This is a genomic window from Vibrio sp. YT-15 (assembly GCF_033337445.1).
Classification (GTDB): domain Bacteria; phylum Pseudomonadota; class Gammaproteobacteria; order Enterobacterales; family Vibrionaceae; genus Vibrio; species Vibrio alginolyticus.
This window is the reverse complement of record NZ_JAWOQR010000001.1, coordinates 476,463-534,133: the sequence shown is the minus strand read 5'-3', so window position 1 is coordinate 534,133 and position 57,671 is coordinate 476,463. Positions and strand designations below refer to the sequence as shown.

Sequence of the window (57,671 nt, the reverse complement as noted above, 5' to 3'; positions counted from 1 at the left end):
ATACGAACGACATCAAGACCAGTACGAATACCAGAGTCTACGAAGATCTTAAGATCACCTTTTACCGCATCCGCAATGCTTGGCAGTGCTTTAGCACTTGAAAGTACGCCATCTAACTGACGGCCACCATGGTTAGATACCACAATGCCATCTGCGCCGAAACGTACCGCATCTTTCGCGTCTTCTTCATCTAGAATGCCTTTGATAACCATTGGGCCATCCCAAAAATCACGAATCCACTCAAGATCTTTCCAGGAGATAGAAGGGTCGAAGTTTGCGCCTAACCAGCCGATGTAATCTTCTAGCTTTGTTGGTTCGCCACGATAAGTTGAGATGTTACCTAAGTCGTGCGGTTTACCAAGTAGACCCACATCCAGCGCCCAGCTTGGGTGGCGCATCGCCTGGAATACACGACGCATGGCCGCGTTAGGGCCACTCATACCTGAGTGCATGTCACGGTAACGTGCGCCAGGAACTGGCATATCAACGGTAAACACCAGCGTTGTTACGCCTGCTGCTTTTGCACGCTCAAGTACGTTTTTCATAAAGCCACGATCTTTAAGCACGTAAAGCTGGAACCACATTGGACGTTCAATTGCAGGTGCGACTTCTTCAATCGGACAAACCGAAACAGTCGACATAGTAAATGGGATGCCTTTTTTCTCGGCTGCTTTTGCTGCTTGCACCTCGCCTCGGCGCGCGTACATACCAGTTAGACCAACAGGAGCTAGCGCGATTGGCATTGCCAGTTTCTCACCGAAGATCTCGGTTTCGAGGCTCAAATCTGTCATATCGCGTAGGACGCGTTGGCGAAGAGCGACATCACCTAAATCGTCAGTATTACGCTTCAGCGTGCGTTCGTCGTAAGAGCCGCCATCAATATAATGGAATAGAAACGGGGGAAGCTTGGCTTTCGCGGCAGCGCGGTAGTCAGTAGAAGCTGAGATAATCATAATGGTGTCCTAGCGGTTATTCTAAGCAAAGTTGTGGAGCAATTTGCTCTTTCGTTGAGCCTTCATCGCAAAGCAGTGAAGACATCAAAATGAGTATAGTTACCTATGGTTCACTTACGTTTGAATCGGTGATGTTGGTAACCCATTTACATAATTGGTTGAAAAATTTTATTAAATCACTCAATCAGTTATGCAAACTGGAAAGGGTGACACAGCTGTCGGGGGAATTGATGTAGCAAGCTAAATCAACATGTCGGGGTAGTAGTGCAGACAGCTGTGTCAAATTAGGCAGGGCTGTAAACCCTGCATTTCGCGTTACTTCATCAAGACATCTGTCATTTGGAAGCCATAAATCAGCACCAATCCAATAATGCCTGTCATTACAATGTAGTAGAACGTAGGGATAATCGTCTTACGCAATGTTGCGCCTTCACGACCAAGCAAACCTACCGTGGCTGATGCGGCAACAACGTTGTGAATCGCAATCATGTTACCTGCGGCAGCACCGACGGCCTGGAGTGATACAACAATCACACTCGAAATAGACAACGTTTGTGCCACTTCGAATTGGAACTGGCTGAACATCATATTTGATACCGTGTTTGAGCCAGCGATGAACGCACCCAGTGCACCAACGGTGGCACTCAGCGCTGGGAACGCAGAACCAACAAGGTCAGAGGCGAAGTTTGCGGTTGTGACGGGCATACTTGCTAGGTCAGCACCGTTGATGCCTGAGTTGATAAAGATACGAACCATCGGAATGGTAAATACCAAGACAAAACCGGCCCCAATCAGTGTTTTGCTTGACTCACCAAATGCTTCACGCAATGGCTTTACGCTGCCGCTTTGTAACATTGCAGCAAGTAGTGCGACAAACACCAGAATGCCACCAGGAAGGTATAACGGCTGAATCGCAGCGCTAACGCCAGTCTCACCAAGAATGTTGCTGAACGACAAACTTACGCTTTGTACAAAGCCTTTCAGTTCTGGGCTTACGCGGCTTGCGACGAGAATAACTGCCAGCATTACATATGGAACCCAAGCTTTTACGATGCTCATTGGCTTGCCCGGATTGTCGTTTAGATCGACTTTTAGCGAACCTAACCACTCTGCAGGCCATTTGTCTTCGCTTTCGAAATCCCACTTAGTCTTTGGTACTAAGAAGCCTTTTTTCGCTGCGGTAACAACGATAGACAGACCAACCAAACCACCGATAAGTGAAGGGAACTCTGCACCTAAGAAAACACCGGTTAACGCGTATGGAACGGTGAAAGAGATACCAGCGAATAACGCAAATGGTAGAATATCCAGACCTTCACTCCAGCTTCTGTTCTTACCGAAGAAACGTGTTAACATCATCGCCATTAATACTGGGATCATCGTACCTACGACTGCGTGAATGACAGCAACGTGCGCTGTGATATCTTGCAGGTACATTTCCCACGTTGCACCTTGTGCGGCCAACGACTCACTGATGTTATGGGTGTCTAAACCTTTGTTTACACCTACGATGATAGGCGTGCCTACCGCGCCGAATGAAACAGGCGTTGACTGAATCATCATGCCCATAAGGACAGCGGCTAGCGCAGGGAAGCCGATTGCAACCAGTAGTGGTGCAGCGATTGCTGCAGGGGTACCGAACCCAGATGCGCCCTCAATGAACGAGCCAAAGCACCAAGCAATGATGATGGCTTGCACACGGCGGTCAGCTGAAATATCGGTAAATCCATTACGGATAGTGGTGATCGCTCCAGTGTGTTTTAAAGTGTTGAGCAAGAAGATGGCACCAAACACGATCCATAGAACAGAGACAGTAATGCCTAGCCCTTGGAATACAGAAGCCAGTACGCGATTGGCTGACATATCCCAAAACATTAGGGCAATAGCGACGGTCAAACCGAACGCAACAGGCATGGCTTTTTTAGCAGGCCAGTTGAGACCAACCAATAAGATGGCGGCAACAACAATTGGCGAAAATGCCACTAGGGCAAGTAGGGTTTCACTCATTTGTACATCCTTCGTACGCTGACTTCTCGAACGGTGTCAATCCGCTGTAGAGGTGACTTTTTGTTGTAATGGTTTTGTTAATTTGGCGTGAATTTACTCCTTTATTTTTTGTTGATATAGGGAAATAATGAAAATAATTAATTCCAAAAGTGACATAATGGTATGAGAGCAGACGACTTAATTCTATTTTCTCAAGTAATCGAACTTGGCAGCTTTAGCAAGGTTGCAGAGGCAAATAACCTTACAAATTCGGTAGTTAGCAAAAGAATGGCGAGGTTGGAGGAAGAAATAGGGGCTCAGCTATTATATCGAACAACGCGCAAATTAACCTTGACCGAGGCAGGTAAGGTGTTACTCCACAGTGCTAAAAATGTGAAGCAGGCCACTCAGGAGGCTATGGATGCTGTTGCAGGCTTTGGAGAGAATGTGAGCGGTCATATAAAAATGTCCGTGCCGTGTATCTCTGGAGATTTGATACTTGCTGATGCTGTTGCCGAATTTTGTAACCTTCATCCGGGTCTGACCGTGGACATGTCATTGGATAACCGCTTTGTCGATTTAGTGGCTGATGGTTACGACTTAGTCATTCGAACTGGCTACCTAGCCGACTCCAGTTTGATCGCACGACATATTCTCGATTCCCAATGGGTGGTATGCGCGTCCCCTTCATATATCGCTAAAAATGGGAAACCGATCGAGCCGATTGATCTCACCACGCACAATTGTCTGCAATACGCTTACCAAACCACAGGTGCAACGGATTGGGAGTTTAAAGGAGAAGATGGCAATTACATCGTCAAAGTATCGGGCTGCTTTTCTACTGATAACGCGACCGCATTACGTAAAGCCGCTCTGGGCGGCCATGGTATTGCTTACGTCCCGCGCTGTTTGGTGTATCACGATATTCGTAATGGTCAACTGGTGGATATTTTTCCTGAATTAGTAGGTAAAAAGTTGGGTATCTACGCGGTGTATCCGTTTACTCGTCAACCACCGAACAAAGTAAAGTTGCTTATTGAGCACATTCGTGACCGGTACTTAACGATATCTCATTATTTCTAGGTTCTTCATAGATTTAAAACAATGTCGTTGAAATCAAAATTGGGTGCTCTAAGGTAATCACCGCAATAAAACGATTGAAGATAAACAACTTAATAAAAACAACGGAGTAACACGGACGTTATGCATTACCCAAAAACACGTAAAGATTCTGTCGTGGACACTTATTTTGGTCACGACATTACCGACCCTTATCGCTGGTTAGAAGATGATCGCAGTGAAGAAACCGCTCAATGGGTTTCGGGTCAAAATTCGGTCACCTTCGATTTCCTTGGTCAGATCCCGTACCGCCAACAAATCCGTGACTTAGTGGCGAAGAGTCAAAACTACGAAAAATATTCCCAGCCATTTGTACGTGGTGACTACACCTACTTCTACAAAAACGACGGCTTGCAAAACCAAAGCGTATTGTATCGACGTAAAGGCGAGGGAGAAGCCGAGGTTTTCCTTGATCCAAATACTTTCTCCGAAGAGGGCACGACCTCTCTTGGCGAAGTCAGCTTCTCTAAAGACTACCGTTTGGTCGCGTATTCCATCTCGGAAGGGGGCAGTGATTGGCGTAAGATCTTTGTCATTGATACGGAAACCAAAGAACAGTTAGAGCCTGAGATTGTTGATGCGAAGTTTACGTCGATTTCTTGGCTGGGCAGCAAAGGCTTCTATTACTCAAGCTACGATAAGCCGCAAGGCAGTGAGTTGTCTGCTCGAACTGAGCATCACAAGCTTTATTATCATGAACTTGGTACCCCTCAATCTGAAGATAAAGTGATTTTTGGTGAGTTGGATACGCAAGTTCATCGTTATGTGTCTGGTACGACGACGACAGATGATCGCTTCCTCATTATCTCTGGCGCAGAATCTACATCGGGTAATCGTCTGTTTTATATAGATTTACAGTCTGACTCCCAAGCAATTGTGACGCTGCGCGATACAACGCAAGGCGACACCTACTTAATTGATAGCCAAGACGCAACCTTGCTGCTTTACACCAACCTAGACGCGCCGAATGGCAAAGTTGTCAGCTACAACACTCAGACAGAACAATGGGCTGACGTGATTGCTGAACAAGAACAGCCGTTAGAAATCAGCAAAGGTGGCGGTTATCTGTTTGCGACTTATATGGTAGATGTGCTTTCTAAAGTGCAGCAGTTTAACTACCAAGGTGAGTGGATTCGAGATGTACAATTGCCGGGAGAAGGCACGGCTTATGGTCTGGCGGGTAAAAAAGAAGAAACCACACTTTATTACACATTCACTAACTACGTGACGCCTCCGACGATCTTCTCATTTGATGTCGAATCTGGTGGTTCGACGCTGTTTCAAGAATCAAAGGCACCGTTCGATCGTAATGAGTATGAATCAAAACAGGTGTTTTACACCTCAAAAGACGGCACGCAAGTTCCGATGATCATCTCATACAAGAAGGGCATTGCACTTGATGGTAGAGCACCAACCATGTTGTATGGTTACGGCGGTTTTAACATCAGCCTCACTCCAATGTTTTCTGGCAATGTAGCCAACTGGTTAGAGTTGGGTGGTATTTACGCTGTCGCCAACATGCGAGGCGGCGGTGAATACGGTAAAGCCTGGCACAACGCAGGCACTCAGCAGCAAAAGCAAAACGTGTTTGATGACTTTATTGCGGCGGCGGAATACCTGATTGAAAACGACTACACTAGCTCGGATCGCCTAGCGATTCGCGGTGGTTCTAATGGTGGTTTGTTAGTTGGAGCGTGTATGACGCAACGCCCTGAACTATTCAAAGTCGCGCTGCCTGCGGTTGGCGTGCTTGATATGCTGCGTTATCACACGTTTACTTCTGGAGAAGGCTGGAAGTATGACTATGGCACGTCGGAGCAAAGTGAAGCGATGTTCCAATACTTGCTTGGTTACTCTCCTGTTCACAATGTAAAAGAAGGCGTGCAATATCCTGCTACCTTGGTGACAACTGCTGATCACGACGACCGAGTTGTGCCAGCACATTCGTACAAATTTATTGCGGAGCTGCAAGACAAGCAGCAAGGCGCTAATCCAGTATTAATACGCATTGATGTCAATGCAGGTCATGGTGCAGGAATGCCGCTGAGTAAGCAAATTGACCTCACCACAGACGTGTATGCATTTACGTTACATAATATGGGTATTGAGTCGATTTAATGCCCTAGTTGTTCGAAGCTTCTGAGAATAAAAAAATGCCGCGACAGTGTCGCGGCATTTTTCATGGTTGGGGGAACTCAATTCATACTGTTTGCCAGTATTTGAGCCAGGTTGACTAAGTCTGACTCTTGAACCAACCAGTCTCGGCGGCCAAACCGAAAGGCAGCTACGCCATTCTTAAGACAAGATGAAATCATCACCTTTTCTTAATCCTAGTTTATGAATATGAAACTGTGATGAACCTAAGCTGCATTGTGCTGATTTTCACTGTTTTCAAGATCAAATGAGGCATCTATCAGTTTTTTCGTGTAGTCATTTTTAGGGTTTTGGAAAATATTTTCGGCTGTACCTTGTTCCATGACCTCGCCTTTTTGCATGACAAGAACACGATCAGAAAGGGCTTTGACGACTGATAGATCGTGGCTAATAAACAAGTAGCCAATGTTATGCTTTTTCTGCAAATCTTTCAGGAGATCAATCACAGTCAGTTGAACCGAGCGGTCTAATGCAGAGGTTGGCTCATCAAGCAGAATAAACGAAGGTTCAAGGATCAGTGCTCGCGCGATAGCAATACGCTGACGCTGGCCTCCTGAAAACTCGTGCGGATAACGGTTGATGGACGCGGGATCTAAGCGGACCTCACGGAGCACGTCGCGCGCTTTCTGCATACGTTCTTTTTTACTCAACATTGGTTGGTGGACAGTTAATCCTTCTGTGATGATCTCGCCGATAGTCATACGAGGAGAAAGCGAACCATAAGGGTCTTGGAATACCATCTGAACGTCTTTTTTCAGCTCAAAACGTTCTTTGTTTGTCAGCAAGGCCATATCTTGGCCTTTATATTCTATTTTGCCAGTTGAGGGCAGTAGACCTATCAAAGCTCGGCCGAGTGTAGACTTACCTGAACCGGACTCCCCAACGATCCCGAGGGTCTCTCCTTGTTTAAGCTCAAGAGAAATGCCTTTTACCGCTTCGAAGTACTCATTCTTGCTCGCAATAAAATGCGACTTTACCAAGAATTTGACTCGTATATCGTCGGCCTTTAAAAGCTGTGTAGCACTTTCGCTAATAGGCTCCTTACTGCCTTTAGGAATCGAGTTGATTAGCATACGTGTGTATTCGTGCTTTGGGTCCTCGAAGAGTGCTTGCGTTTCGCCTTCTTCGACGACTTCTCCTTTACACATCACAATGACACGGTCTGCAAAGTGTTTTACGACGCCTAAGTCATGAGTAATAAATAGGATTGCCATGCCCATCTGAGCCTGAATTTCTTTAATCAGGTGCAACACTTCTGCTTGAACCGTGACATCCAACGCTGTTGTAGGTTCGTCGGCGATCAAAATATCGGGCTCGTTAATCAGTGCCATCGCAATCATGATGCGTTGCAATTGACCACCAGAAAATTCGTGTGGGTACTTGTTGTACGCTTTTTCTGGGTTTGGCATATGAACCAATTCAAACAGCTCTAACACCTTTGCTTTTGCTGTTCGTCTGTCGACCGGGCGGTGACACATGATGGCCTCAGCGACTTGGATACCCACCCGCATGTACGGGTTTAGTGAGGTCATCGGCTCTTGAAAAATCATGCCAATGCGATCACCGCGAATACTTTGCATTTCACGCTCTGTTTTATCCAAGATGGAGCTACCCTCAAACATGATGGATGAGCTTTCATGCAAAATAGCGTTGTCTGGCAGTAGTTTCATCAGTGCATTGGTTGATACTGACTTGCCAGAGCCAGATTCGCCAACGATGGACAGCGTCTCGCCTGCTTTTAAATCGAAGCTAACATTCTTTACTGCATCGACGATCCCATCGTTTGTCGTAAAGCTGACTGATAGGTTGTTCACCGAAAGAATGGTTTTAGAAGACATCACAGATCCTTGTGGTTGATAAAGCAAATGATACTCAAGCAATGGACAGCATAAACCTAGCTGGCCTCAATGCTTGAGCTTTAGATTAATTATACAGGTGAGAAGGCGAAGATTTTGCCGAACTCATTGCTTGCAAATGTAAGAACTGCTCATGCGCGCGCGTTACGTGCTCGAGTTCTATCATCCATTGAGCATTACGTTGGGCAGAGCAAAATGCCGCCATGTGAGCTAACAAGTCTTCGCTCTGTTGACCAAGTAGGTGACCTACGCGCTCAATCAGTTCATGGCTCTCTAGCTGCAAAAATTGAAATAGCGCGTAAGTTTGATTGAGTATTGAGAACGCATCATGCTGTAAGCCGAGTTTGTTGAGAATCTCTGATTGCGTCACGCTGGCATCTCTAAGCCCCGTAATGAGACATACAAACTGGCAAGGTTTAGTTTGTGCATTTTCTAGCGCTAGATGAATGTGGTTGGGTAGATTGTTGAGCACGTCGTCATATAAACGATGAGCTTCTGGCCAATGGCCTTGTTCCATCAGTTGCTCCGCTTTTAAGTAGCGCATCCAGCATTGCTCAATATTCATATCCATCTCCACAACATTTGATTTGTTTAGATATTAAATGAAATTGATTATCAATTGCAAGTGCGTGTTAATATCACTTATGTGTTCATAAAATGTCCAATCAATCTAGGGTGGAAGGTAAATCACTTAAAATTAAGCAAATAATCTCTACACTCAAATAACGAAAATAAGAAAAAAGGAAGTGGATATGGCAATACTAAGATTGGAAGCTAAGCAGCTATATTCTGTAGCAGATCTAGAGAATATGCCATGTAAGTCGACCAAGGAGTTACCTCCAATTGATGAAATCGTGGGCCAAGAGCGCGCGCAAAAAGCGGTCGAGTTTGCGATGTCCATCAAAGAGAAAGGGTATAACATCTACGCCATTGGTCAGAATGGGCTAGGTAAACGCACCATGATCTTGCGCTATCTGAATCGTCACCAACACGATGCAGCAGCCCTGTTTGATTGGTGTTACGTTGCGAACTTTGAGGATACCCGTACACCAAAGGTATTAAAGCTGCCTTGTGGTATCGGAAATAAGCTACGTGTTGATATTGAAGCTTTAATGGGCAAATTATTGAATGCTTTACCCCTAGCATTCGACAATGAAATGTACTTTAGCCGCGCTGAGCGATTAAAAAATCAATTGGCAGCTAAGCAACAAAACGAGCTGGATCGTATTAGTCGAGAGGCAAAAGAAAAAGGCATCAGCCTAACACTGACTACACAGGGGGATTATCAGTTTGTCGCCATGAACGGTGATGAGCTTCATACGGAAGAGTCTTTTGATGCACTAAGCAAAAAAGAACAAGAGCAATTCAGCGATGCTATTGATGAACTCGAAGTGCGATTGCGCTCGATGGTTCGTGAGCTTACGGAGTGGGAAGAGACATACAGCGATAAAATCAAAAAGCTCAATGATGAAGTGACGCTTGATGTGATTACTCACTTCATCAAAAAACTCAAAGTGGATTACGCGCAATATTCCGAAATCAAAACCTACTTAACTGAGCTGCAAAAAGATATTGTTGAAAACGCAGATATCTTCCTTGACCAAAGTGGCGAGCAAGGCGAAATTGCGACGGCATCCTTGGATAAAAAATTGCCACGTCGTTATAAAGTGAACGTCTTGGTAAGCCGTAAAAGCAGCGAATTTCCTATCGTTGTTGAAGAAAATCCCAACTATCATTCACTCTTCGGGTCGATTGAGACTGCCACTTTCAAGGGAACGGTGTTTACCGACTTCTCGCTGATTCGCGCAGGGAGCTTGCATAAGGCGAATGGCGGCGTTCTATTAATGGATGCTCAGAAAGTACTTGAACAGCCTTACGTTTGGGATGGTTTGAAGCGCGCATTGCGTGCTCGTCAATTGAGTTTTACGTCTCTAGAAAAAGAGGTCACATTGACGGGGGCGGTATCACTCGATCCTGAACCGATTCCGCTTGATATCAAAATTATCTTATTTGGTGATTACCGAACTTACCAATTACTCCAACATTACGATCCAGAGTTCAGCGAGTTGTTCCGTGTGACGGCAGATTTCGAAGACGAAATGAAACGTACGCCGGAGTCTGAGCTGCATTACGCGCGCTTTATCTCTAGCGTGGTGCATGACAACAATATGCTGCATTGCGATCGCAAAGCCATTGCTCGGATCATCGAATACAGCTCACGTTTGTCTGGCGACCAATCCAAGCTATCTCTACATTCGGCTAATATCGCCAACTTGCTTCGAGAGTCGAACTACGTGGCTCGTCAAGCCAACTCCAACATGATCCGTATTGGGCATGTTGAAGAGGCGCTCAATAACCAAGAAATGCGAGTAAGCCGATTACGCGATAACGTAATGGAAACCTTTATTAACGGCACAACGCTGATTCGCACCGAAGGAGAAGCCGTAGGCCAAGTGAACGCACTTTCGGTATTGAGCACTAGTGACTACATGTTTGGTGCACCGAATCGCATCACAGCGACGACGTGTTACGGTGATGGGGATGTTATCGATATCGAGCGCAGCGTGGATTTGGGTGGCAGTATTCACTCTAAGGGCGTAATGATTTTGTCTGCCTACTTATCTTCCGTATTTGGTAAAACGGCACGAGTGCCATTAACGACAACCATTACCTTTGAGCAATCTTACGGTGGTGTTGATGGTGATAGTGCCAGCATGGCTGAGTTATGTGCGGTTGTGTCTGCTTTTTCAAAGCAACCAAATCGACAAGACATTGCGATAACAGGGTCGATGAATCAATTTGGTCAAGCTCAGCCTATTGGTGGCGTAAACGAAAAGATCGAAGGCTTTTATGATGTGTGTGTAATTAAAGGTCGTCATGACGGGCAGGGGGTCATTATTCCGCGCTCTAATGTTCACAATCTAATGCTTCGTTCCGACATCGTGAAAGCAGTCGAAAAAGGTGAGTTTAATATTTGGGCGATTGACCATGTTACTGAAGCTATCGAATTGTTTACGGGGAAAGTTGCTGGTGAGCCAACCGATGAAGGCTCTTATCCAATCGATACCATTTTTGGCCTTGCTCAAGCTAAGCTCAATTCGTTGAGAAAATAGGCTGAAACCGTCCTAAATGTGAATGTATCTCATCATAAGTGATCATAATTTATCATAACGACAATATCCCGACGCCACTGTCGGGATATTGTCAATAACAGATTGAAAATGGAGAGTTTTTGTACTAGACAAAAGTGTGATCAACCTCTAATATTCGCCACTTGTTTATTCGTCTGGGATTTATCCCGTCGCAAGGAAGCATAGATATTCAAACTGCCGAAAAGTAACGTTGTTATAGGCACTGCTCGAGTTTGTTTGGATATAGACATCACGCATACAACTGAGGCCCTGTCATGCAGTTATCACTGAAAAATTTGTCAGTACGAACGCAAATTTTGGTTCCGGTATTATTTACCGCGATTGTTTTGTTTATTGCTCTTTGGATTACTAAAAACAATCTTCAAGCAGAGCAAGATGTTATTGCTTCCAACCAAGAATCTTTGGTTTTTCACAAAGACACATTGGCGAGTATTGACGACCAAATTTACCCTCTGCGCATAAGCGCGGTTTACGCTATTTACGATGCTTCTCGTCGTGAGAATTTTCTAACCGAATTGAAAGAAGGCTTAAAGCAAGTTGATGCCGATTTAAGCGCAATTGAAGCCCGAAACCTATTCCGTGACGATGCCGTTAAAGTTCGCCAAGCAATTGAATCCTATGTGCGATATTCAGAGCGCTCAGTTGCTTTCTTCAACCAATACGATCAAGGTTTGAAATCGGATAGCGAGTACCGTGCATTTGTCAAAGAGTATCGCAATGTTGGCCGAGAAATGGTCCAACAAATTAACACACTATCAAAGCATGTAAACGAGCAAGCTGAACAATCTACTATCAGAAGTCATCAGCAAAATGAACGTGTGCAAAATAACGCTATGTTGACGGTTTTAGCGGTATTTGCTTTCTCATTGATAGGCGCTTGGTTCCTATCTGGCATGATTGTTACACCAATCCAAAAGCTGCAAGAAGTGATGCGTCAGTTAGCAATGGGTAATCTATCAGTACGTGCAGATGTCGATGGGGACAATGAGATCTCTAAGCTGAGCAAAGATGTAAACCAAACCGCAGAGCAGTTATACAACACTGTGGACCAGTTAACCCGTATTAGTGAGGAAGTTGCATCTGCATCGACCGAATTAGCTGCGGTAATGACGCAAGCGGAAGCGAACGCTCAACAAGAGTTAGCGGAGATCGAGCAAGTTGCATCTGCGGTTAACGAGCTTGCAAGCACTGCGAATAATGTGAGTGATAACGCGACCTCTGCTGACGCAACCGCGCGTGAAGCTGATGGACTTGCTCAATCAGGTTTGGCTATCTTCCAAGAAAGTGCGGAAGCAAGTGCGCAAATGTCTCAAGCATTGAACGATGCAGCGCAAGTTGTTTTGCGTCTAAAAGAGCAATCTGTACAGATCAACGATGTTATTGAAGTGATTCGCGGCGTATCTGAGCAGACCAACTTGCTAGCATTGAATGCTGCGATTGAAGCGGCGCGAGCTGGTGAATCTGGTCGTGGTTTTGCGGTAGTAGCTGATGAAGTACGCATGCTAGCAGCGCGTACTCAAGACTCGACACAAGAGATCCAAACGATCATTGAAGAGCTTCAAGCGCAGTCTGGGCTGGCGAATGACAGTATGCAAGTCAGCCTTGATATGCTTAGCCGCAACAACGAGCTGACGCAACAAGCGAATGAAGCGTTGGTTGGAATTACCGAGTCGGTCGCCAACATCAACGATTCAAACACGCAAGTAGCAACCGCAGCCGAAGAGCAGTCTCAAGTTACTCAAGATATCAATCGCAACGTGGTTAACATGTCGGAGCTTGTAAACCAAAACGTAGCGGGCATCAGCCAAAGTGCAAGTGCGAGTACTGAGCTTTCATTACTTGCAGAGAAGCAGAAAGAGCAATTAAGTTTCTTTAAGCTTTAATTCATCATCTACTTATCAAATCTCTAAATCCCTGAGTGAATGCTCAGGGATTTTTTGTTTGTAACAATCGGATTTATTATCAATAAGTCTATCTAAAACAGTCAGTTAACAAGTTTTTTTGCGGGCAATATCACGTTTTGTGATATTGTTTTTACATTTTTTTCGTCAATTTTTTTTTGACGCGAACATTTTTTTTAACTCAACCGATAACTTGATGGTTGAGAGGTATTCATATCGTCATTTTAAGTGGTGTTTTCTTCTATAAGCGCTGTTTATTCAACACGTTGCGTGAAAAATAACAGCTGCTACTATGCCGCCAGTTTTCTCGTTGGTACAGAAAAGTCCTGTTTTTCTGGTGAGAAAACACATATAAAACAATGATATGGAAAATAAAAATGAAATTAAAAACTTTAGCTGTAGCAGTGGCGCTAATGGCATCAGGATCTCAAGTTGTCGCTTCAGAACTATACAACCAAGATGGCACTTCTCTTGAGATGGGCGGCCGCGCTGAAGCGCGTCTTTCTATGATGGATGGTAAGGCAGAAGACCGTACTCGCATCCGTCTTAACTTCCTAGGCAAACAGGAAATCAATGAAAACCTATACGGCGTTGGTTTTTGGGAAGGTGAGTTCAAAACAAAAGAAGAAGGTGCCGTAGATAACAATAGTGATCTTGAAACTCGTTACGCTTATGCAGGTCTGGGTGGCAAATACGGTGAAGTAACTTACGGTAAAAACGACGGCGCACTAGTGGTTCTTACTGACTTTACTGACATTATGGCTTACCACGGTAACACAGCAGCACTTAAACTGCCTGTTTCTGACCGTACAGATAACATGCTGTCTTACAAAGGCCAATTCGAGCAACTAGCTGTACGCGCTAGCTACCGTTTTGCTGATCGCACAACAGATGCACAAGGCTTTACAGACAACGAGGAAGATGGCTTCTCTCTATCTGGTGTTTACGCGTTTGCTAACACTGGTTTTGAACTAGGTGCTGGTTACGCAGATCAAAACGACAGCGATGAGTTCATGCTGGTAGCTGCATACTCTGTAGGTGACTTCTACTTCGCTGGTAACTACACTGGCGCGGATATGGATGTTGCAGGTAAGACTTTTGATTACAAAGGCTACGAACTAGCCGCTGCTTACACTATGGGTCAAACTGTATTCACTTCTACGTTCAACAAAGGTGAACTAGAAGACGCAGATACTGTAGAAAACCTAGCTGTTGATGTAACTTACTACTTCAAGCCTAACTTCCGTGGCTACGCATCATACAACTTCGATCTAATGGATAACGAAGGCGCGGCTGAAAAAGATGAGCTAGCGCTAGGTCTACGTTACGACTTCTAAGTCATGACTCTTATCTAAGATACTGCCTTATTCTTAGTAAATAAAACCCCTTACTGAAAAGTAAGGGGTTTCTTGTTTTCTAGCACTTCAAAGCTTCTTGATAAGCGATAGGGGTTATCAAATCTATCTTTTTAGTGTGAGCTTAGTACCATCAAATTTGAGGTGACTGAGGAGGTTTTTAGCGTTGTTTTTACCAACCTCATCAAACTCCATTCCGTAGCGAGCATAGTGCGTTGATTTTTGTAAATTACAAATACGACCTCGCAACGGCGCTAGCATACGACTTTCTCCGGGCATCGTTAGATCCAATGAAACGTGGTCACCAACCTGAAGTGGCCGGCTCATTGGTGATGTTACAAAACGACAGCCACTACGAGATAAATCTCTTATTTCGCATTCAGTTCGATAGGCTTCTAAACAAACACGCGCTCTCAAATTTACTTCGTAACGCACTTCTTTGCGAAGCTGAAAGACCTGCATAGTGTTGGGTAGGTCTAGCACCAAAATTGGGTACGGATCGCCTAGTCGATGCTGCAATTGGGCCCGAAATGGGATAACGGCCCCTTCACCTCGATGAGAGTAGGCTTTTACATTGATCCAAAAGCCTTCCTGAAAATAGAACTTCAAGTCTTCATCAGAGATGTTCGGAACCTCTATCAATGCAGTATTATTTGAGTGACAGCCAACAAATGTGCTGGTTGTAATAAACTTTGTACCAACGGGGGTGGTGACGTTTAAGCTCACTTCACTGCCGTGTTCGACCATTGCCATTGCATCGGTGCTATTTAATGTACTTGCCTGACGTTCTGGTGCCTTCTTGCTTTGCAGAGGTAGCTTGCCGTCTCTGGCAATTGGGCTCATATTTCTCATTATAATTGTCGTACCTGATGTAAGAAGGTAATCGCGTGAGGCGAAGCAGCACTCTCGCATGGTATCGATTTTATTCAGTGATATAGTTTGATTCAATCAATCTGTAACAAAAATTAGAGAGCAAGATATGCATAAAGTAACTCATGAGACCACGAATAGTACATTCTGGGTTGATTTAGAGCAGGGTTATAAAGCCAAGGTGATTTATCAGCTTAAGGGTAATGTCATGCACATTACATCAACGGTTGTTCCTGAAGCACTGCGAGGTAAGGGGTACGGAAAAGTGATGATGGAAGCGGTGTTGCCAGAAATTGAGTCACTCGGTTATCAAATCAAACCAGTTTGCCCATATGTTATTCACTACATGGAGAAGAACCAAACGTGGTCACATCTGCTCACATGATGAGTAACAACCACCAACGCTACCAAAATATTGGCCAGGAACTCAATCTCGGTAATTACCGCTCTGTAGAAGTCATACAATCGCTATGGGGAGGCTATGGGGAGTTAGTCCGAGTTACTTATTCTACTGGTTCAGTGATCATTAAGCATGTAAAACTCCCTAAGCCTTCAGAGCATCCTAGAGGCTGGAATACGGACCGTTCTCATCAAAGAAAGTTGCACTCTTATCAGGTGGAAGTGAATTGGTATGAGTATTTTTCCGGAGGGGTGGATACTCGCTGCCGAGTACCACAAGGTCTAAAAACGTTCCAATCGGAGAATGAATGGCTCGTTGTGATGGAAGATCTCGCCGAGGTGGGCTTTCCAAAAGTCATCACAGATGCACAGCTAGAGCATCTACAAGCCTGCCTCACTTGGTTGGCGAACTTTCATGCGCGATACATCGATGTTCGTTCGGATAAGTTGTGGCATACCGGAACATACTGGCACTTAGCAACCAGACCCGACGAGCTTGAAGCATTGCAAGACACTGAGCTACAAAATGCGGCTCAATTGATTGATCAAACGCTTTCGCAAGCTAAGTTTAAAACACTAGTACACGGTGATGCCAAATTGGCGAACTTCTGTTTTGATGAAGAAGAATCAAGCGTTGTTGCGGTTGACTTTCAATACGTTGGATGTGGGTGTGCAATGAAAGATGTGGCACTGTTTATGAGTAGCGCCGTTAAGCCAGAACGTTGTGCAGAGATGGAAGTTTGGGTTTTGGATACGTATTTTGCTCAGTTGCAACACGCGCTAATGGGCTATCAACCGAATCTTGACCCTAATGAAGTCGAGCGTGAATGGCGTCCTTTGTTTGCTGTGGCTTGGGCAGACTTTCAGCGCTTTGTGAAAGGTTGGAGTTCCGACCACTGGAAGATCAATCCCTACACAGAAGCATTGACTCGCAGAGCGTTGGCTTACTTACGAAAGTGAGTCAAAGTTTAAAAAGAAAAGCCTCCAATTAGTAGGAGGCTTTGTTTTATCTTTGGCCTGGTCTGATGCGCGCCATGTAATAGGTATTGATGAATTCACCATCACGGAAGGAACCGTCAATCGCTTCACCTTCAATTTGAAATCCATGCTTTTTATAAAGCCCAATGGCGGCGTCGTTATCGGCATTGACCTCTATCTGAATTCTTCTCACATTTAACCAGTTATCTGCTAGTTCAGTGACTGTTTCTATCAATTTGCTACCAATACCGAGTCCATGGAAACTATCATGTACTCCGATGCCAAACGATGCCGTGTGCATCGTTCTTGGACGTAGAGAGTGGTGAAAGCCAATATTTCCGACGACTTTACCATCAATTTCAGCGACATAGCTATAAACACCATCAGGTATGTTTGACAATCTTTCCACCCACATCGCGAGCGAAGGCTTTGGGAGTTGCAGGGTTTCACGTTGTGCTTTTGGTTGTGAATAGATTTCTACGAGTGCCGCTGCGTCTTCGACGGTCGTTGGACGTACGATAATTTCCATGCCTCTCTCCTTCGCTTTTTAGTTTTAATTTTTAATCTAACCACAGTTTTCTTATTTGGATAGTGTTTTTTTATGTTTAATGGATAAATGCCTTTTAAATTAGCTTGTTATGATGTCATTTTTTGAATTTTTAGTAGTGGTTTATCATCGAATTGAGCGAGTAGATTGCAAAGGTGTTGAATTATTGTACTGAGAATGGCGCGTACTGCAGAGTATCGTGGTGAATTTCATGTCGCAGTAAATAAACGCATTTAGTCAAACTGTGACGACGGCACTGTGCGTCAGTTGACTTGAATCAATAGAGGATGGGGTTACCTCCTATGAGGTATAGGGAAACGACACGTTTAGGGCTATTTATGCTTAACTTGATAAGGGAGTTTTGTTGAGGAAATAGCATGAAATCCTCTCAGTCTAAAATATCGCAAAGTCGGCGCCGATTTTTGCGTGATACAGCTCGAACTGCGGCTGGTGTTGGCGCAGCTGCGTGTGTATTGGGCTTACAATCGCTACAAAGCCAAGCTCGAGAAACCAAAGGTGTGCCTATTCGTCCGCCTGGTGCACTGCCGGAAGGCGATTTCGAATCAGCTTGTATTCGATGTGGCTTGTGTGTTCAGGCATGTCCTTACGATACCTTGAAACTTGCGACATTACTTTCACCCGTCGCGACTGGCTCACCTTACTTTACTGCACGCGATATTCCCTGCGAAATGTGCGAAGACATTCCTTGTGTTGTCGCTTGTCCGAGTGGGGCGCTGGCTCCGAAACTAACCGATATTGATGATGCTCGAATGGGTACAGCGGTTCTTATTGACCATGAAACTTGCCTTAACTGGCAAGGGTTACGATGCGACGTTTGTTATCGCGTTTGTCCGCTGATTGATGAAGCCATCACATTAGAGATGGTTCACAACGACCGAACCGGTTATCACGCCAAACTTATCCCAACAGTGAATTCCGAAGTGTGTACCGGATGCGGTAAGTGTGAACAAGCGTGCGTGTTGGATGTCGCTGCTATTAAAGTCGTCCCGACGGATTTGGCGAAAGGCAAAGTGGGCAGCCACTACAATTTTGGTTGGAAAGAGATCGACAAACCACTCGAAAATATCCTTCCTAGTGAGACGCCTGTGCCGGAAGGTACGCTTGAATCGCTAAAAGGAGGTAAGTAATGGCAAAGAATTTAGCTCAAAATGCTGGCAAAGAAGCGCTTGAAAAGCTTGGTTGGTGGCGCGCGCATCGGTTTTTGATTTTACGTCGGCTATGTCAGTTCACCATCATTGCGCTGTTTATGGCTGGGCCGACGTTGGGAATTCTAACTGGTAATCTGTCATCAAGTATGTTGCTCGATACCGTGCCGTTAAGTGACCCGTTAATTGTGCTTCAAGCTTTGGCGACAGGGCATGTTCCGGAGTTTAATGCGTTGTTAGGCGTAGTGATTGTCGTTGCGTTTTACGCGATTTTGGCGCCGCGCGCATTTTGTGCTTGGGTGTGCCCGTTGAACATCGTTACAGACTTGGCGGCGTGGCTGCGTCGAAAGCTCAACATTAAAGCGAGCTATCGTTGGTCTCCCGTGATTCGTTATTGGCTGATCCCTGTTTTGATGTTGGGCAGTGCGCTGTCTGGCGCAATTCTTTGGACATGGTTAGATCCGGTGGCGGCACTGCATCGCGGGTTGGTGTTTGGTATGGGCGCAGGTTGGGTGTTGATCGCCCTAGTGTTCGTGTTGGATTTACTCTTGGTTGAGCATGGGTGGTGTGGGCACTTATGTCCACTGGGGGCTACCTATGGCGTGATAGGCCGAAAAAGCCTGTTGCGCGTTACTGCTGTTCGGCGCGAAGATTGCACCAAATGCATGGATTGCTTTTACGTTTGCCCAGAACCAGAAGTGCTTCGGCAGCCTTTGAAAGAGGGAGATCGTCGAGTTATGGATCAAAACTGCATTAGCTGTGGTCGTTGTTTGGATGTATGTCCAGAACATGTGTTTGAATTTAAAAATCGCCTATCAGTAAAAGTCATTGATTAAGCCACTGAGCACATTTACTCATGCTTTATTTCTCTTGATACTTGAACATCGCGCTTAGCCAAGGAGTTAAGCGCGATGTTTATCTTCATAACAATATCCCTCAGCCATATCTGCTTGCTCTGGGCTGAAAATAATAATGATATTGCGAATTTGTTACATTTAAAGCTATGATGATGCCTTCATATTTAAAGGAAACATCATGACTACCTCATCGCACGGCTGGAGAACGCCGCAAAATTTCCTCCTGTTAATTTCCATTATCGTGCCCATTGCTTTTTCTACCTGGATGGCGTTGTTGAACAACTTTGTTATCGAGAAAGCAAACTTTGATGGTGCCGACATAGGCCTATTGCAAAGTGTGCGCGAAATTCCGGGTTTTTTGGCCTTTACCGCCGTGTTTGTATTGCTGTTTATCCGAGAGCAACGCTTTATGCTCGTCTCTTTGGCGATGCTTACGCTTGGTACGGCATTAACAGGTTATTTTCCCACTTTGTACGGTCTACTTTTTACAACCTTGTTAATGTCCACCGGCTTCCATTACTTTGAAACACTCAAGCAGTCTTTGTCTTTACAATGGCTATCTAAAGAAGAAGCGCCAGAAATGCTGGGTAAGTTTATTTCTGTTGGAGCTTTGGCTTCTCTGTTTACCTACGGCGCCATTTGGGTTTCGCTCGAACAGCTCAAACTTGATTTTAAAACGGTCTATTTAATGGCTGGTGGTTTAGGTTTTGTGCTCATTTTGGTGATGGCATTTGCCTTCCCACAATTTAAGACAAAAGTGCCTCAGAACAAGAAGCTCATCCTGCGTAAACGTTACTGGTTATACTATGCGCTTACGTTTATGAGTGGAGCACGCCGTCAAATTTTTACGGTGTTCGCTGGCTTCTTGATGGTAGAAAAGTTTGGTTACTCCGCCGCAGATATTACGTTGCTGTTCCTGATTAACTATGTCTTTAACTTCTTGTTTGCGAAGCGAATAGGCCGTTTTATCGGCGTTGTTGGTGAGCGCAAAGCGTTGATGTTTGAATACGTCGGTTTGATCTTCGTGTTCGTCGGGTACGGTTTGGTGCAAACGGCAGAGTGGGCGGCAGCATTGTATGTTGTCGATCATTTATTTTTCGCGTTAGCGCTTGCGATTAAAACCTACTTCCAAAAAATTGCCGATCCTGCCGATATGGCGTCGACCGCAGGCGTTGCGTTTACGATTAACCATATTGCTGCAGTTGTAATACCTGTTACGTTTGGTGTCATCTGGCTTGTTTCACCTGCGAGCGTATTTTACATCGGCGCTGGTATGGCAGCAGTGAGCTTGCTGTTGTCACTCAATATTCCAGCGAAGCCGGAAGAAGGCAACGAAACTCGCTTGTTGAAGTGGAGTTAAGTTGGCACTCACTATCTAATCATTAAAGCGAATACCTGTAATTAGACTCGCTGAAAAGGGTGCTTATGCGCCCTTTTCTTTTGATTGCAAATAGATAATCCCCCCAATGGTTGTCAATGCATGCTACGTCCGTTAGGGTTTAGAACTAAGTATTTCGAAATAACTTGGGCATAACTGACGCGAAACAATAAGAGGGGAGCTATACAGTGCAGATACATGGCAGAGAGTTGGATTTAGATCTAGGAAGCCGTCACATCGTTATTCAGCGCCGCTATGAGGCGTTAGGTGCTGCAAACGACCTACTCATTGCTATTTGGTTTTTAATTGGTAGCTTTTTCTTTTTGAATGATTCGTTGATTGAAAGTGGTACTTGGCTTTTCATCGTGGGCAGTGCGCAGTTGATCATTAAGCCCCTGATAAAACTGATGAGTTTAGTTCATGTTGGTCGTTTGAATAAGCAACTTTCTGGCACATCAGCGAGCCGCTGAAATTACCGCTTCTTTTGAATACTTGCAAGCAAGAAGCCAGCAGGCGAGTTATCGAGGGGAAAGACGGAAGATAACGTGGTCACAACACTAACCACGTTATGTTCAGTTTGAAGCTTCAGAATTTAAAACGGATACCAGAACAGTTGTGTGTCCATCACACGCTTGCTGATTGCAGCAATCACTATCACCGCAATCCCAGCCATGCAGATCATATCGGCTTTGGTCAGTGGTTTTAAGCTGTACCAAGTGCGAGAGGAGTGGCGGCCAAAACCACGTAGCGTCATCGCGTTTGAGATTTGATCGGCTCTGTCTAAACTAGAGAAAATCAGAGGTCCAAGAATCTTCGCGACGTTCTTCATACGAGTGAACAACGGAGCCTTCTTGCTCAGTTCTACTCCGCGTGCTTGTTGCGCGTGCATGATGTTAACAAAGTCCTTTTTCACTTCCGGCAAGTAGCGCAGCGTTAAGCTTACGGCATAGGCGATTTTGTAAGGTACACCCAAGCGGTTCAAGCTGGCTGAAAACTCCGTCGGGTGAGTGGTAAATACAAACACCAACGCGATTGGAAACATGCTGAAGTATTTCAACGTCACTGTTACTAGGTAAAACAACGTCTCTTGAGTGAGCGAGTAATTACCGGGTAACGAGAGTAAAACCGTTGATGAGCCCATGAACTCAGTACCTTGTTGCGGTGCTAACGCGAACATAAACAGGGCATTGATCAGCAATACCGTGCCTGTACCGAATAACAGCGGTTTGTAGACATGAAAGGGCACTTTGGTCATTTTCAATAAGCCTACACCAAGCACGATCAACAGCGCGATGATTCGCAAGTCAAATGTGGTCAACACCACCGTTACCCAAGCAATGAAAAGCAAGAACTTAGTAATGCCATTCAACTTATGAAGTGGTGATTGGGTATCGATGTAGTTGATACCAAACTTCATCTTATTGTCTTTCATGCCACAGCTTTCTCTGGTTGGTTTACTTCGCCGCTTTTTCGTTGGCGGTGCGCTTTTTCTACATTGATAAAATGCTGCATAAAGCCATTGGTGTCTTCGATGCCAACTTTCGTAGCCAACTCAAACAGACTTGTTGTGGTGAGGTTTGCTTGGTCTAGTAGCTCTGGACTGCTGAATACCTGCGTCATTGGTGCATCCGCGACTAATTTACTGTCTGCAATCACGATAGAGCGCGTGGTGTATTCGAGCACTAAATGCATGTCATGAGAGATGATCATCACGGTTACGCCCAACTCGCGATTGAGCTTTTCGATGAAACTCAGCATAGACGTGTAGTTTCGATAGTCCTGACCTGCCGTCGGTTCATCAAGGATCAGAAGCTCTGGTTCCAATACCAAAATTGACGCAATGGTTACGCGCTTTTTCTGGCCGTAGCTCAATGCTTCGATTGGCCAGTGACGGTATTTGCTCAAACCGCACAGCTCAAGGACTTCAAATACTTTAGCTTCGATTTGTTTCTCTTCAACGCCACGATTACGGAGGCCGAAGGCCACTTCGTCGAAAATCATGTGATGGGAAATCATGTGATTCGGGTTTTGCATCACCACGCCCACTTTCTGGCTACGCTCGAAGATGGTCAGTTCGTTAAGATCTTGACCATTTATGCTCATTGAGCCGCTATCCGCTTCAATAACGCCCATAATCAGTTTGGTGATGGTCGATTTACCCGAGCCATTTTTGCCAAGTACAGAGACAAACTCGCCACGCTTGATGTCAAAACTCACGTCTTCTAACGCGTTTTTCTCACCGTCGTAAGAATAGGTGAGGCCACGGACTTCAAACAAAGTCTCGGCTGGCGTTTTAGGTGGTTGTGCTGTTGAACCATCAAACCATGCTTGTACTGCCGGTTTATATAGCTCCAACGGTAATGTAGTTAAGCTAGAAGGTTTTGCATCGCCCTCAATCGCGCAGCCTGCTTCTTTCAGTGCTGAAATATAAAGCGGTTCGCGGATGCCGTAATCTTCTAGCAGAGGCGACGCTAAAATTTCATCTGGCGTTGTATCGGCAATGATTTTGCCGCTTTCCATCAAGATAATACGGTCAACTGAGCAATGCAGAACGTCTTCAAGACGATGCTCAATGATTACGATGGTTTTGCCCGTTTCGCGGTGTAGATCATCGATGATCTCGATGGTTTTTTTACCCGTTTTAGGGTCAAGCGCAGCTAGTGGTTCATCAAACAAAAGGATATCGACGTCATCGACGAGAATGCCCGCCAAAGAAACACGCTGTTTCTGCCCGCCAGATAAATCGTGGGGTGAGCGATCTAACATCTGTTCCAAGTCGACCATTTTGGCCGTGGCTTTGACCAATGGGTACATGTCGATATTTGAAGTTAGCTGGTTTTCCAGCGCAAATGCGATGTCTTCGCCAATGCTCAAGCCGACAAATTGGCTGTCCGTATCTTGCAGTACGGTGCCAACTTGCTCAGTGTATTGGTGCATGTCGAAAGGGGCGGTGTCTTGACCATTGATGGTCAATGTTCCACTGGTTTCCCCTTTGATTGCGTGTGGGATCAGTCCGTTAAGACATTGCCCAAGGGTAGATTTACCACTACCACTTGGACCGATAATGACGATTTTCTCTCCTTTCTCTATCCTTAGATTGATATTTTTTAGCGTCGGTTTGTCCAGCGACTCATATCTAAAAGAGAAGTTAGAAAATTCGATTGTCATTCGACATTAAGCCTCTGTTAAGTTACGGCTTTGCTTGTTACGTTTAGCGACAGACTTAAGAATGAAGAAGCCAACAATAGCAATAAGAATGGTGTTACCGATCGCGATAATAGAAAGCTGGGTAAACACTTTAGTGAACGGTTCTGCGTATAAAATCGTGTCGAGGAATGCAGAGCAACCGTAACCAAATACGTTGCCTAATAGCGCAAGTACTACGAATAACGCGAAGTCTTTCATATTGAAATCACCTTTCTCCAAACGGTAGCGCGTTAGAGAAGGGAATAGACCGATAATCAAACCAACAATACCTGAACCAAGTACCCAAGTGAGCCATACGCCCCAACCTGCAAATAGGTCAGTAACCCAGTGACCAATAAAACCAACCAAGAAGCCAACAAGTGGTCCAAATAGTACTGAGAACAATGCTAATACTGCCATTGCTGGTTTTAGCGTTGTGTTTGCAAACACAGGGATGCCAAACATAGGTAAGCCGCCGATACCGTAAAGAGCAGCACCGATTGCAATAACCACAACAGTTTTAGCGGAAAGATTCATAGATAACCTCAGTTCAATAGTCGATTTTAAAGAACGTTCATTTATATTGTTGGAAAGCGTTAGTTATTTGATTGTGTAACATATATTCAAAACAACCAAGCTGCTTATTGTTTGCTCTATTTTTCTTCAGGAAATGTGTGATTTGATTCACGCATCCCTTTGACTGGCTTTGGTTTTAGCAAGCATTAAAAATAAGGCGCGCATTATACAGAATATTAATAAAAGTGGGAATGCTATCTATCTGGATGGCTAGAATGAATCAGGGGCTGATCGTCAGCCCCTGATTACACGGTTTGATGTTATTTTTACCGATAAATGAATGCGCTATATGTTCATTAATGGTCGAGGTATAAATAGTTCTGCCAGCTCTTCATACGAATAAGAACTTTGCGCATCACTGATACGTGAGTAAAGCTGTCTGAATAAACTGCAACTTCAACCGCAGTACCCATTGGTAGGTGGTATCCACTCAAGTCGTCGGTAATTTTCAGCTTCGCAAAAACACGTCCGCTCGTGCGCAAGGCATCAGTCCCGAGCAGAGCGCCTCGCGCTTGAATTTGGCTTTCACCAATGGCTGGAATCACGTCAATGACTTCGCCACGGAACACTTTGCCCGGGATAGCGCGGAACATAAATTCTGCTTCAAAGCCTGGCTTCAAGCGTTGTAATGAGTTCTGTCTGAATGCCGCGGTGTACGTAATGTCTTCTGTATGGACGAAGGTCATTGCTGGGGCAAGCGGTAACGGCACAGCCATCACTCCAGGACGTAAAGCCAATTGCGTAACGTAACCATCGGTTGGCGCACGAACGACGGTTTGCTCTAAGTTAAACTCTGCTTTACGCAGCTCGGCAAGAAGTTGCGCGACTTGGGTATTTTCGCCTCCGATTTCAGAGTCCAGAGCGATTTGCGCTTGTTCTTGTTGCAAAATCGCAACGTCTAACATGGCTTCTGCCGCTTTATACGCTTGGCGTCGAGTATCCAAATCTTGTTCAGTAAACGCGCCACGATCAAAGCCCCTTTGATATCGGCTAAATTCCCTTTGTGCTTTATCTCTGTCCGCTTGCGCTTTCAATACAGCAGCTTCTGCTTCTCTTAGATCAGACTCTAAACCCAGGGCACCTTGGCTTGCTTCTTTGACTTTCGCTTCAAGGCGAGCAACTTCTGCTTCAAAAGGCACAGGATCGATTTTGAAAAGAATATCGCCCGTTTTGAGCGGTTGGTTGGCCTGGACTGGCACTTCCACCACGCGGCCACGCACGCCAGAGACGATAGGCGTAGTCGGGAACACTTGGTTACCTAATTGAGTAAATGGGTGGTTGTAGTTCATAAGCAGCACGAGTGTGCCCACTAACACTACGCCGCCAAGTACGGCGGTTGGAACGGTCCATTTGTTTAGAGGAATATTGAAAATTTTAAAAATGGCAATACAAAGAGCTGCGTAAGTCAGAATCAGCAATAAGTCCATTATTCGTCCTCTTTACTTTGTTCAGGCAAAGGCTTTTGCTGAATCTTTTGTTGTTTCAACATCGATACTTCGTTTTTGAGTTCGTTGACTTCATCGATGAGTTCTTCAAGGCGGTGATGAATGTCGTGTGTTTCTTGTTCTAGTTGTTTAAAACCCCAGCCGCGTTCCTTGCGCCATAATGTTGCCCAGATCCATAAAAATGGCCACAGCGCATGCAAAGTGAAAAGGCTGACCCAGCCAGCGTAGTGAATTGCGTCTTGGTGCGGGTGCTCTCTCTCTTTGGCGATTTCATATGGAATATCATGAATGACAATGATTCCGTAAAAGATCACTAAAGCAACGAAGATGAGTAACCCAAGTGCAAAATAGTCTAGAAACATCTTACTTACCTGTGCGTATTGCGAAATGGAAAATCTACGTAAATTAACAATTTAAGTATTTGTCTTAACTACAGATGAATCAAGCGGTTTTTATGTAGGAATTATGTTTATGCGATGTAAGTATCCACTGATGTTTATTGGCAGTTAAGGTGTTGCTGAGTACTTATTTAAACAAGCAGTGAAGTGATATAGGAAGGATAAGTAAAAAGTATACTAAAGCCCCAGGTGTCAACCGGGGCATGGTTTAAAGTTCGGTACAGACTTGGTTTCTGCCATTGGCTTTGGCGCGATAAAGAGCTTTGTCTGCACGATAAAAAGTTCGCTGAGTATTCTCGCCTTCTCGATGCAAGGTAATCCCTATGGATACGGTCAGCCCCCGCTCACCAAGAATATCGTCCCAACCATATTGATAAATCCGTTCACGATAATTCTCGGCATGCATTTCTGCGCGTTCCAGTTGGGTATTCTCAAGGATCACGAGGAACTCTTCACCACCAAATCGTACGCACGATGCGCCTTTAAATCTGAAGTAGGACGCCAGTTCCTGTGACACACTTTTGATCGCTTTGTCGCCCACCAAGTGGCTTAGTTCGTCATTGATGGATTTGAAGTGATCGATATCGATGACCATCAATGCAAATGCAGTATCGTGCAGAAGTAGATCTTTTAGTTTAACTTCTAACCAGCGTCGGTTGTGTAAAGACGTAAGTGGATCGGTAAAGACGTCCTGCTGTAGCTGAGCAACAGTATTTTTATGCTGCTTGGTGGTTTCTTTTAGTTCTTTGTTTTCTAGCTCTGACAAAATGAGTTTGAGTTGTAACTCAAAGCGTGAAAGTCGGCGTAGTTGAGCAGACCCTAACTCACCGATCGGAATATGTTTTACAAGATCAGATTCGATTCTATGCGCTTTTTTTTCACAATTTAATGCTTCTTGATACAACCCTTGAGAGGCGTAAACTTGACTCATCGCGTTATAAAAATGCTGAGTAACGATAGGAGATAGCTGCTTTTGAATCCTTTTACTGATGGAGTCCAGCGTTAAGTTAGCTAAAGAAGTGTGCCCTACACCGTTTAGACAATACGCAGTCTCAATTTTGACCATCGTGGATAACCAGTATGTCGTGGCACTACCCGTTGTATACTGAACATTCGAAATAGCCAGCAACGCATTGGGGTAGTCTTCTTGCAGACGATGTAATTTGGCTCGGTAGAGGTGAATTTGCGCGGCGAGGTTTTTATCACTGACGAGAATGCTCAGTTCTTCACATTCACTCAGCAACTCTTTGGCGTCTGCGGTACGGTTTAAGCTGATATAACATGCAAGCATGTACAGCTTGTAACGAAGGCGTAGGGATCGACTGCCAATAGCGTGATCGATAGCATCTATTTTTTGATAATAACGTAATGCACGTTGGTGATCCCCATAGGCATCGCACAAATTACCCATTCCAATAATGGCCAATACGTACTCATCAATATAGCCGTACTCGACGGCGATATTGGTTGAAGCAACATACTCGGTTAATGCCGCATTGTAGTCACCTACTTCAACTAAACGCTCACTCAAGCTTGCTTTCACAGAAAGAATATCTTCCACATCTTCTGGTAAAACAAGCAACTCAAGCGCTTGTTTCAATTCACTAATGCTGTCGTTGAGCTGTTTGATCTCTCTTCGATACTCGGCGCTAATGATATAGCAATGCGCTTTCTCTCGGTTTGTTGACGCAATATGTAACCCTATGTGTTCCCATAGCGTAATCGCTTCTTCACCTGAAACGGAAGAAGGATCGATACCTGCGTCAGTCACCTTGCTAAGCAGTTGTTCCATTCTTCATTACCTCAATATAACTTTCTTCGAGCTGTTCTAACGTGAATGGGAAGGTCAGGATATCTTGCAAATACAGTATCGGTTTCGGGCCTTTGATTCTGCGTCGCTTCCATGGATAGATGTCTAACATCGCTTGGACAGTGCGGTAGACCTCTTCTGCTGCTTGACCTTTTTCTGCAATTAACATTGCTAGCCTGTTACTGGAAATTCTCGAGATGAGGTCGCTGGAGGTTGTCAATGCATGAACGAGCTCGGTACAAACATCGAGAACTTCGGGGTTTGAATGCTGAATCATAATGATGGCGTGGTTAGAGCGTTTGAGCTCCGTTTTAAACAAAACTAACTGTTCCCACCAGTAGGTCTCAGAAACGACATTAGAGAACTGTTTTTCAGGGTCGTATTCGTGTTGAGAGCGAATATGATTGATCAGCTTACGTGCTCGCTGCTCTAGTTGGCGTTTAGAGCCTCTTGCTTTATCCATGCTGATTCGATGAGTTTGTTCTTTGAGCATTTTGAGTGCGTGCTTACGGTATTTCTTGAACGCGTTAAACGCAGACTCAAAGTCACCTTGTTCTTCAGCGACTCGTGATTGTTGGAAGCAAATTTGGCTGAGTAGCTCACCGTGGTCGAAACTGAGTGCAGATTCTTCTGCTGCAAGTAGCAACTTGGCAGCGCTGTCTGTATTTTGGCGCAAAAGCTCAAGTCTTGCTCGGCTAATAAAAGAGTGTGCTTTCATCCAAACGAGGTCATGCTCAATGGCAAGCTGGTGGGCTTTTTGGGTGGCTTCTTCGGCCGCATCAAGGCGTTCTAGTCCAAGCAGTGCTAACCCTTTAAAGTCCCAGATCTCGGCTTGCCACGTACTGTCATCATGATCTTTTAATACTTCGGTTGCTCCATCTAGTACCGTAAGCATCTCGACAAACTTATTTAGTAAGTAATAGTCCCAAGCTAATAGGATGCGCGCTTTGCCTTCTAACCAAGCAATACGAACATTGTTTGCCACTTTAACGGCTAACTCATGAGTTGAAGCGGCAAGTTGGTGTTCATTAGTGATGCGCCATACATTACCAAGCCCAATTAGAGATTCGATTTGAATTTCAACATCATCAACAAGAGCAGATTGTTCGAGCGCATTAATCCAATATTGTTGCGCGGAATAATACTTTGCTTGGCCCCAATATTGGAGTGCAAAAAGATGGAGAATTTCCGGGAGATGATCGTCGGTTTCAAGCTGTGTTTGTTTGCTGTAAGCGTCTTTGACGAGTTTTAAGCCTTGTCGGTAATCCATTAGGCACCAACAGCATTGCGCCATGATGAGTAAGGCTTTGATCTCTCCGTCCACAAATAAAATTTGTTCCGCGCGGATACGATATTGCTGCGCAATATTAAAGGTATGTTTAGGGGCCGATTTTATTTGGCCTTTAAGCTTAGTGAGATCATCTTCTAGCTGAATTTGGTTTTTATCCAACGTTCACATCCATGACTATCGAACTGGAAATCACACCTAATATTAAGTGGTTAGATGCATGTTTCTTTACCAAAGCGATGCGGATAACGTTTTGGTAAACGATCAGGGGCCGTAATGTATACCGTTACAACCCCTAATTACTACATCTAAATTACCAATAGAATAGCTACGATAGGAGCTGTTTGATTGTCAAAGGTGCATCAGAGACTTCTAACCTTTGTGCAGCGGTAAGACCTTGTTTATCCTGATAGCACAAATTATGCCAAGCTCTGAATATATCTAAAAGAGGTAAAATACCAGCAGGTCGTAATTTGCGACGTGGCTCGTTAATGAAGCTTTCGAAAAGAATCTGAAAGCGGTTTTGATAAAACTTCACATGACGAGTTGTCGCAACGTTAAACCATTTTTCAGGCTCATTTTGATCGCCAGCGAGGTAGCAAATGCCTTTGTGGTTTTCGTTTTGACTAGAGATTGCCCAACGATCGCGCCACCAACTCATATAGGCGATATCGACTTTGCCAAAGGGAGTGCTCATGTCCCAACTAGCGTCCTCTTCTACGTACATCAAGTCGACACTTTTCTCTTTAATACGAGGTAAACAAACGCTCAGTGCAGCTGAACGTAGTAGGGGATCTTGAGGCATGTATAGAGATACACGTTTGTTTGGGCAGCACATATCAAGTACGTGCAAATAGTGTGCATACGAGGTGTATGGCGGACGGACTAATGCCCCTTTTGAAGGGTAATGAAATACAGATAGATTACCAAGAGGGTCTTCTACGTTACCGCGAGCCAAAATTGTTTGGTATTTTTGGTCAATTCGCTCTCTGAGGTGATAAGAAGGTTCCGCAAGCGGCTCACTTGCTTCCGCTACATACTCCTGGGAAACAAAACGAGACACCTCATCGTAAGGATTATGATCGAGCGTTGCGATTGGCTCTTCATCAGCGGAATAATTGACGTGCTGGCAAAGAATATAGCCAGAATGCGCTTCGCCAGAAACAATCCAATACACACCGTTATTGCTGTTCGGTTGCAATGCAATATAGTTTGAGGCCAATTCATAATGCGTTGCGTGGTTTACCCAGCGCGCATCAATGGTTGCAAGCTTGCGGCGGCAGCGGCTAGCTATATGGTCAACATGGTCGTAAAAGGTTTTTGGGTTAATACTAAGCTTACGGCAGATTTCTCGTACGGAATATCCCGTAAACAACAAGCCCATCAAGTTCTCTTGAAACTGAAGCTTCTTGTTGGCACCAGACCACTTGTCGACAAAGGTACTTTGACACACTTTACAGCGGTAACGTTGGCGATCGCCACTGTAACCGAAAGCGTGATAGAGGTGTTTGTGAGTGTGGACAGAAAGTCCAAAGTTGTCGCAATCATCATTACGGCAAGCAGGCAACCCGTCACTGTGGACGTGCCGCAGGCGATGAAGTTCGTTCACGACATCGCGATTATTAAGTAAGGGGGGGAAAGCTCCACATTCACGGCATACCATCGCCGGACGCTTAGGGTTCGCATGTTGCAGAACGTAACGCTTTGCATCACTCAATCCAAAGTTGTCACACGCCAATGTTTTACAAAAGTTGAGTTGTAACCCATCTGCGTCTTTTGGCAGTTCGCCGTTAGACACAATCGCCCCCTCGGGATAATTCGGGCAGCCAGCATAACTCTGGCTGCAAATTATTACTTACTATTTGTTCTTAGATGTTGATTGCAGTTTCTAGTGCAACTTTCATCATGTCGTTGAACGACTTCTGACGCTCTTCTGAGCTTAGTTTTTCACCACGGATGATGTGGTCAGAAACTGTCAGGATAGTCAGTGCTTTCGCGCCTAGGTCAGCTGCTACGCCGTAGATACCAGCCGCTTCCATGTCTACACCTAGGATGCCTAGTTTTTCCATCTTCTCGAAGATGTCTGCTTCTGGTGTGTAGAACAGGTCTGCAGAGAATACGTTACCTACTTTTACAGGCACTTCCTGAGCGCGTGCTTGGTTAACTGCTTCTTCTAGAAGACCGTAATCAGCGATTGCTGCGAAATCGTGGTTGTTGAAACGGATACGGTTAACTTTAGAGTCTGTAGAAGCACCCATACCGATAACAACGTCCATTAGTTTCACGTCGTCACGTACTGCGCCACAGCTACCCACACGGATAACGTTTTTCACGCCGTATTCAGCGATTAGCTCGTGTACGTAGATACAGCAAGACGGGATACCCATGCCGTGGCCCATTACAGAAACTTTTTTGCCTTTGTAAGTGCCAGTAAAGCCGAACATGTTGCGAACGTCACAAACTTGTTTCACATCTTCTAGGAACGTTTCAGCGATGTATTTAGCGCGCAACGGGTCGCCTGGCATCAGAACTGTTTCAGCGAAATCACCTGGTTGTGCGTTAATGTGTGGGGTTGCCATAAGTGCTCTCCAAAGTTTTGTTTTGATAAAACGCCTCTATTATAGAACGCTATTACCAATTCTGTTGAACTTGTTCGTTTTCGTTGAGGCAATAATATCGGGACGTACAGTAGCCCCTTGAGAGCTTAGTCACAAAAACCACGCATTTAGAAACTGCAACTCCTATTGATAACTAAATCTGTTGAAACCAAAAGAGCAATCGATTTGCTTTTGAGCAGTTTGTCGATTGCGCGCACAAATTCTTTGTTTTTGGGCCAAACTTTTTTCTGAAAGCTGGTTGATCGAAATACTTTCGAGTGAAGTAAAACGATTAAATTGTACAACTTATTTTCTTGTACAATCTGGAAAGGCTTGCTATAAGTTATACAACAAAACTTTTTGTATAGGGATGCGTCATCATGGAATCTTCAATCAAAGTAGGTATCAGTTCGTGTGTTTTGGGTGAACGAGTGCGTTTTGACTCTGGTCATAAGGTGAGCAACTTTGTGACCAAAGAGCTCAGCCCGTATTTTGACTTTGTTTCGGTATGCCCTGAAGTCGGCGTAGGTATGCCAGTACCCCGTCCAACAATTCGTCTTGTTTCTAATGAAGAGCGTGTTGCATTGGTTGAAACCAAAAATCCAGAAAATGATCATACCGACAATATGCTCACTTACTCGACCAATAAAGTAGATGAACTTCAAAGCGAGCAGCTTTGTGGTTACATCGTTTGTGCCAAGTCACCAACTTGTGGCATGGAACGAGTCAAGGTTTACAGCAAGAACAGTGCTGCGAAAGAAGGTGTTGGCTTGTATACACAAACATTGATGCAAAAAATGCCTTGGTTGCCTGTTGAAGAGGATGGCAGACTTAACGACCCTGTATTGAAAGAAAACTTTATTACTCGAGTATTTTGTCTAAATGACTTTTACGACTCGATGGATGGTGAGCCTACTCGTGGCAAAATCATCGACTTTCATTCGCGCTACAAACTGACGTTAATGGCACACCACCCAGAGTCATACCGCTCCCTTGGTCGCTTAGTTGCCGATGTCGCTAATTATGAAATTGAAGACTTTTACCAAGAGTATCGTTTAGGACTGATGAAGGCGTTAACGAATCGGGCTAGCCGCAAAAACAACACAAATGTGTTGATGCATTTACAAGGGTACTTCAAACGCTCATTAACCAAAGAAGAAAAAGAAGAGTTAGCGACAGTGATTCACGACTACCGTATCGGAATGCTGCCTCTGCTAGCACCACTTACATTGATTAAGCATTACTTAAATACTTACCCAGACGAATATTTAGCAAAACAGAAGTTTTTAGAACCGTATCCGCAGGAGATGAGATTACGCTATGGTTTGTAGTTCAGAAGAAAAACTATACGCGATCCGAGATGTCGCAGAAATCACGGGTGTAAAACCAGTTACGCTGAGAGCTTGGCAACGAAGATACAACTTGATCCAGCCTCAGCGAACTGAAAAAGGACACAGACTCTATCGCCAGCAAGATATCGATACGATTCGCGAAGTCCAGAGTTGGCTCGCGAAGGGGATTTCGATTGGTAAAGTGAAGGGGCTGCTAGGAAAAAGCGCCGATGTCGAAGTCAAAAACGAGGTTCGCACACTCGAAGAAGTTGAAAACATGCTGCTTGCGCTGTCTACCCTGAATCGAGGAAAAGCAGAGAGTTTACTTGCCTCTGTTCTTAAAGAGTATCCACTAAAACTCGTTATTGATCAGTTTATTAGCCCAGTATTTGATGCGCTAGACATGGTGAAAGGATCGCTGCGATCTTTACAAGTAGGGTTATTTCAGACTTGTTTGATCACTCGACTTGCCCTTGTTATCGATTCTGAAAACAAAGCCGCTTCCAAAGGAAAGTGTCTGCTCATTAGCTTTGAACAAAACAGAGAGTCTGAGAGTTGGATTCAAGCAGCGAAGCTTTGCGAACAAGGGTATCACACGACTTTGATCGATAAGGTTGATGATGTTTCTGGTCTACTAGATCACGAGGTCGTTGAAAATGGTTCGTTTATCTACCTTTTCTCCAACAAAGCGCTAGCTGCTAAACAAGTAGCGTCCATCAAAATGCTTCACGCACAGTTAGGTGATCGGATGGGGTGCTCTGAAGTGATAGAGAAATTACACCTAACTTAGTAGACAAAAGATAGGAGCTACCATGATTTTAGTATGGTTTCGACGTGACTTACGTACGTTAGACCACACGGCACTCAAAGCGGCATTGGATTCAGGTCAGCCTGTCGTCGCTTGCTTTATCGCGACGCCAGAGCAGTGGCGGGAGCATCACATGGCGCCGATGCAGGCAGACCTCATTGCTCGTCGCTTAGCTTGTCTTAACGAGGAGCTTGAAAGCCTTAATATTCCCTTTTTGTACAAAGAGGTACCGTCGTTTTCCGATTGTACAGATGTGATTAGTGGGTGGGCGGAAACACTTGAAGCCACGTCTGTCATGGCAAACATTCACTATGAGGTGAACGAACGAGAGCTCGATACACAAGTAAGTGAAGCGTTAGCTTCTCACGATATCGAATTTGAACTGTTTCATGACAAATGTGTGCACGCGCCAACGACGGTTCTTAATAAGCAAGGCGAATATTTTAAGGTGTTTACGCCATTCAAGCGTGCTTGGTTAACGCAGTTCCATATGCCGACGGTAGTAAAACCTCACGAGCAAGCGCCACTCAATAAAAAGGTACTCGAACAATTAGAGTCGGCTCGATTTAATTCAAGCTTCACATTTAGCTATGCTCGAGAATCCAGTGAAGACTGGCTGGCTTCGACTAATGATATTTTGATGCAGCTTAGGGAATTTGCACGGGAGCGCAGTGACGCGTATCAAAGCGAGCGAGACTTTCCAGCTATTGATGGCACTAGCCAACTGTCTCCATACCTTGCGATTGGCGCGCTATCACCAAGGCAGTGTATTGCTCGTTTGTATGCTGAAAATCAACAAAATGACCTTACAGAAGGGAAAGCAACTTGGTTAAGTGAGATCATTTGGCGTGAGTTTTATCAGCACCTATTGGTTTTCGAACCAAAACTCGTCAAAGGCAAAGGATTTATCGATTGGGAGGATAAAATCCAGTGGTCCTATGATGAGAAAGCCTTTGAGCGATGGAAGACAGGAACAACAGGATACCCAATCGTTGATGCAGCAATGCGTCAGCTCAATCAAACAGGCTGGATGCACAACCGATTACGTATGATTGTCGCGAGCTTTCTTACCAAGGACTTACATATTGATTGGCGATGGGGAGAAGCGTACTTCATGAGTAAGCTGGTGGACGGCGATTTTGCAGCGAACAATGGTGGCTGGCAATGGTCTGCCTCTACGGGCTGTGACGGGCAGCCATACTTTCGTATTTTCAACCCGATAAGCCAAGGCGAAAAGTTCGATGCTAATGGTGAATTTGTGCGCCACTGGGTACCAGAAATCAAAAGTGTACCGAACAAATACATCCATAAACCTTGGACTTGGGAGGGCTTTTCTTTACTGGAATATCACAAGCCGATGGTTGATCACAAGACAGAAAGAGAGATAACCTTACAGCTCTTTAAAAGTGCCAAGGAATAGAGTGAAATGCTTAGCAAAAAGCGATCAATGAGTTTCGCAAAACGTACCCTGCTATCTGTGTCGTTATCTTTAGTGAGTGGTCTATCATTCGCTAAGATGTACGAATTACCAGAGGATGGAAGCCGTTTAATTGGTCGCCTTGAAAACCACGTCGTGCAAGAAGGCGAAACCATGGCAAATATCGCTAAGCTCTACGATGTGGGTATGCTAGGTTTAATGGCCGCAAACAAAGGCGTGGATCCCTTCTTACCAGAAGAGGGGCATGTTCTTACTATTCCGACACAGCTAATCCTCCCAGACGTACCTTATAAAGGTATCGTTATTAATCTAGCCGAGCTGCGCTTGTATTACTTTCCGAAAGGAGAAGATATTGTCCATGTATTTCCTGTCGGAATTGGCCGAATAGGGCGCGATACCCCAGTAATGACAACGCGTATCAGCCAAAAACGACCGAACCCTACATGGACTCCTCCAGCCTCTATTCGTGCCGAGTACAAAGCAAAGGGCATTGACCTACCAGCCGTTGTTCCTGCGGGGCCTGATAATCCACTTGGTATGTTTGCATTGCGTTTAGCTTACGGGAATGGCGAATACCTAATTCATGGTACCAACAAGGACTTTGGGATTGGTATGCGAGTCAGCGCGGGTTGTATTCGTATGGACCCAAGTGACATTGAGTGGTTATTTGACAAGGTTCGTAACGGCGAAGACGTTAACATCATTAATCAGCCTATCAAAATGACACTTGAACCTGACAGAAGTGTGTTCTTAGAAGCACATGAGCCTTTGACTCGTAGTAATGGCGAGAAAGATGAACTCAAAGTGCCGAAAGAGTTAAAGTGGTGGCTGGATGAATTCGGTATGAAAAACGTGAAGGCTAAAGCAGCAATCGCTGCACAGAATGGGGTTCCTGTCGAAATAACCGCGCCTTAACGGGCGTTAAGACGCGGTATCAAATCTTACTTAGTGTAAGACTGAGCGATGTTATCGATACGCTCGTTAGCACGCTCAGCTTCTTCTTGAGCAGCCATTGCTGCTGCGCCTGATTTTTGAACGTCAGATTGAAGAGCTTGTACGTCTTGGCTTAGTTGGCTAACTTGGTTGCTTAGTTCGTCTAATTTTGCTGCATTTGCTGTTGCTGCGTCATCAGAAGAAGCACAACCGGCTAGTAGAAGTACTGAAGTTGCTGCAGCTGCGATCAACGTTTTGTTCATATAAGAACTCCTTGCTTATAGTGAAAGTCTCGCCACCAACTATTATTTTATACAGTAGCGAGGTTAAATGTGGTTACATTTTATCAGTACATGATGTAGCAAAAGTCAAAAAAACCCAAGAATTTCATGGAGTACCTGACGTCAACTTTTACCTGAGCTTAACAAAGGTGAATAGTCTATCTTCTCCCTCGCTCTCACAACAGTTTTCATAGCAGGTGTATTTGCCACGTTCCTGATATCAATAATTTAGACGATATTGACACAAATGAAAGTTTATTGGCCCAAATAACTGCTATTTACGTCGTTTTGTTGAAGAATAGAAGACATATCTGAAAGGCCTTTCACTGAACTTCACGTTCAGATGCATATCAAAAAGGCTAGGGTTTACTCTGAACTGAGCCACAAATGATGTTTTACCGTCACCACAGGGAATTAGTTTGTGTGATCTCTATCTATACTCCTATGATTTGCGGTATTATACCGAGCTTTATTTTTTTGCTGCGTTAGAGCGGAAACGACACTACAGAGCGCTCAGACGCTGACTGATTTATTGGAGAATACTTTGCAATTTAAAGATCTAGGCCTAGACAACCGATTGTTGAAGAACCTAAAACACTACGATTTTAAAAAAGCGACTGACATTCAGCAGCAGGCGATTCCTGTTGCGATTGCAGGCAAGGATCTATTGGCATCTTCGAAAACAGGTTCGGGCAAGACTTTGGCGTTTGTATTGCCAATGCTTCATAAGTCTTTAAAGACAAAATCGTTTTCTGCGAAAGACCCTCGCGCGGTAATCCTTGCTCCTACTCGTGAGCTAGCGAAACAAGTATATGGTGAGCTTCGTTCTATGCTAGCTGGCCTATCTTATGAAGCAGCACTGATTTTGGGTGGTGAGAACTTTAACGATCAGGTAAAAGCTCTGCGTCGTTACCCGAAATTTATCGTGGCGACACCAGGACGTTTGGCTGATCACTTAGAGCACCGTTCGCTTTATCTGGATGGTTTGGAAACGCTAATTCTGGACGAAGCAGACCGTATGTTGGATTTGGGCTTTGCACCAGAGCTTCGTCGCATTCATAAAGCAGCCAAGCATCGTCGTCGTCAAACGTTGATGTTCTCTGCGACATTAGATCATGCAGACGTCAATGAAATCGCGGCTGAAATGCTCAATGCGCCAAAGCGAATTGCTATCGGCGTTTCTAACGAAGAACATAAAGATATCACGCAAAAATTTTACTTGTGTGATCACCTAGATCATAAAGAGGCAATTTTAGATCGTGTTCTTTCTGAGGCTGAATACCGTCAAGTTATTATCTTTACGGCAACGCGTGATGATACTGAGCGACTAACAGAAAAGCTGAACGAAAAGAAACTGAAGGCTGTAGCACTAAGTGGTAACTTGAACCAGACTCAACGTAACACCATTATGAGTCAGTTTGAGCGCGCAGTATTTAAGATCCTTGTAACGACTGATGTTGCTTCCCGCGGTTTGGATATTGCAACTGTGACACACGTCATCAACTTCGATATGCCAAAGCATACCGAAGAATACGTACACCGAGTTGGTCGTACTGGTCGTGCTGGAAATAAAGGGGATGCAATCTCTCTTGTTGGTCCAAAAGACTGGGATAGCTTTAAACGTGTAGAAGCATACCTACAACAAGATCTTGAGTTTTCATTGTTCGAAGATTTGAAAGGTAAGTTTAAAGGCCTTAAGCCACCTAAACCAGATTTCCGCAATAAGAAAGCGACCGCAAAGAAAGCTCGCCCTCAAGCGAAAAAATCGGCGAAAAAACCAGCTAAGCGTGACAAGAGCTTCTACAAAAACGTATCTGTGGGTGATGATGTCTTCATCCCTAAGAAAAAACCAGCGGCACCGAGCTCTGAAGAGTAAAAGCTGCTGTAGTTTCCCATTGATTTTAGTTCTTAAAAATCCGAGTGTTCGCACTCGGATTTTTTATGTCTGTCGCTAGGTGAAATAGCGTCTTTCCATACTCACTCGTTAGTCAGCTTTTATATCTGTCTGGTTGTATATAAACAGCATAGAACGCTAATTTAGGAAGTTATTAAGTTTTATAACCTCGGTCAAAGCAAACGTTTTTCCTCACACACTAGATAAAAATCTCACATGATTATGAAAATGATAATTGATCTCATTTTTATTTAAGGGCAGAATACGCGCCATTGTATTAATCCTATAAATGAATTCGCTCTCTATATGAAATTTACTCATGTTTTTTTAGGGCTCATAATTACCTCTAGTTCTGGCTTTGCTGCTGATGATTTCAACTGGCTTCGAGATGATGCTCGTAAAGATGAGCGAGTTCTTACCTACCTAACAGAACAAAACCACAAAACTGAACAGCACCAAAAAAGTTATCAGACGTTGACAAAAAACCTACTAACGCAGTGGGATACCATGGTGGCAGACAAAGGTGATAAGCCATGGTCGATCGTGAGTGGAAGAGAGTGGACGCTAATGCGTCGCGATGGTCGTTACTTACTATTATCCCGTGCGAGTCAACATGCACCAGAAAACGTGGTGTTCGATTTCGATGAACGACAATCTGCGCATCAGTACTACCAACTTGGTCAATGGCAAGTGAATGGTGACACATTACTTTTCACGGAAGATATCGACGGCAGCGAACAATATCGCGCCGTGGTTGTTGATTTACTCTCCGGCCAATCTACGGAACTGGCGACGCACGTCGATAGTGGCGTATTGTTATCACCTAACGGAAAAGTAGCATTCCTCGTTGCAAAGGAAAAGCGCACTCAGCGACCTCATCAGATCTTAAGTATCTCCACTGAATCTTTGGCAAAAACAGTCCTATGGAATGAACCCAAGTCAGATTGGTTACTTTCTTTCTATCGTGCGGCAGATAGCCGTTATGCTGTGCTGCAAAGCAACAACGAGTCAACAACAGAGCAGAAGCTTGTCGACCTAGAAACGGGCACTGTCTCAGATTCATTGCGAAAGCCTGAAGTGGGTGTGGAATATTACGCGGATGTGGCGAAAGGTTACATTTATCTTAAAAGCAACCTGGAAGGAAAGTTCGCCCTTTACCAAGCCGAACTCGCACCGCTTGGCGCAACATGGCAACGCTTTAGCAATCCTCGTGAGCCGCTTGAACAGTTCTACCTTTATGATGCAGGAGTTGTGGCACTTAGTAAGCCAAACAACTTGTCGACATTGACGGTGTATTCTTACCAAGGGCAGGAAAAAGTGATACTGCCATTGGAACACGATGGTAATGTCGCTTGGCTAAGCACGTTGGGCGATTTTGAATCAAACAAGATTCGTATCCGAAGCATGTCGATGACTACGCCTCCTCAGTGGGAAGAGTTCGATGTAAAAACGCTGAATAAATCCTTGTACTCTCAAGATGCTTACCAAGACTTTGATAGTCAGCGTTATGTATCCCAACGTATTTTTATTAAGCACGACGGGGTTTCTGTCCCGGTCTCTTTGGCGTATCGCAAAGACAAATTGCACCCACAATCTCCTGTGATGATTTACGGTTACGGCGCGTATGGTTTTACGATGAAACCGTACTTTATGCCTCAGGTTATCAGTTTACTCGACCAAGGTGTGATTTACGCTATCGCCCATGTCCGTGGCGGTGGGTACTTTGGCGATGAATGGCACGAGCAAGGCCGTGGTGTGCGAAAAGCCAATTCTATTGGTGATTTTGTCGCGGCCGCGAAGGCGCTGCAAACATTCGAACGTGGCAATAGAGAGGTTTTCGCCATCGGTTCTAGTGCTGGTGGCACGTTGGTGGCCGGAGCGGTTAATCAAGATCCTAAATTGTTTTCAGGTGTCGTACTTAAAGTGCCTTTTGTTGATGTGGTTGCAAGTATGTCGGATACCTCACTTCCGCTTACCACACAGCAGTATGGCGAATGGGGTAACCCAACCAAACCTGAACAATTGGCGTTAATGAAGGCGTACGATCCGATTCTCAATATCCATAAAGACGCTTACCCACCCATGTTTGTTCAAGTCGGTTTAATCGATCAGCGCGTGCCATATTGGGAAGGCGCTAAGTATCTCGCTAAAGTTTCAGCGTTAAGTGAGCGCAACGGGCCGTACTTGTTGCAAACTAATTTTAATTCGGGCCACCAAATGGACCCGCGACAAGCGCAAGAACAACAAGCAAAAGAATACGCATTTCTACTATCACTCATTAAAACATCTAAAGCGGAGCAGTAAATGAAGCTTACCCCAGTGTCAGCGGCAGTACTTTCGGTACTTGCTGCCAGTCAAGTGCACGCCGAATCTAAGGTTTTCTCAATGGAAGAGGTGGTGGTAACCGCCAATAAAATCGATCAGCCATTGTCAAAAGTGGCAGGTAGTGTCGCGGTTATCACAAACGAGCAAATCGAAGAAAGAGGCGAGACCGAGCTATATGACGTGCTGCGTAACGAACCTGGTGTAAGCGTGACGGGCGGTGCAGGACGTCCGCAAAACATTACCATCCGTGGTATGACGGGTAACCGCATTATGATCGTTCGTGATGGCATTCGTTCTGCGGATGGCTTCGGTGCGAATGACATTAATGATGCCGTTGGGCGAGATACTTTTGATTTATCCAATTTTGAATCGCTGCAAATCATTAAAGGGGCAAGTTCTTCGGTGCATGGCTCTGGCGCGATCGGCGGTGTGGTGATTTTAGAATCCAGCCAGCCGGGTGATTTCTTAAAAGACAAAGACTTCTACACCGATGTTTCCGGTACTTACACCGATATCAGCAACAAGTACAAAGGCACGAGTAATCTAGCTTTCCGTTCCGGTGATACAGAGAGTTTGTTTAACGTTTCATACTGGCAAGGACAAGAGACACGTAACTTTGATGAAGATTTGTATAACCGCGACCTCGATGGTTACAGCGGTGCTTATACGATCAACCACTTTTTCAATGAAGAGGTGATGTTGAAAGCCAAAGCGGAACTCTACACCCAGAACCAAGAGCGTTTGGAGGGTTCACCGTCCATTCAACCTGATGGAATTTGGCATATTGAAGACTTTGCTGAGGATGAAACCACGGAAGAGTACAGCGCTTATATTGGTGCAGAGGTGACTCCGATTAATCCAACTTGGTTCGAAGAGTTGGATACCAAAGTTTACTGGCGTCACACCGAAGTGGTGGAAGACACCAACCGTTTAATGCGCCAAGTGGATCACAATGGTTTGATCACCAAGCGTCGCGAGCTGGAACACAAAACCTTCATTGACGAAACAATTGGCTTCCGTGGCGATTTCACCAATACGATTTATGCAGCAAATGCTGAGCACCAATTGGCTTACGGTGTTGAGCTTTCTACAGACTATTACGAGCGCACAGATAGCGACTCCAAGATTGATTGGAACGGAGTAACACCTTCGACCAAACAACCTTTCGCTCCTGCTCGTGCTTATAACATTGGCTTGTATGTCCGAGACATGGTGGAACTGGATAAATGGACCATCACAGGTGGCCTACGCTTTGATGCGCACCGTCTCACGCCAGACGGTGCGGGTGAAGTGGGCGGCTTCCCATTAAAAGACATGGATAGCTCAGAGGTATCTCCAAGTCTTTCGGTTTCTCGTGAAATGTTTGCCAACAACATCGCTTATGTATCTTATAACCATGGTTACCGTGCTCCGGAATACGATAAAGCGTATGGCTTCGTAAGCCACGACTTTGTGCCGCTCACGCCGTTTGTCATTGCACCAAACATGGATCTAGAAGCTGAAACTTCCGACTCATTTGAAATCGGTAACAAGTTCGATAACGGTCGTGCGTATGTCTATGCGTCTTTGTTCTACAACAAGTTTGAAAACTTCATCGACGTTGTGACCACGGGCTTTGACTCAAGCAATGGTAATTACATTAAACAATACCAAAACCTCGATGGTGTCGAGACGTATGGTGCAGAGCTTTCTGCAGGTTACGCGATCACTAAGCGATGGAACATCAGCACCAAGTTTGGCTACGTAGATGGCAAAGACGCGGAAGGTGAATACGTTCGAAGCATTACGCCATTCGAAGGTAACGCTCAACTGAAATACGCCGACCAAGACTTCAATGCTTACGTGGCTTGGAACTGGGCCGCGGCAATGGATCGCGTTCCTAAATGCCAGACCACGCTTGGTCTAGCGACAGATTGCGCGCAGACAAGCGCGTGGAATACGTTTGATATCGGCGCAACTTACCACGTTTCCAAAGACCTTCGTGTTAGCGCAAACATCATCAACCTATTCGACAAAGAATACATCCGATACCAAGACGTAGCGGGTATCGCTGAGGAAAGTAAGCGTTACTCAACTGAGCCAGGGCGCTACTTCACGCTGACTGCAAAATACGAATTCTAGGACGAAATCATGAAGCTAAAACCATTGGCGTTTTCACTGCTTATTGCATGTACCCCTGCGGCGCTGGCTGCAGAGTGGGATTATCCCTCAACGGATTCTGTGGTGACCAATGAAGCGCAAGCGAAAACTTATCTAGACAGCCACTACTCAGAAGCGGGCGAGTTTAAGTTCCGTTACAAAACCCAGTCTCAGCTTGGCAAGCATTACAATTTTGATGTTTGGGTTAACGGTGAATATCAAGCACAGCGTGCCCTCGTAGTAACAACCGATAAAAATCATCACGTTGTGCGAGTGTTTAAGAGCCTTGACGATACGATCATTCGCAACGGTAAACCAACGGTTGCAATGGAATTGGAATCGCCTCGCCAACTGCAAGCACAAGAGCCACCGGCTCTGAGCTCTGGAAGTTTGGTTGATGTTGAGGTTTCTTTATTCAACCCAGATCTTCGTACTATGCAACAACAAGCGGCACCAGAATCGACGTGGTCAGCACTGTCTGATTACCCTCAGCCGATCGAGTACGTCACCAAGTCGATTGAGGTTTTAAAGTCCGGCGGTAAGTTCTATCTCTCTAACCCAAGATTAAAGCAAGTGGATGCGACGGGTTTATTTGCAGCCCCAGCACCTGGTGAAGCGCCTGTACTCGATACGTTGGACTTTCTCAGCGCAGAAGGAGTTCAAGCGTTTGACAGTGTTGATGAGATGCAAAGCACCGAGTTTGGTGACAATGCGTTCCCACAGTTGATGGCTTTTTATCATCTTGATAGCTCGATCCAATATCTGACAAGCCTGACTTACGACTTGTTTGACGAACCGCTTCGTTTTGACGCTCGCGGTTTATCAAAAGATAACTCTACTTACTATTACGGTCCGAAAGCACTCATGCTGGGTGTCGGTGGTGTTTCTCCGGATGCAGTCGATGCTGATGTCGTGATACACGAGCTTGGGCATGGCATTCATTACCAAATCGTACCGGATTGGGCGTACGGTCACACTGGTGCTATCGCAGAGGGTTTTGCTGATTACTGGGCGGGCAGCGCGAGCTACCGCACTCAATATTTGGATGCTTCGCGTCGTGGTCAAGAGTTCGAGTTAGATACGGTGTTCAACTGGGACGGTGTGTTCGGAACACGCAAAACAACTCGTAGCTTATGGAACCAAAGAGCTCGTTACTTCGAGGGCTCAGAGTATCCAGCGCACGTTAGTGTGGGCGGTGAACTAGGCGACGAGTTATGGTCAACGCCACTGTTCCAAGCACTTAAAGCATCGGTTGAACGATACGGTGATGATACCGATAACGTGTTCCGCGAGTTTGACGCCATTGTACTTGAAGGTATGTACGGCATTGGTCGTGGCGTGAAAATGCATAATCTGGCGGAATCGACCGTGTTTGCCGCAAACACCTTGTTCCCAAATAAAGACTACGCCCAATTCCTGACGGACAGCTTCAACAGACACAACTTACTTAAAGCGCCTCTTCGTGTTCGCTATGACGCTCGATACATCACACAAGGTCAAGACGTTGGTTTGAGCCTGAGCCAAACTGGCCGTGAAGCGAGCATCAAAGGGCAATGGCAGCTAAACAACGCATCCGTTTTCGACTTTGATGAAACGCTTGCCGACTCGACTTCAATGAAGGTGGCGTTACCAAGCGGTCTGACGTGTGGCACGCAATTCGATTCCTCTATTTCATTGGATTACCAATTTGCAGAAGGCTTAAAGACTCACCAGTGGAGTGAACAGGTGATGCTGGTTAATGGTACGCCAGAGCTTGATATCCAGCCTCAATCAGTGAATTCCGCTTTGCCAGAGCAGGGCGACAGACTGTTCTCTCAGACGCTATCAGATAAGTCACGCACGATTGATGATTCGTTTGCGGTTTACCTGAACATCGAACATGACTCACTGCAGGATCTGCAAGTGACGCTTGTGTCTCCACAAGGCAAATCGGTCGTGCTACTTAGCCATCAATCAAGCAATACCAAAGGATTTAAAGGTTACTTCACCGCTCAGTATGACGAGGAGTTACAAGCACTTGTCGGTCAACCGAGTTGGGGGACTTGGCGTCTCGAAGTGTCTGACCGCGTGTCAGGGAATTCTGGGGTGTTGAAAGAGTGGGGTGTGAGTCACTTTGCTCAGTATCAGTGTAGTGCTGATACCACTAAAGAAAGCAGTGGTGGTGGTTCAGGTGGCAGTGGCTCGCCTTGGACCTTGTTAGGACTTTTCCTGCTTTCAATGGTGAGAGTGATTCGCTCTCGTTAATTAAAATCAAAAGAAGATAAAATCTATGAAGTTTCAATATTCTTTCGTTGCTATGTCACTAGCCCTAGCTGGCTGTGGCGGAGGTTCTGGTGGTGACACGTCGGCACCGACCTATGATGTAGCTGGCACCATCGTTTCTGCAGGTACACTTCTTGATACGCCAGTGTGCATCGATTTAAACCAAAACTACGTTTGTGATTCCACTGAACCGAGTGCTAAAACGGATAATGCCGGTAAATTTAGCCTGACTTCAAGCGACAAAAACGTACTAACCAGCACCATTCTTGCTCAAGTTGATCAAGGTTCAAACCAAACGTTGCGTCTTGCGGCTCCGGGCCAAAATTTAGCAACGGGTAACACGGTCAATGGTGTAACAACGTTGCTCGCAGGTCTTGTGGTTGACGGTAAAACCGTTGCTCAAGCTGAGGAGATTGTGAAAGCACAACTCACCGATGCCGGTGTTTCTCTGTCTGGAACGGTAATGTCTAACGCAGAAGCCAGCGAGCTAGATAAGCTAGAGCAAAACACGGTTGCACTATTAGCTGCAATGCAGCCACAACAAATGACCCAAGGCGTAGCGCTGCTTGCTCAAAGCCTTAGCTTCCAGGGTAAATCATTGGCCTCTGATCTTCTGTCTGAAGCGGAAGTAAGTGCATTTGCTGAAGAAATTGTAGCGGTTGCTGAACAAACGGTTGGTAGTAACGATACGGGCGCCGTTCTTTATTTTGCTGAAGGAGCAGCAGACGTAGTAGAGGTTCAAGCGTCTTACCCTGGTCAAGATGCGGAATACGGCTTCGACAAAGAGGACAAGCAAACGTCGACAGGCGCTGGCTTTAAGTTCGTTAAGCTAGATTCACAAGGTGCAGCTTTAGCTGCAGATGCGACTGAGTGGGCTTGTACTATGGACGAACGTACTGGTCTTGTTTGGGAAAATAAGAGTGCGGATGCGAGCTCGGTTCAATTTAAAGATCGCCTATTTGCGTTTGAGTCTGAAACATTTAAGCCATTTAGCAAAGATGTAGAGCTTGCAGGTTGTAAAGACGCTGGTGATGAAGTTTGTACCACTAGCCAATATGTTGAGTACATAAACAAACAATCGTTATGTGGAATCACTGTTTGGCGCTTGCCAACTTACCATGAAACATATGACTTATTAGATTTTGGTGAACAAACGCTGTTCGCTCCGAACGAGGAATATGCGCCACACAACGTGTATGGTTTCAATGTTAAATACTTCCCACAGCAAACGATAGGCAGTCCTTATTTAGAGTATGGTGCGTTTTGGCATAGCGACTTTACGTTTGTGAATACATCATCACAGCTCGTTGATGCTGAGGTTTATTTTCCTGCAATTATCTCTCGGGGCGTAGATAGAGGCACTATTTCACTCGTCGATATTCGCTCAAGCAACACAAGTGCAGACGCCGATGACTCATACCAATTCCCAATCCGTCTAGTAGCAGTAAAGGGCCAATAAGATGAAGAAATTAATAACTGTACTATCTCTTGCTTTGGCTTCTCAAACTGCAATGGCTGCACAAGAGTGTTCTACTGACTTTGCTAAAACGGCACCTAACACGCGTTATACATATTCTGATAACGGTACCGTAACTGACTTAAAAACAGGTCTTACATGGATGCGCTGTCCAGTTGGTATGACATGGAATGTAGGAAATCAAGAATGCCAGGGGACGCGATCTACAATGTCATGGCAACTCGCTCTCTCCACAGCCAAACAAATTCGTAATAAGGACGGCAACCATCCTCTTCACAATTTTGCTGACAAAAAAAATTGGCGACTAGCAAATATCAAAGAGCTGGTATCTCTAACTGAGCGAGCTTGCCACAGCCCAGCCATAAATAGTACAGGGTTTGCTAGCGGCTATAGTCTGACAGATGGAGATGATGTTCTAGGGCGTTATGTCTGGAGCAACACACCTAATGGCGACGGTAAGCATGTTGCAACTTTTGATACGACTAATGGTGAGGTTTTCAATAGAGATCCGTTAAACTCAAGTTTCAAAAGTTCTCTCTTGTTAGTGACAGATGAATAATAATTATTACGTTAATAAGGGTTGATAGCTTTGCCTTTATAATAAGCTCCGCCAGTGCGGAGCTTTTTCTTTTCTAACCTTTGGAACTTATCGTGTTGAGCAGAGAATTTAAACTTGGAACTGCTTAAGCTGATGTTTTTGGTTTTCTGCTAAACCAGACAACTCTTGCGCTGCCGCGGCTGATTGAGTGATACCAGTGACGTTCTGGCTCACTAGTTCATAGATGTTCGTTAAGTTGTTGTTGATATCAGCCGTGACCTGCTTCTGCTCTTCTGATGCGGTCGCAACTTGAGTGTTGATTGAGTTCAGATCGGCGATAGCATTACTGATATTAGCAAGTGATTGGCTAACTTCTTGTGTCAGAGCTTGGTTGTCTGACAACATCGCTAAGCTGAAATGCATACTTTCATTTGCGTGACCAGATTGTTGCTGTAGCTCTTCTATAATGGTTTGGATCTCTTTGGTGGACTCCTGAGTTCGCGCTGCCAGCATACGTACTTCATCGGCCACTACCGCAAAGCCTCTGCCACTTTCGCCCGCTCGTGCAGCTTCAATCGCTGCATTCAGTGCAAGTAGATTCGTTTGCTCAGAAATACCTTCAATCACTTCGATCACGCGACCAATGTGTTCTGATTGATCTTTTAGCGAAGTTACGACGGCAGCGGCTTCGTTAAGTTGTTCCGCCATCTTTTCACTTGCGCGAGTGCTTTCCCCAAACATGCTTATACTTTGTGAGGTTAACGTACGTGCTTGATTTGATGCACTATCGGCTTCTTGTGCATTGGTCGATACTTCAGCTGCGGTCGACTCTAGCTGATTGATCGCCGAGGCTACTTGCTCAACTTCTTGCTTTTCTTGATCCGAGTTGACGCTGCTTTGAGTCATAACAGTTGCTAACTCGGTTGATGCTGATGCCACATCTTCACTAATGCGAACCAATGCGCTTACAGTTTCACGCAGTTTTTCTATGGTCTGGTTTACATCTCGAGCCAGCTGAGACACTTCGTTTTTCCCGATGGCTTCGGCCTTAACTAGTAGGTTTCCCTTCGCGACTTCCTGCATCGTTACTTGAAGGTTACGAATCGGCGCAACGATGTAGCTGGCGAGTACCCAACTAATAAGTGAAGCGGCACTCAAGATCACCGCAAGCGAGACGGCGCTGTAAGTTAGCGTGGTTGAATGTTGTTCGCCATTCGTTTCGACTTCATCGGTGACGATTTGATTCAATTGTTTAGACAGTTTGTCGATGGCGTTGATCATCGCTTCGCCAGCTAATCGATACTCAGCCATTGCAGATTCGTACTTTTGATTGAAATCAGAGGTGGTGTAATCAGAAGAGTGTTTAGTGGTGAGCAGAGGTGTCATGGTAACGCGAGTGAAATCAACATAGTGATTCATGGCCTTACGCATAGCATTGACTTCATTTTGAACGCCAGGGAGATTGTCGATGGAGTTAAGAAAATCGCGGTTTTTGTTTTGTCGCTCAGAAAGCTCTTGGTTGAGAGACTGAACATCTTCGGCTCTAAATAGACTATAAATGGCTTTGATGCGCATGGCGTAAGTGTTGTCTACGATGCCGCTAAGTTCCTCTTTGTGAATGATTAGCTTATGGGTGGAAGCCGAAACCTTATTGAATGCTTGATCGAGTTTACCGATTCCGACACTTAGTCCAATGATGAGTAATATAACTGTGAATAGAACAGGCAGAAAAACCTGAAGTTTAATAGAAAGCGTACTAAGAAATTGACGCATGAGATTGACCCTCTATCGGTTTGACTATTATCTTTTTTATAAATAAGCATTTCGATTTTAATTGTTACATTCGCTAAATCAATGAGTTACTCATATCTAATTGTTATGAAATGTACCAAAATCGATGGGGTTATCATCTTGAACATGAGGCAACTTATAAAAACGTTACGTTCAAATTGAGAGAGGGATAAGTCGCGGAATTAATAGTTAGAAATGACAACGTGTCATAGAGGGTTCAACTAAGTGAAACACAACTGTCATATTCAAATTCTAAAGTGAGCACCGTTCAAGTGAAACACAACGGCAATAAAGCCACTTAAGGAAATTGTGATGAAAAAGACAGTAATCGGTGCAATCGCACTTCTAGGCGCAATGGCAGTGACTCCTGTTTCTGCTAAAGAAACTATCTCTGCAGTGGGTTCTAGCAGCGTAACTCCACTGATGGAAGTTTTCTCTGAAACGTACATGAAGAAGAACCCTAACGTATTTATCGAAGTTCAAGGTCCTGGTTCTTCAGCTGGTGTAAAAGCAGCGAAAAATGGTTCAGCAGACCTTGGTATGTCTTCTCGTAATCTAAAAGACTCTGAAAAAGAATCAACACTAATCGAAGAAGTGGTTGCTCGTGATGGTATCGCAGTGGTTGTTAACCCACAAAACAAACTGCCAGGTCTAACAGCCGAGCAAGTGACTGCAATCTACAAAGGCGAAGTATCAAACTGGAAAGAAGTCGGTGGTGCAGACAAGCCAATCGTAGCCATTACTCGTGACACGGCTTCTGGTACTCGTGGCGCATTTGAAGACATCATGTCTCTAAAAATGAAGATTTCTGGTAAGAAAGTATCAGCTATCTCTCAACGTGCTCAAGTTGCAAACGGTAACGGCGCACTGAAAACAATGGTTGCATCTAACCCATACGCAATCGGCTACATTTCTCTTGGTACTGTAGACAACACTGTTAATGCGCTAGCAATCGACGGCGTTGATGCAACGGTAGCTAACGTTAAAAACGGTTCTTACAAAGTAGCGCGTCCATTCCTTGTTCTTTACAAAGAAGGCAAGCCATCAACAGAAACGCAAAAATTCCTAGACTGGATGCTAACTGACGAAGCGCAAGCGCTAGTTGACCAAAAAGGTTACATCTCAGTTAACTAATCCCATCGGGACTCTAAAGTTTGCTCAGCCCAACGTTTCGGGCTGAGCCTTTTCTATCCATTGTGTTCAACGGCATTGCCCAGAACCGTGAGATTTTTAAATGACCATCGCAACAAATAGTGAAAAGCTTATGAATACTGACGCTAGAGCTATCAGCAAGTCAGGCCTACGCGAGAAGCGTCGTGTAGACTGGAAAGAGCGCATCTTCCACGGCTTGTTCCTAACGAGTGCCGTAATCGGCATTGTTTCATTAGCCGTTATTGCATACTTCATCGTTCGAGAGAGTATTCCGGCATTCCAAGAAGCAGGCGTATCGGGCATTGTCTTAGGACAAAACTGGTTACCACCTGCGCTTTACGGTGTCGCCACCATGATTGTGGCATCTATCGTATCGACGGCTGGTGCTGTCATTGTTGGGGTTCCAATTGGTGTTCTGACCGCCATTTTTATCGCTGAAATCGCACCAAAGCGATTAGCAGACATTATCCGTCCAGCGGTTGAGCTGCTAGCCGGTATTCCTTCAGTGGTCTACGGTTTCTTCGGTCTGGTTATTATCGTTCCATTGATTCAGAAGGTATTTGATGTACCTGCAGGTAACACTATCTTGGCCGGTATTATTGTTCTTGGTGTGATGATTCTACCAACAGTAATTACGGTATCTGAAACGTCTATCCGCGCTGTCCCTCGTACTTATAAAGAAGGTTCTTTGGCACTGGGCGCATCGAAAATCTACACCATCTTTAAGTTGCTCGTTCCAGCGGCTCGCTCAGGCATCATGACAGGTGTGATACTGGGTATCGGTCGTGCGTTGGGTGAGACCATGGCGATTATCATGGTTATGGGTAATGCGCCGGCAATGCCAGAAGGCATCCTTGATTCGGCTCGTACACTAACTGCAAACATCGCTATTGAAATGTCTTACGCAAGTGGTGTTCACGCGAACGCACTTTACGCTACAGGTGTAGTACTTCTGGTCTTCATCATGTCGTTGAACGCTGTACTACTGTACCTAAACCGAGAAAAAGCGAAGTAATCGCTCGTTAAAGGTGACTATTATGGATCGCGCAAAACTAAAAAAAGCACGCCAGTTCAAAGATAATGTCTTTAACGCATTTGTCTGGATCTCGGCAGCACTAACGGTAGGTTTCTTGTTCTGGATTATCTGGTACATCCTATCAAACGGTCTACAACACGTAGATTGGAACTTCATTACTGATAATTATACGCGCACAGGTGAAGAGCACGGTATCTTCCCAATGATTGTGGCGACCATTTACATGGTTATCGCTTCTATCGCAGTGGCAGCGCCACTCGGTATCATGACGGCAATCTACTTGACCGAATACGCGAAAGTGGGCAGTCGTTTGGTGAAAATCATCCGATTCTGTACCGAGTCATTGGCGGGTATCCCGTCGATCATTTTCGGCCTGTTTGGTATGACTTTCTTCGTGGCGATTCTTGGCCTTGGCTTCTCGATTCTGTCGGGTGCATTGACGCTAAGTATCCTAATCCTGCCAGTGATCATCCGTACAACGGAAGAAGCGCTGATGGCAGTACCACAAACGTACCGTGAAGGCTCTTATGGCCTCGGTGCTTCTAAGATTTACACTATCTGGCGTTTGATTCTTCCGAGCGCAATGCCAGGTATCTTAACCTCGGTCATTCTAAGTATTGGTCGTGTCATTGGTGAGTCTGCTCCAGTATTCCTGACAGCAGGTATGGTTGCACGTATTCCGGATTCTTTATTGGATTCAGGTCGTACGCTAACCGTTCACCTATACAAACTGACTACCGAACTGTTTACCGTTGAAGAATGGAATCAGGCTTACGGTACGGCAACAGTGCTTATCGTGGTTGTTCTCTTGATCAACATGGTAACGAAACTGATTGCTAGACGTTTTAACACCGCAACTTACTAACAACACTAATTAAGAACGCACGTTAAAAGACACGAATTCAAGAATTAAGAGATTAAGACAATGAACAAATTTGATATTGAAAACCTAGACCTATTCTACGGTGACAACCAAGCACTGAAATCGATCAACTTACCAATTCCAGTTCGCCAAGTAACTGCACTTATCGGCCCGTCAGGTTGCGGAAAATCAACGCTTCTACGCTGTTTGAACCGAATGAATGACCTAATCGAAGGCGTGAAAATTACAGGTAAATTGGCGATGGACGGCGAAGATATTTACGGCAACATTGATGTTGCTGACCTTCGCATCAAAGTCGGCATGGTATTCCAAAAGCCAAACCCATTCCCGATGAGCATTTACGAGAACGTGGCTTACGGCTTACGTGCTCAAGGTATCAAAGACAAAAAGACAATTGATGAAGTGGTAGAGCGTTCGCTGCGCGGTGCTGCACTTTGGGATGAGGTGAAAGATCGCCTTAAATCACACGCATTCGGTCTTTCTGGTGGTCAGCAGCAACGTTTATGTATTGCACGTACAATCGCGATGGAGCCGGATGTGATTCTGATGGATGAACCAACGTCGGCACTTGACCCAATTGCGACACACAAAATCGAAGAACTGATGGAAGAGCTAAAGAAGAACTACACCATCGTTATCGTGACTCACTCAATGCAACAGGCGCGTCGTATCTCTGACCGCACTGCGTTTTTCCTAATGGGTGAACTGGTTGAGCACAACGATACGCAAGTGATCTTTAGCAACCCTCAAGACGACCGTACTCAAGGCTACGTAAATGGTGATTTCGGTTAATCCACCGTATTTACAAGCATAACTAAATAACTATAAGCGATGGTAACTTTGCCCCTCTTGATGAGGGGCCTTTTTCTTTTTAAGTCGTAGGCTTAAAACATCTACCAACACAAAAATCTTGTAAATAAGTACAACTTTCCTCCCCAGTTTATAAAGCATGTAACTTATGTGAAACATGGCTTTAAAAGTGCTGAAGAGCTCTCGAATGTAACACTAAGTCTGATAATTTTGCGAATGACTTAACAGCTCAAATTTGAACGTATTGATTGCATATCATGGCCTAAGTAGTTTTTTATCGAGGATAAAAAAGTAGATTAGGTTGGTAGGGTGAGTTTAAGAAGTTTTACAAGAAAAGTGTCTTCAACGAGGGACCATCGGTTGCTAGCGGAGGCAATCTTTGATCATTTAGAGAGTCTGTTCTCCCCTCAAGCCCTCGCTATTTTTGAAGATCCTTCAATTAACCCTCGTCATTCAATGAGCTTCTCTCGCGGAGAGCTTTACCCAACCCAAAACTATCCTGAGACATTCTGGGAGTGGGCAAGTCAGTTTGATACCTCTGAAAGCATCATACCTCTGGCGATCAACACTTGTAACTGGAATCACACCCGAGATTTAGGCGGTGATAGTTACATCATGATGCTCGACAACACGCCTATCAAACGTACCTACCTACTGATTCAATCTGTACATGCTCGCACAGCACATAATATCTATGAAGAAAGTTACGACGCAATGCAGCTCGCAGCGGCGCGTTGGCAATGTATTCGTGCTGAAAAAAATGCCTCGAAAGAGATCAGGCACAGAGATATTCGTGAAGCGCAATATGTTGATGAGATTAGCCAACGCGAGCGCTTTATCGAAAATATGAAGTTAGTTCAGCAAGTTGCACTCGAAATCTCTAATCCTGATTCTTTAAAGGACTTGTACTACAAAGCCGTCGAAGCGTTACGTGAACGACTTGGGTTTGATCGCTCTACACTGATGCTTCTCGATATGAAAAAGCGCAGCTTCAGTGGTACATACGGCACGGATGAGTCAGGAATTACGATTGATGAATTTCACACACAATACGATTTACATCAACTTAGCGAGGAGTATATCACCGCGTTATCTAGCCTTGAGAGCAACTTAGTGATTGTAGAAGACGCGCCAATATACACAGCAGGCAAGGTCATCGGGCAGGGCTGGAATGCGATGTTGATTTTACGCGATGGCAATGAACCGTTTGGGTGGTTCGCGCTAGATAACTTTATTCATCGTAAGCCGATAACGGCATATCAAAAACAGATGTTGGACTCGTTTGGTTCACTCTTCTCTCAAATTTACATTCGTAAGCGCCAAGAACAAAACGTACGCATGTTGCATTCAAGCATGGTTGAGTTATCACGTTGCACTACTGTCAGTGGAGTATGCAAATCGGCCGTCACTTTCGCCATTAAAAATCTTGGTATTGATCGAATGGCGGTGTTTTTAACTGATGAAAATTGCTCTTACATGCAAGGAACGTGGGGTACCGATATTCAAGGGAACGTGTTGGATGAATCTTACTTCTTTGGCGAAACCCAAGATTTCTCTCTTATAAATCTGGCTCGCTCAATGCCAAACGAAGTCGCATTTGAAGAATCAGTGCCTATTTATCATGACTGTAATATTGTTGGCTTTGGTTGGGCTGCGATGACGGTATTGACTTCAAATAGCAGTGGTCCTATCGCCTTTATCGCTGTTGATAATTTGCTGACACGTGCGCCCTTAACTTCTCAGTTACGTGAAGTGATTCGTATGTTCGCGTCCAGCTTAGCTGAAGTATTGCAACGTACTCAAGCTCAAGAGGCGATTCGCGAATTAAACGAAAACTTAGAGCTGGAGGTTCAGAACCGAACAAAAGAGTTGGAGGAAGCCAATCGACAGCTTGAGGTACTTTCTAAGCTCGATCCTTTGACGCGTCTTGGTAATCGCCGCATGTTAGAGCATGTGATGCAAAAATATTGCGCCCTAGAGTGTGAAGACGACATGTCGTTTGGCCTGATCCTGATTGATATTGACCATTTTGGCTTATTCAATAATCACTATGGTCACCTCGAAGGCGATATTGCATTGATGCGAATTGGCTATATCTTGGATCATCATACCAAAGGTGAAGATGAAGTTTTTTGCCGTATCGGTGGTGAGGAGTTTGCGTTGCTCATGATTGGTTCTGAGCAAGAGGAGGTTCGACTGAGAGCAGAGTGCATTCGTCAGTGCATCGAGGGCGAGGGGATAAAACATCGACATAACCCAGAAGGGGAGTTACTTACCGTTTCAGTCGGTTACTCCTGTTATAAAGCGAAAGGCAAAGACTTTAATTTCGACCATTTATATCAGTTGTCGGATAAGGCACTCTATCAAGCGAAGAATCATGGGCGAAATTGTGTAAGGCGATACGAATACGAGCCCCAAGTTTTGTTGAGTAAGTGATGTTCATAAGAGCAACTTGATAGGGAAGAGGCGGCGGTTGGTGCTCTAGATAAAACCGCTAAAGCAAAATTTGGCCGGATAAGAGAATTGGCAGCTCATGAGAGCTGCCATTGTTATCTAGTTATTTATAGCTTTTCGAGTTGGTGGTCGGTTTTCGTTACGTTTGCTTTGCCAAGGTTTTGAATTTTCGCTAGCAGCGAATCAGGGCTCCAAGGTTGTTGGTTAGCACTAAAACGCGCTTGATTCATGGCATTAAGCTCTTGCTTAATTGCTTGTACGTCACCAGGGTTTAACCTGTCTTGATGAGTGGTTAAATACTCATTTACAGAGCGTTCAATTTTCGCAGCATCGCCCTCTTCGATGACTTTTTTTAGCGCGTCGATGCAAAGTGGTTGTTCAGTATTTGAAACCGTTCCACTCGCTGTTATTGACCGCTTTTTCCATGCCCAAATTGCGATTCCCAATGTCATTATCCAAAGCCCTAAGAAAACAAAGGTTAACGTTCGCCAGAGACTGTTTACACTGCCGCTTGATTCAGGACTAGGGGCTGACACTAAAGGCGCTGAAAGAGGCGATTCCGGCAACGTGATTAGCCCAGTGTCATTTTTCTCTACGTCTAATGTTAGCTCTGGTAACGTTGTTTTCTTCGCTTCATCATTTTGACTGTCCCACCAGTTCAAGTCGTATCCTGGTAAGGTATATTTCCCGGCCTCTGTAGGAATAATGACTTGCTTCACCGTCATGGTAACGGTGCCATCTCTCGCGCTATCGAACTTAGGTTGTTCGGGATACACGCGCAGTGAACTCGGGTAACTAATATTGACTCGTGGCAGGTATTCGGCTTGTGTACCGCGAGCCTTAACTTGAATGGTTCGAGTGAGTGAAGAGCCTTGTTTTACTGTGTTAATCGCGTTAGTCGACAGTAGATTACCTTGATCGTCTTGCCAGCTCTGTGTCATTTCTAACGCTGAAGCAGGAAGCCATTCACCTTTAAATTCGCTCGGAATCGGTTTGACCGTGATTGGCATGCGTTCCGCTTTGGTGTTGATAGGCATTATTTTGGTTGAGCCCGTTAAGCTGTCGCCATAAATATAAGAACCAGTCAGTTTAGGACCTATCAAGGTATAAGTGCCTGGTTGATTGGCCGTTAAGCGAAACGACTGCTCTATGACCGCTACTTCTAACCCATTTAAGATCTTCTGTCTTTGTTGTAAGCCACCCAGTGCCTCAAGCTTCATGCCTTCAATCTGCGGAGGTACTATTTGCGGGTTATCTAGGCGTCGAGTGTCCGCTTTAATTAGAAGTTGTATACGTAATGTTGCAGATTGCTGAGGGTAGAGCGTACTGTTGTCGACCGTAATATTGAAGCTAAATAGATCATCAAGATTGGGGTCTGTTTGGCTCGCGTTGACACGTAGTTTGATCGGCTCCGTTTTCATGCCATCAGCGGAAAAACTTGGAATAGTCAGAACACCTTCTTTCATTGGTGCAATTGAGATACTCCATTCGGTACGCACTGATTTTCTTCCGTTAATGTTATTGCTAGAGCGGCCATAACGAGGTTGACCCAAGAAGAAGTCTTTCTCTAGAACATTGAAGTCGATTGAGTCTGAGCTGAGCTCAGTATCTGAAATGATTCTGAGGTTAATCACTTCATTCTTGGCTACTTGTGTTTTATTCACACTAGCTTGAAGTGTCTGTGCCATCACCGAGAAACTGGATATTAGGCTGGCCACAAAAATAAAGACCAGTTTTACGCCTTTGTTCATCACAGGCTTACCACTCCTTTTGAGATTGTTGTGGAGGTTGTTTTTGTTGCGCTTGAAGTTGCATTTGCGCACGGATCAAAAAGCTTGGGTCGCGAGCACTTTCTACTGCTTCTAGTCGACGGAACTCAGGATCATCCTGATGCATTTTTTCGGGATGCGCTTTAGCCTGTATTGGTTCACCTTGATCCTTCACTTGCTTGTCATCTCGTTGCGGTTGATGTTGTTCCGTTTTTTGTTTTTCTTTTTTATTTTCAGATTCTTGCTGATTTTGTGACTGTTGTCCTTTCGCTTCTTTCCCTTCGTTTTGAGACTTTTGTTGCTGTTGCTGTTGCTGTTGCTGTTGCTGTTGCTGTTGCTGTTGCTGTTGCTGTTGCTGTTGCTGTTGCTGTTGCTGTTG

At 44.9% G+C, this 57,671-nt stretch carries 44 protein-coding genes and 1 pseudogene (1 of these 45 only partly in view); 26 read left to right on the top strand and 19 right to left on the bottom strand.

Annotated elements, in window-relative coordinates; translation table 11 throughout:
• A protein-coding gene (gene lldD, locus R7D93_RS02275; RefSeq protein WP_005383962.1) for an FMN-dependent L-lactate dehydrogenase LldD crosses the window boundary here: on the bottom strand, positions 1-953 show its 5' portion. Its footprint begins 187 nt before the window's first position; only the first 953 of its 1,140 coding nucleotides appear in the window; its start codon is at positions 951-953; the stop codon falls past the left edge of the window.
• Between the two features lie 315 nt (positions 954-1,268).
• Positions 1,269-2,960 (bottom strand): L-lactate permease, encoded by a 1,692-nt coding sequence (locus R7D93_RS02270; RefSeq protein WP_033906714.1) that lies wholly within the window; start codon positions 2,958-2,960, stop codon positions 1,269-1,271.
• Between the two features lie 162 nt (positions 2,961-3,122).
• Here R7D93_RS02270 and R7D93_RS02265 point away from each other — a divergent pair, with 162 nt between their 5' ends.
• Positions 3,123-4,022 (top strand): LysR family transcriptional regulator, encoded by a 900-nt coding sequence (locus R7D93_RS02265; protein ID WP_005375112.1) that lies wholly within the window; start codon positions 3,123-3,125, stop codon positions 4,020-4,022.
• Positions 4,023-4,142: 120 nt separating this feature from the next.
• Positions 4,143-6,176 carry a prolyl oligopeptidase family serine peptidase gene (locus R7D93_RS02260; protein WP_151515314.1) on the top strand — a complete coding sequence of 678 codons (2,034 nt, stop codon included), beginning with the start codon at positions 4,143-4,145 and terminating at the stop codon, positions 6,174-6,176.
• Between the two features lie 242 nt (positions 6,177-6,418).
• On the opposite strand, the gene R7D93_RS02255 is transcribed toward R7D93_RS02260, so the two are convergent.
• Positions 6,419-8,050, bottom strand: coding sequence for an ABC transporter ATP-binding protein (locus tag R7D93_RS02255; RefSeq protein WP_053350042.1), 1,632 nt, complete (start codon positions 8,048-8,050; stop codon positions 6,419-6,421).
• 85 nt (positions 8,051-8,135) lie between these two features.
• Positions 8,136-8,633 carry a hypothetical protein gene (locus R7D93_RS02250; RefSeq protein WP_005375116.1) on the bottom strand — a complete coding sequence of 166 codons (498 nt, stop codon included), beginning with the start codon at positions 8,631-8,633 and terminating at the stop codon, positions 8,136-8,138.
• Between the two features lie 187 nt (positions 8,634-8,820).
• Between R7D93_RS02250 and R7D93_RS02245 the strand changes: the two genes are divergently transcribed.
• The 3 genes from R7D93_RS02245 (at position 8,821) to R7D93_RS02235 (ending at position 14,458) form a co-directional block, all read left to right on the top strand.
• The gene (locus R7D93_RS02245) at positions 8,821-11,181 is read left to right on the top strand and encodes a Lon protease family protein (protein WP_136976844.1); all 2,361 of its coding nucleotides are present in this window, start codon (positions 8,821-8,823) and stop codon (positions 11,179-11,181) included.
• A gap of 293 nt (positions 11,182-11,474) precedes the next feature.
• On the top strand, positions 11,475-13,103 hold the full coding sequence (locus tag R7D93_RS02240; RefSeq protein ID WP_005375120.1) for a methyl-accepting chemotaxis protein: 1,629 nt from the start codon (positions 11,475-11,477) through the stop codon (positions 13,101-13,103).
• Between the two features lie 395 nt (positions 13,104-13,498).
• The gene (locus R7D93_RS02235; protein ID WP_064354918.1) at positions 13,499-14,458 is read left to right on the top strand and encodes a porin; all 960 of its coding nucleotides are present in this window, start codon (positions 13,499-13,501) and stop codon (positions 14,456-14,458) included.
• 123 nt (positions 14,459-14,581) lie between these two features.
• Here R7D93_RS02235 and R7D93_RS02230 read toward each other — a convergent pair whose 3' ends face one another.
• The gene (locus R7D93_RS02230; protein WP_042521645.1) at positions 14,582-15,328 is read right to left on the bottom strand and encodes a flagellar brake protein; all 747 of its coding nucleotides are present in this window, start codon (positions 15,326-15,328) and stop codon (positions 14,582-14,584) included.
• A gap of 127 nt (positions 15,329-15,455) precedes the next feature.
• Here R7D93_RS02230 and R7D93_RS02225 point away from each other — a divergent pair, with 127 nt between their 5' ends.
• Together R7D93_RS02225 and R7D93_RS02220 are read left to right on the top strand one after the other, a co-directional pair.
• On the top strand, positions 15,456-15,731 hold the full coding sequence (locus tag R7D93_RS02225; RefSeq protein WP_005375124.1) for a GNAT family N-acetyltransferase: 276 nt from the start codon (positions 15,456-15,458) through the stop codon (positions 15,729-15,731).
• Positions 15,728-16,705, top strand: coding sequence for an ecdysteroid 22-kinase family protein (locus tag R7D93_RS02220; protein WP_225495834.1), 978 nt, complete (start codon positions 15,728-15,730; stop codon positions 16,703-16,705). Before R7D93_RS02225 ends, R7D93_RS02220 begins: the two co-directional genes overlap by 4 nt.
• Before the next feature lie 46 nt (positions 16,706-16,751).
• Here R7D93_RS02220 and R7D93_RS02215 read toward each other — a convergent pair whose 3' ends face one another.
• Positions 16,752-17,252 carry a GNAT family N-acetyltransferase gene (locus tag R7D93_RS02215; protein ID WP_017820512.1) on the bottom strand — a complete coding sequence of 167 codons (501 nt, stop codon included), beginning with the start codon at positions 17,250-17,252 and terminating at the stop codon, positions 16,752-16,754.
• Positions 17,253-17,647: 395 nt separating this feature from the next.
• On the opposite strand from R7D93_RS02215, the gene napG reads away from it, so the two are divergent.
• The 4 genes from napG to R7D93_RS02195 all read left to right on the top strand — a co-directional run bounded on the left by napG (position 17,648) and on the right by R7D93_RS02195 (position 21,141).
• Positions 17,648-18,418 carry a ferredoxin-type protein NapG gene (napG, locus tag R7D93_RS02210; RefSeq protein ID WP_225495663.1) on the top strand — a complete coding sequence of 257 codons (771 nt, stop codon included), beginning with the start codon at positions 17,648-17,650 and terminating at the stop codon, positions 18,416-18,418.
• On the top strand, positions 18,418-19,272 hold the full coding sequence (gene napH, locus R7D93_RS02205) for a quinol dehydrogenase ferredoxin subunit NapH (RefSeq protein ID WP_065275473.1): 855 nt from the start codon (positions 18,418-18,420) through the stop codon (positions 19,270-19,272). Before napG ends, napH begins: the two co-directional genes overlap by 1 nt.
• A gap of 199 nt (positions 19,273-19,471) precedes the next feature.
• Complete coding sequence (locus R7D93_RS02200) at positions 19,472-20,653, top strand: MFS transporter (protein WP_005375129.1); 1,182 nt, start codon at positions 19,472-19,474, stop codon at positions 20,651-20,653.
• A gap of 206 nt (positions 20,654-20,859) precedes the next feature.
• The gene (locus R7D93_RS02195) at positions 20,860-21,141 is read left to right on the top strand and encodes a YrhK family protein (protein ID WP_025768568.1); all 282 of its coding nucleotides are present in this window, start codon (positions 20,860-20,862) and stop codon (positions 21,139-21,141) included.
• Between the two features lie 122 nt (positions 21,142-21,263).
• Here the strand turns inward: R7D93_RS02195 and R7D93_RS02190 are convergent, their stop codons facing one another.
• From R7D93_RS02190 to deoD, 9 genes are all read right to left on the bottom strand, one after another.
• Positions 21,264-22,103, bottom strand: coding sequence for an energy-coupling factor transporter transmembrane component T family protein (locus tag R7D93_RS02190; RefSeq protein WP_033906719.1), 840 nt, complete (start codon positions 22,101-22,103; stop codon positions 21,264-21,266).
• Positions 22,100-23,839 (bottom strand): ABC transporter ATP-binding protein, encoded by a 1,740-nt coding sequence (locus tag R7D93_RS02185; protein WP_213966373.1) that lies wholly within the window; start codon positions 23,837-23,839, stop codon positions 22,100-22,102. Before R7D93_RS02185 ends, R7D93_RS02190 begins: the two co-directional genes overlap by 4 nt.
• Positions 23,840-23,845: 6 nt before the next feature.
• Positions 23,846-24,394 (bottom strand): ECF-type riboflavin transporter substrate-binding protein, encoded by a 549-nt coding sequence (locus tag R7D93_RS02180; protein ID WP_005375133.1) that lies wholly within the window; start codon positions 24,392-24,394, stop codon positions 23,846-23,848.
• A 335-nt stretch (positions 24,395-24,729) separates the two neighbouring features.
• Positions 24,730-25,860 (bottom strand): HlyD family secretion protein, encoded by a 1,131-nt coding sequence (locus R7D93_RS02175; protein ID WP_005375134.1) that lies wholly within the window; start codon positions 25,858-25,860, stop codon positions 24,730-24,732.
• Positions 25,860-26,240 (bottom strand): DUF3302 domain-containing protein, encoded by a 381-nt coding sequence (locus R7D93_RS02170; protein WP_005375135.1) that lies wholly within the window; start codon positions 26,238-26,240, stop codon positions 25,860-25,862. The genes R7D93_RS02175 and R7D93_RS02170 overlap by 1 nt, the downstream gene beginning before the upstream one ends.
• A 244-nt stretch (positions 26,241-26,484) precedes the next feature.
• Entirely contained in the window at positions 26,485-28,068 is a 1,584-nt protein-coding gene (locus R7D93_RS02165) for a GGDEF domain-containing protein (RefSeq protein WP_053307917.1), read from the bottom strand.
• Positions 28,052-29,536 (bottom strand): hypothetical protein, encoded by a 1,485-nt coding sequence (locus R7D93_RS02160; RefSeq protein ID WP_213966372.1) that lies wholly within the window; start codon positions 29,534-29,536, stop codon positions 28,052-28,054. The genes R7D93_RS02165 and R7D93_RS02160 overlap by 17 nt, the downstream gene beginning before the upstream one ends.
• A gap of 166 nt (positions 29,537-29,702) precedes the next feature.
• Positions 29,703-31,172, bottom strand: a complete 1,470-nt coding sequence (locus R7D93_RS02155; RefSeq protein ID WP_005375138.1) for a hypothetical protein — start codon at positions 31,170-31,172, stop codon at positions 29,703-29,705.
• A gap of 70 nt (positions 31,173-31,242) precedes the next feature.
• The gene (deoD, locus tag R7D93_RS02150; protein WP_005375140.1) at positions 31,243-31,953 is read right to left on the bottom strand and encodes a purine-nucleoside phosphorylase; all 711 of its coding nucleotides are present in this window, start codon (positions 31,951-31,953) and stop codon (positions 31,243-31,245) included.
• 398 nt (positions 31,954-32,351) lie between these two features.
• On the opposite strand from deoD, the gene R7D93_RS02145 reads away from it, so the two are divergent.
• Genes R7D93_RS02145 through R7D93_RS02130 form a run of 4 tightly spaced genes read left to right on the top strand, consistent with a single transcriptional unit; the run spans position 32,352 to position 36,463 of the window.
• Entirely contained in the window at positions 32,352-33,302 is a 951-nt protein-coding gene (locus R7D93_RS02145) for a YbgA family protein (RefSeq protein ID WP_213966371.1), read from the top strand.
• Entirely contained in the window at positions 33,292-34,092 is an 801-nt protein-coding gene (locus tag R7D93_RS02140) for a MerR family transcriptional regulator (RefSeq protein WP_213966370.1), read from the top strand. Before R7D93_RS02145 ends, R7D93_RS02140 begins: the two co-directional genes overlap by 11 nt.
• A gap of 22 nt (positions 34,093-34,114) precedes the next feature.
• Positions 34,115-35,530, top strand: coding sequence for a deoxyribodipyrimidine photo-lyase (phrB, locus tag R7D93_RS02135; RefSeq protein ID WP_017635473.1), 1,416 nt, complete (start codon positions 34,115-34,117; stop codon positions 35,528-35,530).
• 6 nt (positions 35,531-35,536) lie between these two features.
• Positions 35,537-36,463, top strand: a complete 927-nt coding sequence (locus R7D93_RS02130; protein WP_005383933.1) for a L,D-transpeptidase family protein — start codon at positions 35,537-35,539, stop codon at positions 36,461-36,463.
• Positions 36,464-36,489: 26 nt separating this feature from the next.
• Here the strand turns inward: R7D93_RS02130 and R7D93_RS02125 are convergent, their stop codons facing one another.
• Positions 36,490-36,744, bottom strand: a complete 255-nt coding sequence (locus tag R7D93_RS02125) for an Lpp/OprI family alanine-zipper lipoprotein (protein WP_005375145.1) — start codon at positions 36,742-36,744, stop codon at positions 36,490-36,492.
• A 550-nt stretch (positions 36,745-37,294) separates the two neighbouring features.
• Between R7D93_RS02125 and R7D93_RS02120 the strand changes: the two genes are divergently transcribed.
• The 6 genes from R7D93_RS02120 (at position 37,295) to R7D93_RS02095 (ending at position 47,418) form a co-directional block, all read left to right on the top strand.
• A complete protein-coding gene (locus R7D93_RS02120; protein ID WP_017820508.1) occupies positions 37,295-38,638 on the top strand; it encodes a DEAD/DEAH box helicase in 1,344 nt (447 codons plus the stop codon).
• A gap of 324 nt (positions 38,639-38,962) precedes the next feature.
• On the top strand, positions 38,963-40,960 hold the full coding sequence (locus tag R7D93_RS02115; RefSeq protein ID WP_213972886.1) for a prolyl oligopeptidase family serine peptidase: 1,998 nt from the start codon (positions 38,963-38,965) through the stop codon (positions 40,958-40,960).
• On the top strand, positions 40,961-43,102 hold the full coding sequence (locus R7D93_RS02110; protein WP_213972885.1) for a TonB-dependent hemoglobin/transferrin/lactoferrin family receptor: 2,142 nt from the start codon (positions 40,961-40,963) through the stop codon (positions 43,100-43,102).
• Positions 43,103-43,111: 9 nt separating this feature from the next.
• On the top strand, positions 43,112-45,364 hold the full coding sequence (locus R7D93_RS02105) for a proprotein convertase P-domain-containing protein (protein WP_213972884.1): 2,253 nt from the start codon (positions 43,112-43,114) through the stop codon (positions 45,362-45,364).
• Positions 45,365-45,389: 25 nt separating this feature from the next.
• On the top strand, positions 45,390-46,841 hold the full coding sequence (locus tag R7D93_RS02100; protein WP_213972883.1) for a DUF1566 domain-containing protein: 1,452 nt from the start codon (positions 45,390-45,392) through the stop codon (positions 46,839-46,841).
• A 1-nt stretch (position 46,842) separates the two neighbouring features.
• Positions 46,843-47,418, top strand: a complete 576-nt coding sequence (locus R7D93_RS02095) for a DUF1566 domain-containing protein (protein WP_053307911.1) — start codon at positions 46,843-46,845, stop codon at positions 47,416-47,418.
• Between the two features lie 108 nt (positions 47,419-47,526).
• Here the strand turns inward: R7D93_RS02095 and R7D93_RS02090 are convergent, their stop codons facing one another.
• The gene (locus R7D93_RS02090) at positions 47,527-49,170 is read right to left on the bottom strand and encodes a methyl-accepting chemotaxis protein (protein WP_154203997.1); all 1,644 of its coding nucleotides are present in this window, start codon (positions 49,168-49,170) and stop codon (positions 47,527-47,529) included.
• Between the two features lie 330 nt (positions 49,171-49,500).
• Between R7D93_RS02090 and R7D93_RS02085 the strand changes: the two genes are divergently transcribed.
• From R7D93_RS02085 to R7D93_RS02065, 5 genes are all read left to right on the top strand, one after another.
• On the top strand, positions 49,501-50,322 hold the full coding sequence (locus tag R7D93_RS02085; protein ID WP_005375153.1) for a phosphate ABC transporter substrate-binding protein: 822 nt from the start codon (positions 49,501-49,503) through the stop codon (positions 50,320-50,322).
• A gap of 100 nt (positions 50,323-50,422) precedes the next feature.
• Entirely contained in the window at positions 50,423-51,355 is a 933-nt protein-coding gene (gene pstC / locus R7D93_RS02080; protein ID WP_005375154.1) for a phosphate ABC transporter permease subunit PstC, read from the top strand.
• Positions 51,356-51,377: 22 nt separating this feature from the next.
• A complete protein-coding gene (pstA, locus tag R7D93_RS02075; RefSeq protein ID WP_005383923.1) occupies positions 51,378-52,241 on the top strand; it encodes a phosphate ABC transporter permease PstA in 864 nt (287 codons plus the stop codon).
• 60 nt (positions 52,242-52,301) lie between these two features.
• Entirely contained in the window at positions 52,302-53,051 is a 750-nt protein-coding gene (gene pstB, locus R7D93_RS02070; protein WP_005375156.1) for a phosphate ABC transporter ATP-binding protein PstB, read from the top strand.
• A gap of 327 nt (positions 53,052-53,378) precedes the next feature.
• Positions 53,379-55,505, top strand: a complete 2,127-nt coding sequence (locus R7D93_RS02065) for a diguanylate cyclase (protein ID WP_225495651.1) — start codon at positions 53,379-53,381, stop codon at positions 55,503-55,505.
• A 125-nt stretch (positions 55,506-55,630) separates the two neighbouring features.
• Here R7D93_RS02065 and R7D93_RS02060 read toward each other — a convergent pair whose 3' ends face one another.
• Positions 55,631-57,277, bottom strand: coding sequence for a BatD family protein (locus R7D93_RS02060; protein ID WP_225495648.1), 1,647 nt, complete (start codon positions 57,275-57,277; stop codon positions 55,631-55,633).
• 4 nt (positions 57,278-57,281) lie between these two features.
• Positions 57,282-57,671: pseudogene (locus R7D93_RS02055) on the bottom strand (hypothetical protein); the annotation flags it as partial.

Coding starts and splice junctions, on each gene's coding strand:
- R7D93_RS02270 (WP_033906714.1), bottom strand. CDS start 2,960: ATGAGTGAAACCCTACTTGCCCTAGTGGCATTTTCGCCAATTGTTGTT.
- R7D93_RS02265 (WP_005375112.1), top strand. CDS start 3,123: ATGAGAGCAGACGACTTAATTCTATTTTCTCAAGTAATCGAACTTGGC.
- R7D93_RS02260 (WP_151515314.1), top strand. CDS start 4,143: ATGCATTACCCAAAAACACGTAAAGATTCTGTCGTGGACACTTATTTT.
- R7D93_RS02255 (WP_053350042.1), bottom strand. CDS start 8,050: ATGTCTTCTAAAACCATTCTTTCGGTGAACAACCTATCAGTCAGCTTT.
- R7D93_RS02250 (WP_005375116.1), bottom strand. CDS start 8,633: ATGAATATTGAGCAATGCTGGATGCGCTACTTAAAAGCGGAGCAACTG.
- R7D93_RS02245 (WP_136976844.1), top strand. CDS start 8,821: ATGGCAATACTAAGATTGGAAGCTAAGCAGCTATATTCTGTAGCAGAT.
- R7D93_RS02240 (WP_005375120.1), top strand. CDS start 11,475: ATGCAGTTATCACTGAAAAATTTGTCAGTACGAACGCAAATTTTGGTT.
- R7D93_RS02235 (WP_064354918.1), top strand. CDS start 13,499: ATGAAATTAAAAACTTTAGCTGTAGCAGTGGCGCTAATGGCATCAGGA.
- R7D93_RS02230 (WP_042521645.1), bottom strand. CDS start 15,328: ATGAGAAATATGAGCCCAATTGCCAGAGACGGCAAGCTACCTCTGCAA.
- R7D93_RS02225 (WP_005375124.1), top strand. CDS start 15,456: ATGCATAAAGTAACTCATGAGACCACGAATAGTACATTCTGGGTTGAT.
- R7D93_RS02220 (WP_225495834.1), top strand. CDS start 15,728: ATGATGAGTAACAACCACCAACGCTACCAAAATATTGGCCAGGAACTC.
- R7D93_RS02215 (WP_017820512.1), bottom strand. CDS start 17,252: ATGGAAATTATCGTACGTCCAACGACCGTCGAAGACGCAGCGGCACTC.
- napG (WP_225495663.1), top strand. CDS start 17,648: ATGAAATCCTCTCAGTCTAAAATATCGCAAAGTCGGCGCCGATTTTTG.
- napH (WP_065275473.1), top strand. CDS start 18,418: ATGGCAAAGAATTTAGCTCAAAATGCTGGCAAAGAAGCGCTTGAAAAG.
- R7D93_RS02200 (WP_005375129.1), top strand. CDS start 19,472: ATGACTACCTCATCGCACGGCTGGAGAACGCCGCAAAATTTCCTCCTG.
- R7D93_RS02190 (WP_033906719.1), bottom strand. CDS start 22,103: ATGAAAGACAATAAGATGAAGTTTGGTATCAACTACATCGATACCCAA.
- R7D93_RS02185 (WP_213966373.1), bottom strand. CDS start 23,839: ATGACAATCGAATTTTCTAACTTCTCTTTTAGATATGAGTCGCTGGAC.
- R7D93_RS02180 (WP_005375133.1), bottom strand. CDS start 24,394: ATGAATCTTTCCGCTAAAACTGTTGTGGTTATTGCAATCGGTGCTGCT.
- R7D93_RS02175 (WP_005375134.1), bottom strand. CDS start 25,860: ATGGACTTATTGCTGATTCTGACTTACGCAGCTCTTTGTATTGCCATT.
- R7D93_RS02170 (WP_005375135.1), bottom strand. CDS start 26,240: ATGTTTCTAGACTATTTTGCACTTGGGTTACTCATCTTCGTTGCTTTA.
- R7D93_RS02165 (WP_053307917.1), bottom strand. CDS start 28,068: ATGGAACAACTGCTTAGCAAGGTGACTGACGCAGGTATCGATCCTTCT.
- deoD (WP_005375140.1), bottom strand. CDS start 31,953: ATGGCAACCCCACACATTAACGCACAACCAGGTGATTTCGCTGAAACA.
- R7D93_RS02145 (WP_213966371.1), top strand. CDS start 32,352: ATGGAATCTTCAATCAAAGTAGGTATCAGTTCGTGTGTTTTGGGTGAA.
- R7D93_RS02140 (WP_213966370.1), top strand. CDS start 33,292: ATGGTTTGTAGTTCAGAAGAAAAACTATACGCGATCCGAGATGTCGCA.
- phrB (WP_017635473.1), top strand. CDS start 34,115: ATGATTTTAGTATGGTTTCGACGTGACTTACGTACGTTAGACCACACG.
- R7D93_RS02130 (WP_005383933.1), top strand. CDS start 35,537: ATGCTTAGCAAAAAGCGATCAATGAGTTTCGCAAAACGTACCCTGCTA.
- R7D93_RS02125 (WP_005375145.1), bottom strand. CDS start 36,744: ATGAACAAAACGTTGATCGCAGCTGCAGCAACTTCAGTACTTCTACTA.
- R7D93_RS02115 (WP_213972886.1), top strand. CDS start 38,963: ATGAAATTTACTCATGTTTTTTTAGGGCTCATAATTACCTCTAGTTCT.
- R7D93_RS02110 (WP_213972885.1), top strand. CDS start 40,961: ATGAAGCTTACCCCAGTGTCAGCGGCAGTACTTTCGGTACTTGCTGCC.
- R7D93_RS02105 (WP_213972884.1), top strand. CDS start 43,112: ATGAAGCTAAAACCATTGGCGTTTTCACTGCTTATTGCATGTACCCCT.
- R7D93_RS02100 (WP_213972883.1), top strand. CDS start 45,390: ATGAAGTTTCAATATTCTTTCGTTGCTATGTCACTAGCCCTAGCTGGC.
- R7D93_RS02095 (WP_053307911.1), top strand. CDS start 46,843: ATGAAGAAATTAATAACTGTACTATCTCTTGCTTTGGCTTCTCAAACT.
- R7D93_RS02090 (WP_154203997.1), bottom strand. CDS start 49,170: ATGCGTCAATTTCTTAGTACGCTTTCTATTAAACTTCAGGTTTTTCTG.
- R7D93_RS02085 (WP_005375153.1), top strand. CDS start 49,501: ATGAAAAAGACAGTAATCGGTGCAATCGCACTTCTAGGCGCAATGGCA.
- pstC (WP_005375154.1), top strand. CDS start 50,423: ATGACCATCGCAACAAATAGTGAAAAGCTTATGAATACTGACGCTAGA.
- pstA (WP_005383923.1), top strand. CDS start 51,378: ATGGATCGCGCAAAACTAAAAAAAGCACGCCAGTTCAAAGATAATGTC.
- pstB (WP_005375156.1), top strand. CDS start 52,302: ATGAACAAATTTGATATTGAAAACCTAGACCTATTCTACGGTGACAAC.